General features: G+C 35.7%; 50 protein-coding genes and 1 other annotated feature. Of the genes, 7 read left to right on the forward strand and 43 right to left on the reverse strand.

Annotation, left to right across the window (positions count from 1 at the left end; translation table 11 throughout):
* The first annotated feature begins 553 nt into the window (after positions 1–553).
* Positions 554–1,936, forward strand: coding sequence for a GntP family permease (locus L987_RS00385; RefSeq protein ID WP_047502313.1), 1,383 nt, complete (start codon positions 554–556; stop codon positions 1,934–1,936).
* 343 nt (positions 1,937–2,279) lie between these two features.
* Here the strand turns inward: L987_RS00385 and L987_RS00390 are convergent, their stop codons facing one another.
* Positions 2,280–3,359 (reverse strand): aldo/keto reductase, encoded by a 1,080-nt coding sequence (locus L987_RS00390; RefSeq protein WP_011303820.1) that lies wholly within the window; start codon positions 3,357–3,359, stop codon positions 2,280–2,282.
* A gap of 204 nt (positions 3,360–3,563) precedes the next feature.
* Here L987_RS00390 and L987_RS00395 point away from each other — a divergent pair, with 204 nt between their 5' ends.
* Positions 3,564–3,869, forward strand: a complete 306-nt coding sequence (locus L987_RS00395) for a monooxygenase (RefSeq protein WP_011303821.1) — start codon at positions 3,564–3,566, stop codon at positions 3,867–3,869.
* 75 nt (positions 3,870–3,944) lie between these two features.
* Here L987_RS00395 and L987_RS00400 read toward each other — a convergent pair whose 3' ends face one another.
* Complete coding sequence (locus L987_RS00400) at positions 3,945–4,421, reverse strand: DUF1440 domain-containing protein (RefSeq protein WP_047502318.1); 477 nt, start codon at positions 4,419–4,421, stop codon at positions 3,945–3,947.
* Between the two features lie 111 nt (positions 4,422–4,532).
* Positions 4,533–5,375: a sialate O-acetylesterase gene (locus tag L987_RS00405; protein WP_047502320.1), complete on the reverse strand. Its 843-nt coding sequence runs from the start codon at positions 5,373–5,375 to the stop codon at positions 4,533–4,535.
* Positions 5,376–5,549: 174 nt separating this feature from the next.
* Between L987_RS00405 and L987_RS00410 the strand changes: the two genes are divergently transcribed.
* A complete protein-coding gene (locus L987_RS00410; RefSeq protein WP_047502423.1) occupies positions 5,550–6,401 on the forward strand; it encodes an NAD-dependent epimerase/dehydratase family protein in 852 nt (283 codons plus the stop codon).
* 104 nt (positions 6,402–6,505) lie between these two features.
* Here L987_RS00410 and L987_RS00415 read toward each other — a convergent pair whose 3' ends face one another.
* The 8 genes from L987_RS00415 to L987_RS00450 all read right to left on the reverse strand — a co-directional run bounded on the left by L987_RS00415 (position 6,506) and on the right by L987_RS00450 (position 12,435).
* Entirely contained in the window at positions 6,506–7,306 is an 801-nt protein-coding gene (locus tag L987_RS00415) for an ABC transporter permease (protein ID WP_047502324.1), read from the reverse strand.
* Between the two features lie 223 nt (positions 7,307–7,529).
* Entirely contained in the window at positions 7,530–8,483 is a 954-nt protein-coding gene (locus tag L987_RS00420; protein WP_047502327.1) for an ornithine cyclodeaminase family protein, read from the reverse strand.
* An 18-nt stretch (positions 8,484–8,501) separates the two neighbouring features.
* The gene (locus tag L987_RS00425; protein ID WP_156105194.1) at positions 8,502–8,885 is read right to left on the reverse strand and encodes a hypothetical protein; all 384 of its coding nucleotides are present in this window, start codon (positions 8,883–8,885) and stop codon (positions 8,502–8,504) included.
* Positions 8,886–9,021: 136 nt separating this feature from the next.
* Positions 9,022–9,798: a 3-hydroxybutyrate dehydrogenase gene (locus L987_RS00430; protein ID WP_047502332.1), complete on the reverse strand. Its 777-nt coding sequence runs from the start codon at positions 9,796–9,798 to the stop codon at positions 9,022–9,024.
* Positions 9,799–9,807: 9 nt separating this feature from the next.
* Entirely contained in the window at positions 9,808–10,455 is a 648-nt protein-coding gene (locus L987_RS00435) for a 3-oxoacid CoA-transferase subunit B (protein WP_047502336.1), read from the reverse strand.
* Positions 10,448–11,152 carry a CoA transferase subunit A gene (locus L987_RS00440; protein WP_047502339.1) on the reverse strand — a complete coding sequence of 235 codons (705 nt, stop codon included), beginning with the start codon at positions 11,150–11,152 and terminating at the stop codon, positions 10,448–10,450. Before L987_RS00440 ends, L987_RS00435 begins: the two co-directional genes overlap by 8 nt.
* A 179-nt stretch (positions 11,153–11,331) precedes the next feature.
* Positions 11,332–11,838, reverse strand: a complete 507-nt coding sequence (locus L987_RS00445; protein WP_041079812.1) for a GNAT family N-acetyltransferase — start codon at positions 11,836–11,838, stop codon at positions 11,332–11,334.
* A gap of 30 nt (positions 11,839–11,868) precedes the next feature.
* Complete coding sequence (locus L987_RS00450; protein ID WP_047502344.1) at positions 11,869–12,435, reverse strand: GNAT family N-acetyltransferase; 567 nt, start codon at positions 12,433–12,435, stop codon at positions 11,869–11,871.
* Positions 12,436–12,706: 271 nt separating this feature from the next.
* On the opposite strand from L987_RS00450, the gene L987_RS00455 reads away from it, so the two are divergent.
* A complete protein-coding gene (locus tag L987_RS00455; RefSeq protein ID WP_011303833.1) occupies positions 12,707–13,159 on the forward strand; it encodes a hypothetical protein in 453 nt (150 codons plus the stop codon).
* A 76-nt stretch (positions 13,160–13,235) separates the two neighbouring features.
* Here L987_RS00455 and L987_RS00460 read toward each other — a convergent pair whose 3' ends face one another.
* Together L987_RS00460 and L987_RS00465 are read right to left on the reverse strand one after the other, a co-directional pair.
* On the reverse strand, positions 13,236–13,724 hold the full coding sequence (locus L987_RS00460) for a kinase (RefSeq protein WP_047502347.1): 489 nt from the start codon (positions 13,722–13,724) through the stop codon (positions 13,236–13,238).
* 127 nt (positions 13,725–13,851) lie between these two features.
* Positions 13,852–15,042, reverse strand: coding sequence for a glycine C-acetyltransferase (locus L987_RS00465; RefSeq protein ID WP_047502350.1), 1,191 nt, complete (start codon positions 15,040–15,042; stop codon positions 13,852–13,854).
* A 192-nt stretch (positions 15,043–15,234) separates the two neighbouring features.
* Here L987_RS00465 and L987_RS00470 point away from each other — a divergent pair, with 192 nt between their 5' ends.
* On the forward strand, positions 15,235–16,416 hold the full coding sequence (locus L987_RS00470; protein WP_047502353.1) for a M20 family metallopeptidase: 1,182 nt from the start codon (positions 15,235–15,237) through the stop codon (positions 16,414–16,416).
* A 449-nt stretch (positions 16,417–16,865) separates the two neighbouring features.
* Here the strand turns inward: L987_RS00470 and tuf are convergent, their stop codons facing one another.
* The 28 genes from tuf to L987_RS00610 all read right to left on the reverse strand — a co-directional run bounded on the left by tuf (position 16,866) and on the right by L987_RS00610 (position 48,369).
* On the reverse strand, positions 16,866–18,053 hold the full coding sequence (gene tuf, locus L987_RS00475) for an elongation factor Tu (protein WP_002484153.1): 1,188 nt from the start codon (positions 18,051–18,053) through the stop codon (positions 16,866–16,868).
* 218 nt (positions 18,054–18,271) lie between these two features.
* A complete protein-coding gene (fusA, locus tag L987_RS00480; protein WP_011303836.1) occupies positions 18,272–20,362 on the reverse strand; it encodes an elongation factor G in 2,091 nt (696 codons plus the stop codon).
* A gap of 119 nt (positions 20,363–20,481) precedes the next feature.
* Positions 20,482–20,952: a 30S ribosomal protein S7 gene (rpsG, locus tag L987_RS00485; RefSeq protein ID WP_002484155.1), complete on the reverse strand. Its 471-nt coding sequence runs from the start codon at positions 20,950–20,952 to the stop codon at positions 20,482–20,484.
* Positions 20,953–21,022: 70 nt separating this feature from the next.
* Positions 21,023–21,436 (reverse strand): 30S ribosomal protein S12, encoded by a 414-nt coding sequence (rpsL, locus tag L987_RS00490; RefSeq protein WP_002484156.1) that lies wholly within the window; start codon positions 21,434–21,436, stop codon positions 21,023–21,025.
* A gap of 94 nt (positions 21,437–21,530) precedes the next feature.
* Entirely contained in the window at positions 21,531–21,785 is a 255-nt protein-coding gene (locus L987_RS00495) for a ribosomal L7Ae/L30e/S12e/Gadd45 family protein (RefSeq protein ID WP_047502357.1), read from the reverse strand.
* Positions 21,786–21,942: 157 nt separating this feature from the next.
* Positions 21,943–25,539, reverse strand: a complete 3,597-nt coding sequence (rpoC, locus tag L987_RS00500) for a DNA-directed RNA polymerase subunit beta' (protein ID WP_197050265.1) — start codon at positions 25,537–25,539, stop codon at positions 21,943–21,945.
* A 166-nt stretch (positions 25,540–25,705) separates the two neighbouring features.
* The gene (rpoB, locus tag L987_RS00505) at positions 25,706–29,257 is read right to left on the reverse strand and encodes a DNA-directed RNA polymerase subunit beta (protein WP_047502362.1); all 3,552 of its coding nucleotides are present in this window, start codon (positions 29,255–29,257) and stop codon (positions 25,706–25,708) included.
* Between the two features lie 198 nt (positions 29,258–29,455).
* Positions 29,456–30,064, reverse strand: a complete 609-nt coding sequence (locus L987_RS00510; protein ID WP_011303840.1) for a class I SAM-dependent methyltransferase — start codon at positions 30,062–30,064, stop codon at positions 29,456–29,458.
* Between the two features lie 225 nt (positions 30,065–30,289).
* Positions 30,290–30,658 (reverse strand): 50S ribosomal protein L7/L12, encoded by a 369-nt coding sequence (gene rplL / locus L987_RS00515; protein WP_002484162.1) that lies wholly within the window; start codon positions 30,656–30,658, stop codon positions 30,290–30,292.
* A 41-nt stretch (positions 30,659–30,699) separates the two neighbouring features.
* Positions 30,700–31,209, reverse strand: a complete 510-nt coding sequence (gene rplJ / locus L987_RS00520; protein ID WP_002484163.1) for a 50S ribosomal protein L10 — start codon at positions 31,207–31,209, stop codon at positions 30,700–30,702.
* A gap of 78 nt (positions 31,210–31,287) precedes the next feature.
* Positions 31,288–31,435, reverse strand: a sequence feature (ribosomal protein L10 leader region).
* Positions 31,436–31,517: 82 nt separating this feature from the next.
* Entirely contained in the window at positions 31,518–32,213 is a 696-nt protein-coding gene (gene rplA, locus L987_RS00525) for a 50S ribosomal protein L1 (protein WP_002484164.1), read from the reverse strand.
* Between the two features lie 231 nt (positions 32,214–32,444).
* Entirely contained in the window at positions 32,445–32,867 is a 423-nt protein-coding gene (gene rplK / locus L987_RS00530) for a 50S ribosomal protein L11 (RefSeq protein WP_002484165.1), read from the reverse strand.
* Positions 32,868–33,322: 455 nt separating this feature from the next.
* A complete protein-coding gene (nusG, locus tag L987_RS00535; protein ID WP_047502366.1) occupies positions 33,323–33,871 on the reverse strand; it encodes a transcription termination/antitermination protein NusG in 549 nt (182 codons plus the stop codon).
* Between the two features lie 14 nt (positions 33,872–33,885).
* On the reverse strand, positions 33,886–34,065 hold the full coding sequence (gene secE, locus L987_RS00540) for a preprotein translocase subunit SecE (protein ID WP_002484168.1): 180 nt from the start codon (positions 34,063–34,065) through the stop codon (positions 33,886–33,888).
* Between the two features lie 128 nt (positions 34,066–34,193).
* On the reverse strand, positions 34,194–34,337 hold the full coding sequence (rpmG, locus tag L987_RS00545) for a 50S ribosomal protein L33 (protein WP_011303843.1): 144 nt from the start codon (positions 34,335–34,337) through the stop codon (positions 34,194–34,196).
* 130 nt (positions 34,338–34,467) lie between these two features.
* Positions 34,468–35,043, reverse strand: coding sequence for an RNA polymerase sigma factor (locus L987_RS00550; RefSeq protein ID WP_047502384.1), 576 nt, complete (start codon positions 35,041–35,043; stop codon positions 34,468–34,470).
* A 74-nt stretch (positions 35,044–35,117) separates the two neighbouring features.
* Positions 35,118–35,639, reverse strand: a complete 522-nt coding sequence (locus L987_RS00555; protein ID WP_011303845.1) for an NYN domain-containing protein — start codon at positions 35,637–35,639, stop codon at positions 35,118–35,120.
* Positions 35,636–36,385 carry a 23S rRNA (guanosine(2251)-2'-O)-methyltransferase RlmB gene (gene rlmB / locus L987_RS00560; protein ID WP_002484171.1) on the reverse strand — a complete coding sequence of 250 codons (750 nt, stop codon included), beginning with the start codon at positions 36,383–36,385 and terminating at the stop codon, positions 35,636–35,638. The genes L987_RS00555 and rlmB overlap by 4 nt, the downstream gene beginning before the upstream one ends.
* A 7-nt stretch (positions 36,386–36,392) precedes the next feature.
* The gene (locus tag L987_RS00565) at positions 36,393–36,779 is read right to left on the reverse strand and encodes a Mini-ribonuclease 3 (protein ID WP_011303846.1); all 387 of its coding nucleotides are present in this window, start codon (positions 36,777–36,779) and stop codon (positions 36,393–36,395) included.
* Between the two features lies 1 nt (position 36,780).
* A complete protein-coding gene (cysS, locus tag L987_RS00570) occupies positions 36,781–38,181 on the reverse strand; it encodes a cysteine--tRNA ligase (protein WP_002484173.1) in 1,401 nt (466 codons plus the stop codon).
* Entirely contained in the window at positions 38,165–38,806 is a 642-nt protein-coding gene (cysE, locus tag L987_RS00575) for a serine O-acetyltransferase (protein ID WP_047502426.1), read from the reverse strand. The genes cysS and cysE overlap by 17 nt, the downstream gene beginning before the upstream one ends.
* A gap of 346 nt (positions 38,807–39,152) precedes the next feature.
* Entirely contained in the window at positions 39,153–40,607 is a 1,455-nt protein-coding gene (gene gltX, locus L987_RS00580; RefSeq protein ID WP_047502387.1) for a glutamate--tRNA ligase, read from the reverse strand.
* 416 nt (positions 40,608–41,023) lie between these two features.
* On the reverse strand, positions 41,024–42,082 hold the full coding sequence (locus L987_RS00585; protein ID WP_047502391.1) for a PIN/TRAM domain-containing protein: 1,059 nt from the start codon (positions 42,080–42,082) through the stop codon (positions 41,024–41,026).
* Positions 42,083–42,143: 61 nt separating this feature from the next.
* Positions 42,144–43,514 (reverse strand): DNA repair protein RadA, encoded by a 1,371-nt coding sequence (gene radA / locus L987_RS00590; protein WP_037539109.1) that lies wholly within the window; start codon positions 43,512–43,514, stop codon positions 42,144–42,146.
* A 348-nt stretch (positions 43,515–43,862) separates the two neighbouring features.
* A complete protein-coding gene (locus L987_RS00595) occupies positions 43,863–46,325 on the reverse strand; it encodes an ATP-dependent Clp protease ATP-binding subunit (RefSeq protein ID WP_011303851.1) in 2,463 nt (820 codons plus the stop codon).
* An 11-nt stretch (positions 46,326–46,336) separates the two neighbouring features.
* On the reverse strand, positions 46,337–47,347 hold the full coding sequence (locus L987_RS00600; protein ID WP_047502406.1) for a protein arginine kinase: 1,011 nt from the start codon (positions 47,345–47,347) through the stop codon (positions 46,337–46,339).
* The gene (locus L987_RS00605) at positions 47,340–47,891 is read right to left on the reverse strand and encodes a UvrB/UvrC motif-containing protein (RefSeq protein WP_011303853.1); all 552 of its coding nucleotides are present in this window, start codon (positions 47,889–47,891) and stop codon (positions 47,340–47,342) included. The genes L987_RS00600 and L987_RS00605 overlap by 8 nt, the downstream gene beginning before the upstream one ends.
* 16 nt (positions 47,892–47,907) lie before the next feature.
* On the reverse strand, positions 47,908–48,369 hold the full coding sequence (locus tag L987_RS00610) for a CtsR family transcriptional regulator (RefSeq protein ID WP_047502408.1): 462 nt from the start codon (positions 48,367–48,369) through the stop codon (positions 47,908–47,910).
* 156 nt (positions 48,370–48,525) lie between these two features.
* Between L987_RS00610 and L987_RS00615 the strand changes: the two genes are divergently transcribed.
* Positions 48,526–49,740, forward strand: a complete 1,215-nt coding sequence (locus L987_RS00615; protein ID WP_047502411.1) for a NupC/NupG family nucleoside CNT transporter — start codon at positions 48,526–48,528, stop codon at positions 49,738–49,740.
* A gap of 62 nt (positions 49,741–49,802) precedes the next feature.
* Here the strand turns inward: L987_RS00615 and pdxT are convergent, their stop codons facing one another.
* Together pdxT and pdxS are read right to left on the reverse strand one after the other, a co-directional pair.
* On the reverse strand, positions 49,803–50,378 hold the full coding sequence (gene pdxT, locus L987_RS00620) for a pyridoxal 5'-phosphate synthase glutaminase subunit PdxT (RefSeq protein WP_047502414.1): 576 nt from the start codon (positions 50,376–50,378) through the stop codon (positions 49,803–49,805).
* A 1-nt stretch (position 50,379) separates the two neighbouring features.
* The gene (pdxS, locus tag L987_RS00625) at positions 50,380–51,267 is read right to left on the reverse strand and encodes a pyridoxal 5'-phosphate synthase lyase subunit PdxS (protein ID WP_047502417.1); all 888 of its coding nucleotides are present in this window, start codon (positions 51,265–51,267) and stop codon (positions 50,380–50,382) included.
* Positions 51,268–51,367: 100 nt separating this feature from the next.
* Between pdxS and pdxR the strand changes: the two genes are divergently transcribed.
* On the forward strand, positions 51,368–52,747 hold the full coding sequence (gene pdxR, locus L987_RS00630; RefSeq protein ID WP_047502420.1) for a MocR-like pyridoxine biosynthesis transcription factor PdxR: 1,380 nt from the start codon (positions 51,368–51,370) through the stop codon (positions 52,745–52,747).
* Positions 52,748–53,051 lie beyond the last annotated feature (304 nt).

Consider the following 53,051-nt stretch of genomic DNA (forward strand, 5'->3'; position numbering starts at 1 on the left):
TGAAGATCCGACGACAAGTGTTGATACAACGACGGTTGCTGAAAGTAATTTTCCTACTTTACGCATAATAAATCACTCCTCATTTTTTGAATCCCTTTTGGCGAAACATGAGCAATACATAATGCATTCAAACACTAGTACATCAATTCATCCCTATTAGCAAGTTAACTTTCATATTACGAGAAAGAAACCCTAAGCAAAGTTACATTTACATATGATATAGACACATACAATGGATACGATTTCTATAAGAAAATAAATGAATTATTTCTAAATCACCCCTTAGTTTGTATTTCCCTATTGACAAAAGTGTAATAATTCACTTTAATCATACACCAAATATATATAATTGCAAGAATATATAAGATATTTAATCAACTCATCCACCTTTCCTATTATTATAATGAAAGCGGTTTATTGTCATTATGATTAATTTGTTTTAAAATGAATCTCATAGTCTGAATTAATTTTTTTAATAAATCATATTTATATATATTTTATCGATAAACACAAATCGTTCTATATCGATACTATACATAAGGGGGAGCTTCAAGTGACAACACAAGACTATCAACTATTGATTATTACAGTGATAAGTATTTTATTTCTCATCTTTTTAATCACTTCAAAATTAAAATTCCATCCACTACTTGCATTACTACTAACCGCAATCTTTGTCGGTTTCACTTCTGGATTAGACATTGATAAAATTGTTGAATCTATAGAAACTGGGGCTGGTTCAACACTCGGTGAAACGGGCGTAACCATCGCGCTAGGTGCCATGCTAGGTAAGATACTTTCTGATTCAGGTGCTAGCGACAAAATTGCATCTTCGATATTACAGAATGCGTCTTACAAAAAATTGCCATGGATGATGGCGTTAGCTGCGTTTATTATTGGGATTCCAATGTTTTTCGAAGTTGGATTGATTATGCTACTGCCACTGATTTTTACAATTGCTAAAAAATTAGAAGATGAACATAAAATGAAAGAATCTGCCTATGTAGCTATCGGTGTGCCTGTTATTGCTGCATTAGCAACGATGCATGGTATGGTGCCACCACATCCTGGCCCACTGATTTCAGTGAATCAGTTTGGTGCGAATATCGGGATAACTATGGTACTTGGTGTCATATGTGCGATTCCAACCATTATCATCGCTGGTCCACTTTACGGTAAATTTATCACACCGCGATTATCTGTGAAGCCAAATCAAGATTTGTTAAATCAATATACGAACGACAACAACGAAAACACCCAAGCACCATCAACATTCATAGCCTTTTCTACTATATTAGTTCCAGTGATTATGATGTTATTACATGCCATTGCTGGTATCTTTTTTGGAGAAAAAACATTACAATACAAGATTTTCGAATTCTTCGGAAGCCCAATCATCGCCATGTTTGTGGGTGTGCTTTATGCCATTATCGTTCTCGGCTATTTAAAACATCGCGACACACAAAAAATTCGAGATGCTTTAGGTAGCAGTTTGAAACCTATCGCCGGTATCATGCTAATCATTGCGGGTGGTGGCGCATTCGGTCAAGTCCTTGAAGATTCTGGCGTAGGTACGGCAATCGTTCACCTTGCCGACAATTTCTCATTATCTGCGTTATTAATGGGATGGGTAGTGGCTGCATTATTATCTATATCAACAGGTTCCGCAACCGTTGGCATTGTTGGCGCAACCAATTTACTTTACCCATTGATTCAAGCAAATCCAAGTATTAACAAAGAATTATTAACGATTGCTATTGGTTCTGGCTCTTTATTCTTTAACTATGTAAATCATGGCGGCTTCTGGTTAGTCAAAGAATCCTTTGGTATGTCCATGGGAGAAACATTTAAAACGATTACGATTGTACAATCCATTGTCGGTATTTGTGGTCTGATTATGGTACTACTCTTGAATGCTATTATTGGTTTGTTTTAACGCTAAAAGGAAATGGGACAGAAATCAAATTTTTTAATTGAGATTTCGAAGTCCCATCTATACAATCAAGGCAAGGATGACTAGGATTGAAAGTTTTCCTGAGCTGAAGCTCATGCATAAGTCTCACTAGCATTTTTATGCATAAGAACTACTCATTTTCATAAATAGAAAAAGCAGTAAGACTTTACATCTTCAGTTCAGTCATGTACTGCCTAAATGAAAAGGCGTCCGAGACATTTATTTTTGTCCCAGACGCTTAAGACTGTCGATAAAGTCTCAGACTTTGTTGACAGTTTTTTCATACTTTATCTTCAATCGCTTTAAAAATGACAAATACTTCAAATTATAGCAACGTGTCTTTTCTTTCCATCAAACGATTATATTCTTCTAAATAAGTCTTTTCAGAATCAGAAGCTTTGTCATAAGCGTTCATCGCGCGATGCCATAATGGATAAATCGGTTCTGGTGTAGTTAATTCCGTAATTGTCTTAATTTCATTGCTTGTCAGCTGTAAATTATAAGAAGCAATATTATCTTGCAACTGCGCTTTCGTTCTCGCAGCTAATACAAGCGAATCAACATTAGGTCGATCTCTTAACCATGCCAAAGTGACTTGAGCGACTGACACTTGATGTTGCGTTGCAATTTCTTGTAACGTATCTATCAAATCATAAAATAACGCTGTATCTTTGACGTATGGTTCTGCCCAACCGTCACCTTGTCTAGTACCCGGTTCACCAGCCTGTTGTCGGTTAATCTTTCCAGTTAAAAGCCCTTCACCTAACGGAGACCAAATACTGTTACCGACACCTAATTCCTTACCGGCTGGTAGTAACTCGTATTCCGCTTCTCTAGATTCAGGTGTGTAATATATTTGTTGCGCAATAGGTGGCGCCATATGATTTGCAACTGCCAAGGTGTGCGTCTTCGCTAAAGCCCATCCGCTATAATTAGATACACCCCAATAACGAATCTTACCTTTTTGAATTAAATCATTCATCACTTGAATCGTCTCTTCTACAGGTGTCTGACCATCCCATAAATGTGTATAATACAAATCAATGTAGTCCGTGTTCAAGCGCTGTAAGGATTCATCTATAGAATGCTCAATATTTACACGCCCTGCACCACCATCGTTAGGATTATCCGTTAATTGAAATCCAGTCTTACTACTAATCACCATCTGATGTCGTTTATCTCTAATCGCTTTGCCTAATGCAATCTCGGAATCGCCTTTAGAATACAAATTCGCAGTATCAAACTGATTGATACCTTGATCTAAAGCATAATCAATCATATGATTGGTCATGTCTTGAGACATACCGCCTGCATTTTCAAATCCATTTGTACCTGTAAATGGAATACTGCCTAGTGCATATTTAGATACTGATAATCCTGAATTACCTAATTGTGTATAATCCATTATTTTCCTCCTCACATTTGCTTACTACACTTTATGTTCCCTTTTATTCGTGAATTAAATCCAAAGCCACTATCTCACAATGCTTGTTATCCAATGAACATGGATAAGATTTATCCAACACTTTTCAATGTTTGTCGGTACCTTCCTTTTAAAATTGCGCGTATGATAGACCTATAAATATAACCATTGGAAGGATGTTGAAGTATGGTCACTATTTTACAAGTTGATTTTCCATTAGAAGGTCCTTTTGGAGAAGCCATGGCACAACAATTTGAAGATTTAGCAAAGTCAATTAATGATGAACCAGGATTTTTGTGGAAAATTTGGACAGAAAATGAATCTGAACAAGAAGCTGGTGGTATTTACGCTTTTGATACTTACGACAATGCACAACAATATTTAAACAGGCATCGTACTCGTTTAAACTCAATGGGTGTTTCAAAAGTTAATGCTAAATATTTTGACATTAACGAAGGCCTTACAACAATTACGAACGGACGCATCGATTGATTTCACAAATAATATCCCCCTTAAACATGCACGTAATCGTGTCTCATTAAGGGGGACGTTGTTTTATATTTTAAATTATTTTACTGATGTTCTCACCAAGTCAATTGTATACATCCATACCATATGACCTAGCAATTCGGAGAAATGTTCTTCGGGTGGCAGTTCGTCACGTTCTGGCGTAAGTTTAAGTTTCGGTAAGACAAATTCATGGAATAACACATGCACACCTATGCCAAACAAGCCACCTTTCCAAGCCGTAACAGATTCAGATTGCTCGCTTAATAACGCATACAGTGTCGCATTTGTTACAGAAAATCCATAATGGATACCCATCACCGCTAATGGCACTTCATTATCATTATATACATATGATGCATGCCGTATTTTATCTGGTACATTGAATACCTTCATCATTGTGACAGGCGGTGGTTCTTCATCTCGTTCAGGTGTACGTGGCGGTACCAAACCTTCCCAGCCCATTTTTACAGCACCAGCTAACAGTCCACCAATAACACCAGTGATTGCTACACGTTTGATTGAAATATTAGACATTTTCTTCACCTCACTAGATTATTATCCACTACTCTATTTACCCTAAACGGAAATAAGTTAGTGATTTTAATCTGTGAAGCCTTAGAATTAGATCATTTCCCAGGAAATGCATTATGACTGAAGTTTACCCATGCCCTCAATAAATGCTTCATATGTGATTTCATTCTTTGAAAACTTCGAAACAAGCATATACATCTGTTCATTTTTCGTATATTGCGTTTTATAGAGTATAGTCTCTGCCTCTTTTTCTTCCGGTAATGGCTGATTGATGTGTGTTTGTCTCGAGAAAGCGGCAAAATAACGCATGCCAAATAAACGTTGTGAGTTGGCATTGATATGAATAGCATCTGGATTAGCCGTAATATCTTGTGCTGTGACGTAATAAGAATTTGTTGTTAATTGCGTAACACGTTTGAGTGCCTCATTGATTTGTGCATATTCTACTGCACTTTGACCAAATGCTGCTTTGCCTAAAAAGTCAGGTAATAATCCGACAATAAATGGTACTTCAGGAATATTTAACTGTTCTCTAAAATAATTGATCAACGTTTTCAATTTCTTGTCATAGTCTTGGTAGCGTTGATTTAAGCTATCACTCTCACCTTGATGCCACAATATCCCAATGATTTCACTCGTTTCTTGAGCAAATGTCGCCTCTGCAAGTGCGTGTCGTGTCAGTATTTGATCCGGCGCCCAATCATCAATCGTTGTACCACCGTCAGCGCACGGAATTAAACCAATCGTTTCATTTGGGTGTTTATCTAAGTACAATTTTGCAAAAGAAGCAGCCGGACCAATCCCAGCGACTGAGCGATCACTATGAATCGGCTCCTCCATCATTTGCCACTTACCATTTCTTAACATCATCATCCGTTCATCAATGATGGGCGGTACTTCATCTATAAATCCACGTCCAGCCATATTTGATTGACCTACCAGTAGAATTGATTTCATATATAACTTCCTTATATCGATATTTATTTAATATAAGTATCATACTATATCCTTAAATTCGTTGAAAATATAATCACTCTATGAAAACTCCAATGAATGTTCACATTTATTACGTTTGATATATACCTAAAACGGAAAATAATTATAGAAAGCAAAAAATTGGAGGACTTTACTATCACAAAAGTATTCGTAACAGGTGCCACTGGATTAATTGGTACTAAATTAACACAAAGATTATTACAAGAAGGCTATGAGGTCGCTGGCTTTACAACTTCGCAACAAGGTAAAGCGAAACTTGTAGATGCAGGCGTCGAAGCTTACATTGGAGATATTTTAAAATATGATACTGTCGAAGCTGCAATTTCAGATTATAAACCAGACATTATCATGAATGAAATTACAGATTTAAAAAATGTAGACATGTCCGCAAATACAAGAGTAAGAATTGAAGGTACGAAAAACCTTGTTGAAGCAGCGTTAAAAAACAATGTAAAACAAATGCAATCCCAAAGTATTGCCTTTACTTATGAAGGTGGCGATACTCTAGCTACAGAGGAGACACCACTGGATACTCAATCAACTGGCGACCGTAAGATTACAGTGGATGGCGTAGAAGTTTTAGAAACTGAAACTGCACGTATCGAAAATAGTGTTGTGCTTCGTTATGGCTTACTTTATGGACCAGGCACATGGTATGGCAAAGATGGTATGATTTATAACTCATTTAAAGAAGATACTGTCACAATGACAGATGGCGTTCAATCATTTATCCATATCGATGATGCTGTTGAAGTAGCAATTCAGGCACTTAACTTTGAATCAGGTATCTATAATGTAGGGGATGATGAACCAGTTAAAGGTGACGTTTGGGCAGCATGGTACGCTGACTTATTAAATGTTAATCCACAACTCAATATCCAACCAGCTGAAGCTCATGAAAGAGGTGCTTCTAATGCTAAATTCCGAGATCATGGCAGTAAACTGATTTATCCTTCTTGGAAACAAGGCATGGAGCCAATTAAATAAAAATAAACTCAATTAAGTTTTAATGACGAAACACCCCTAAAGTTGAAAATCATATCAACTTTAGGGGTGTTTATTTAAAATTTTATAATCCATTTCATTATTAATTACATAAAATCAGCAAATCTATCTCTAAAATGCATATGTATGATTGAACCCAATATATAAAGCAAAATAACAAGCACAATATTATATATTGTTAACTGCCAATGGGTAATAAAATACCATTCATGATGTAAAATTGCTGCTCTATATCCTTCTGCTAGAAAATAAATGGGATTTAATTTCATAACGAACATCACTATGTCGTTATTAGGTAAATATAATATCGAAGAAACAAAGAAAACCATTCTCATTAAAGCTTGTAAAATTAAATGGATGTCTCGAACTAATATACTTAATGTGGATGCTACTAATGCAATAGCATTTGTTAAAATAAGTGCATAAACTAAGTATAGAAGTAATTGTAACGTATATATAGAGGGATGATATCCTCCAATAAAACAAATAATCATAACAATGATTAATAAAAATAGATGCCCATAAAATTTACTGAAAACGACATAACTTGGAATTATCGAAAGTGGAAAATTCATTTTAGCTACTTGATTAAACTTTGATATGATAGATTTACTACCTTCTAAGACACCTTCGTTTATAAAAAACCACATACTAATACCAACAATTAGCCAGTAAATAAATGGAACACCTTCCATCATCTTATTACTTCTAAGTGCCAAACCAAAGATAAACCAAAAAACTGCGATTTGCATAATCGGATTAATTAATTCCCATGCCGTGCCTAGATAATTGTTCTTATTAGAAATTCTTAACTGAAATTCAGCTAATCTTCTTATTAAGTATAAATTAGTCAATTGTTCTTTCATTACAAAATACGTTGATTTCATAAAAATCCAACCACTCTTTCAAGAGATATGCCAATAATATCTACAAAATAAATGCTATAAATAAAGATAGAAGCAACTTTTAATAGGTTACAACATTAAAGATTTAAAAACAATATATTGAAAGTACAAAAAAAGACAAGACACCTGTAAAATACAAATATCTTGTCATAGTTATTGGGCTTAATTGAATTTTTAAGACTGTCTCTCTCTAATATAGCTGTATTTATTGTTTTACTGCTTTTTGATAAAAGTAATTCGCCACAACGATATCTACAATTGCGACACCAACGGATTTGAAAATGGTTATTTCTTCATCAGACAACCGTCCTGCTAATTTCCCCGCAACGATATGCCCTAATTCACCATGTAATCCATCTTTAGCAAACACACCTTCATTAACTGGATTGATTAAATCACCTGTTTCAGCCATAGCCGCTTCATGAGCCTCCACTACGACTTTATCTGCCTCTGCAATAGCTTGAGATGGCAGTTCTTGCATATCAGGTTTAAAAGAACCAACTGCATTAACATGTACCCCTGGTGATAAATGTTTCTGAAATACTGGTGTTGTCGCATTCGTTGCAGTCACAATTATATCTGCATCAGTCATTGCTGATTCAACATCTTCATATACATATAACTCTAAATCACGATGTTGATGCTCGACATCTTTTGAAAATTTAAGTGCTTTGTCATAAGTACGATTATAAAATTGAATACGTTCAATATCTCTAACAGCAAGTACCGCTTCAATCAGTCCTTCTGCTTGATCACCCGTTCCAATTACGCATAGCGTCTTAGCTTGTTCACGTGCTAAATATTTTGTAGCAACACCCGAGATTGCGCCTGTACGTATTTTCGTTAAGTATGAACCTTCTAACACTGCTAATGTTTCACCAGTTTCATAATCTGAAAGTGTTACGGAACCAACAATGGTAGGCTTACCAATTTTTGAATTATTTGGAGCTACGGTGACCGTCTTAACACCAGCTACTTTCAGCGTATCAGAAAGTGCAGGCATGACCAGATACCGATTGGCTTCATTGAATGGTAAAGAATATCGCAATGGTGTGTCTGTTTCACCTTCAGAATATGCTTTAAGTGAGTCTGCCACCGCTTCTACGATTTCTTCCATATTTAATAATTGTGCTTGTTCTTGTGCATCTATATAACGCATAAGCCACCCCTATTCACTTTAATCGTCTTCATGATTTATAATTTCTGTTTTCTTTTCCAACTTAGATATCATTACTAAAAATAAAACAAAAATGATTACTATGACTAACAAATATTTCCACATGGTTTGACCATCCAAATATATAAAAACAAAAAATAGTGTTGCTAAAAATCCATAAAGTATCATATTTCTAACAAATAGTAGCCAGTAATCTACTTTAATACTAAACCACGTTTTTACATTTGGGTCTTCCGTTTTAATGCTGTACCTCGTGGTGATGACGCCTCTAATAATCGCATATATCAATACTAAAATCATAATCGCTGTCATTATTTTTGTATATAACGGGTCATCCAAAAAATCTGAAAGTATCGTTAGCCCTAAACTAGTTACGATAGGCAACCAATCTTCATTTTTGGCGTTAGTGTTTTTTATCAGCAATCACCTTCAATTTGTCTATATTCCGTTAATTTCAACGTAACATATTTTCATTGAAAATGAATTAAAAATAAAAATTTAATTGCACAATATATTTAAACTATTGAACCGTGTAACCACCATCTATCAAAATCGCTTGTCCCGTGACACTTTTCGCACTATCGCTACACAAGAATAAAGCATAGTCAGCAATATCTTTAATATCTAACAAGCGTTTTTGAGGAATTAAAGGATATAAAACGTCTTCAAGTACTTGTTCTACTGCCACACCACGTTCTTTAGCTAAATCATCCATTTGATTACGCACTAACGGTGTATCAATATAACCTGGACAGATAGCATTCACTGTAATACCTTCTGTAGCGGTCTCTAATGCGGTTACTTTTGTTAAACCAATAATCCCGTGTTTCGCGCTATTATAAGCCGCCTTACCGGCAAAGCCAATCACACCATTAATTGATGCCATATTTAAAATACGTCCTGATTGTTGTTGTTTCATAATAGGTAACGCATATTTTGTACCTATAAAACTACCCGTCAACATAATATCAATCATCTGTCTGAACTTTTCTGTTGGGAATGATTCGATACTTTCAACATGCTGTAGCCCTGCATTATTAAATAAAATATCTAAGCGTCCATATTGTTCAACTGTTTGATTGATCATAGCTTTGACAGCTTGTTCATCTGTGACATTCACTTTTATTGGCATACAGTCATATCCCTGGGATTTCAATGCATCTGTTTCTTGAATTAATTTATCTTCCTTCAAATCAGCAAGCACCACTTTGGCACCATTTTCTAAAAATACTTTTGCTATCGCTAGCCCAATGCCACTCGCTGCGCCTGTAATAATTGTTACTTTATCTTTTACCAATTACGCCACCTACTTTAAATGATTTTCAAAATGTGCATCCGTATGTGCTTCAACATCTTCTAAAGTTGTGTCAGGTTGTAATTCAACGAGTTTCATGACACCCGCTTCAAATTGGAAAACAGCTAAATCTGTAATCAACGTATTGACTACACCAGCACCTGTTAACGGTAATTCACATTGTGATTTTATTTTGGACTCACCATGTTTATTCATATGATCCATAATGACAACTACTTTTTGTGCTCCGACTACTAAATCCATCGCGCCGCCCATACCTTTAACAAGTTTGCCTGGAATCATATAATTCGCTAAGTCCCCTGTTTCTGAGACTTCCATGCCACCAAGTATGGCTAAATCGATATGACCGCCTCGAATCATCGCAAATGATTCTGCATTGTCAAAGTAAGACGCCCCTTTAGCAGCTGTTACAGTTTCTTTCCCTGCATTGATTAAGTCTGGATCCACTTCATTTTCAGTCGGATATGGTCCGATACCAAGTAAGCCATTTTCAGATTGAAAGTAAACATTTTCAACATGGTCATTCATTTCATTCGCAACCAATGTAGGCATACCAATACCTAGATTAATTACCATATCACTTTTAATTTCTTTAGCAGCACGTTGGATAATTTTTTGACGTTGTACTTTTTTATCCATGATTGGCCTCCTTCACTGTACGCTTTTCAATGCGCTTCTCAAAATGTTCACCGACATAGATGTAATCTACATACACACCTGACATATGAACGGCATCTGGATCAATTTCTCCTACCTCTACAAGTTCTTCTACTTCAACGACCGTTTTTTTAGCTGCCATCGCACATAATGGATTGAAGTTCCGTGCTGTTTTTTCAAACACTAAATTCCCGAATGTATCTGCTTTTTGTGCTTTGACAATACCAAAGTCACCTGTTAGTGTGCGTTCCATTAAATACGTTTCTCCATCAAATTCACGCGTTTCTTTACCTTCAGCAATCGGTGTACCGACACCTGTTTTTGTATAAAACGCCGGTATGCCCGCGCCTCCAGAACGTAACTTTTCAGCTAATGTGCCTTGCGGTGTCAATTCAACATCTAATTCACCATTAATCAGTTGTTGTTCAAATATTTTATTTTCTCCTACATAGGAACTAATCATTTTATCTATTTGCTTATATTCTAATAAACGGCCTAAGCCGAAGTCATCTACGCCGCAGTTGTTACTCACAACAGTTAAGCCTTTTGTACCTTTTGTACGAATTGCTTCGATACTATGCTCAGGAATACCACATAACCCAAAGCCCCCAGCAAGTACTGTCATTCCATCTTCCAATCCTTCAAAAGCTGTATGTATATCTTTTATTACTTTCGACATTAATAAACCTCATTTCTAACGTTTGTTTTTAATACCTAGTACTAATTATACTTGAAAATTATAATGAAGTCCTTTATTTATGTTTGCGGTTTCATAGTAGACTCATAATTTATAAATTTTGAAACATTTAAATAAAAAAAGAGGCGATAATCTTTAAAGATTATCAACCTCTCGTTTAATTACGCTATTTCAATTTGGAAACGGCGGACAACTGTGCCATCTTCCAGTGTCGATGATTCAATCTCTTCGCCACCGTTATGCTTAATGACTGCTACAGACGCTTCATTATCTTCCGTACATGTCACTAATGCTTCTTGAACACCGATTCTTGATAGGTAATCCAATGATTTTTTCAGGATTTTATTACCAAATCCTTTACCACGATGTTTCTTACGGATACCGTAGCCAACATGGCCGCCTATTTTTTTAAGCTGTTCATTTAAATTGTGACGAATGTTCGCCGCACCGATAATTTCATCATCCTCTATTAAGAATAATGTGGTATTATCCACTGATTCATCATGTGACTTATTATCAGCTAATTCATGTACTAACTCTTCAAAATTACTATATTTTGTAATATTTGTAATTGTAGGGACAATTTTTTCATCATGATCAATCCACTCTCTCATATAATCACAATACATTAATTCGTCACCCATTGTTAACTCTCTAAATTCAACCATGTTGACACTCCTTCCTTTCTCGACCTACGTTTATAAATGATTATCATGTGTGTTGATATAATACACATAATGATCTGTCCATTGTTCATTTTCAAAAATAAAACCTTTGCGCACACATTCGAATTGAAAGCCTAACTTTTCAATCAATTGGATAGATGGATTATTATCCAAATTAATATGCGCTTCAATTCTATGAAAATGTAATGTGTCTCGTGTTTGTTTTACTAATTCAGTCAAAGCTTCGTAAGCAAATCCTTGATGCCAATATTGATTATGAATAAAGTAGCCAATTTCTGCCCATTGGAATTGATCTCTACTTAAGTTCTTAATATTGAGCATACCTATATGTTGATGCGCTTTATCAAAAATACCAAATATATATAAATCATCCGCTTCAATCGCTTGTTGCTGTCTAGTCACCATTGCCGCGAACCAAGGTTCTGTAGCATCTGACATATCTACTTGACCTTTGTCATGCCTATATTGTGATGGCTTTCTATTTACAAACCCACTTAACCATGATTCGTAATCATTTTCTTCCAACGGTCTAATGATAAGACGTTGTGTAGTGAAATGCAACCCCAAATTTTTATGCATTTAAAATCCCCTTATCATGTTCACTCTGCACACTTTATCTATTATATAATGAATAGCTTTGTGTTTTATTGTTATCACAACATCACTGATGTATGCAATAACATGCTTATACCTATTTAATACCTTTTTATGATGCTTTAAAACTTTATTTAACGGGTATACGTATAAATGTAAGCGTTACCAATAAAATACGAGTATATTATACAATACCAACTATTAAATAAATCAAATATAAGCCAACAAAGATTTTGTATCTTAGGAGGTGTTTTTTATGAATAACAATAATACTTCAAAAATTTTCTTTATCTTTTTCGGAATCTTATCATGGTTATCCACCGTCATTCTATTTATTTTACCGACGCTATCACCTTATCAAGACTATATTAAAACACAAGGTGGTATGTCGACCGGTTGGGTTGTGGTGTTACTCGCATTTATTACACTATTTTATATCGCCATCTTGATTATGGATATTTATAGTCCCTTAACGACACAAGTCATACAATTTGTATTGTTAACTGTCGTAATCGTTTGTGCCATACCGTCAATTACTGCTTTTGTGCTTGCATCATTTGTCGTAGATATAAGTATTATTGAAATCTTTATACCTATTGTACTTATTATTTTAGCAAGTATGTTACACATCTTATGGTTTGCTATACCATTTATGCAAAATAAAGAAAATCGTGAAGCTGCGCAAAAGTCTAAAAATCCTTTCAAATAATAATAATAACTACTAGTCTGTGATTATGTATTGATACCGTATCACAGGCTAGTTTAATTATGTTCAAATTTTTATATTAAATGATATCTTCTAGAATCTTCCTTATTATTTCATTTTCAGACATTTCTTGGTATAGATACGTTTCTTGGTTTACCTTTAATATGTCATTTTCAACAAACCAACGCATCATTGCTTCTTCACCAAAATCTGTTTCATCTTTCAAATGGTGTCTTCTTACTGTTTCATGAAATGTTAGTTTGAAATAATAAGCGTATGCGTCTACGTTAATTTGATTCATTAAGCGCTCAATCATTGAACCGTATTTAGCACTATTTAAAATACCTTCTAAAATAACATAATCGCAATGTGCGATGCCATAATTCACAATGTCATCTATAAGTTGAATAGCTAAATTATTAGGTTGGTCAAGTACATTCAACATATTGCGACGTATGTCATCTTGCCCTACTAACATCACACCTGTGCCTAATGTATGTTGTAATTTCTGTGCGATCGTTGTCTTTCCACTGCCAGAGTTACCTCTAATGATGATTAACTTTGTCATATTTATCACACTCCATACAATAATGTGTTGCCATTATATAGTAAAAACGCTTGAAGACATACCATCTCCAAACGTTTTAAACTTAATCTTGTACTATATTCACGCTGCTATACATGAACGGTTATATTTATTTAATTGTACCTAGTTCTTTACCAACTTTTTCAAATGCTGCTAATGCTTGATCTAACATTTCTTTTGTATGTGCAGCTGTTGGCATATTACGCACTCGACCTGTACCTTTAGGAACAGTTGGGAATACGATGGATTTTACATATACGCCTTCTTCTTTCAAACGACGGCTAAAGGCTTGTGTTTCTTTTTCATCACCAATAATAACAGGTGTGATTGGAGATTCCGAATTACCTATATCAAAGCCTAATTTTTTCAAACCATCTTTAAGATAATTGCCATTTTCCCAAAGTTTATCATGTAATTCTGTAGAAGCCATTAGTTTTTTAACTGCTTCTGTGATGGCTTTCGTATCTCCAGGTGCTAAAGAAGTTGAGAATAAGAAAGGTCTTGATTGTGCTTTTAACCAGTCGATTAATGATTGCGTACCTGCTACATAACCGCCAACGACACCAATCGCTTTTGATAATGTACCAATTTGGAAATCAATCTTGTCTTGTAAACCAAAATGTTTAACCGTACCAGCACCTTTACCCATGACACCAGAACCATGTGCATCATCAACATATGTGATTAAGCCAAATTCTTCAGCAATTTCTACGATTTCTGGTAATTTAGCAACATCACCATCCATACTGAAAACACCATCAGTAATGTACATTACTTTATTGTATTGTCCTGATTCAACGGCTTCTTTTGCTTTAGCGCGTAAATCTTCCATATCTGAATGGTTTACACGAATAATCTTCGCTTTAGATAAACGACAACCATCAATAATAGATGCATGATTTAATTCATCAGAAAGAATTGCATCATTTTTATTCATAACTGCTGAAATGGCAGCCATATTACAGTTGAATCCAGATTGATATGCAATTGCTGCTTCAGTATCTTTAAATTCAGCAAGTGTTTTCTCTAATTCATCATGTACATCTAATGTCCCATTGATTGAACGCACAGCACCGGCACCTACACCATGTGTATCAATTGCATCTTTTGCTGCTTGTTTCAAATCTTCGTTTGTTGCTAGTCCTAAATAATTGTTTGAAGATAAGTTAACATAATTTTTCCCATTGATAGTAATTTCAGGTCCATTGGCGCCTTCAACTGTATCTATCTCATTATATAAACCATTATCTTTTAAATATTGAATATTTTCATCTAAAAAGCCATGTAGTGATTGAACCACTGCAAGTCCCCCTTTGAGTTATCTTAGTTTTCAAGTTAATCATAACCTATTTTTTAAATTGTGGAAAGTAGAATAATGATATATTAGAAAGCGTTTTCTAAAATTTAATAGCATTGTTAATTATTTGTACCTACAGTTGCTACACGTAAAATGATATAATGGATGAAAATGCTGAAGGAAGAAGGGTTGAAGTTGTTTGATTGGTTTCAACTAGCACAACAAAAAGAAAGTAGGATGGTGCAAGTACGTCGTTATCTACACCAATATCCTGAATTATCATTTGAAGAACATCACACACATGACTTTATCATGAATCAATTAAGTCAATTATCTTGCGAGATACGTACACCAGTTGGTAGAAATGGTATTGTTGCAACATTCAAAGGACAGGGTGATGGCCCTACAGTTGCCTTACGTGCCGACTTCGATGCATTACCAATAGATGAATTAACAGACGTATCATATAAATCTAAAAATCCAGGTGCCATGCATGCATGTGGCCATGACGGTCATACAGCAATCTTACTTGGTGTGGCAGAAATTATTGAGAATCATTTATCCTCACTAAATGGCGATGTTGTATTAATCTTTCAATATGGTGAAGAAATTATGCCAGGCGGCTCACAAGAAATGATTGATGATGGTTGTCTCAGCAACGTAGACAAAATTTATGGTAATCATTTATGGACAGGTTATCCAACAGGTATGATTTATTCACGTCCTGGTGCTATGATGGCATCTCCCGATGAATTTAATATCACCATTCAAGGTAAAGGCGGCCATGGTGCTAAACCCCATGAAACGATTGATCCAGTAGTAATTATGGCAGAATTCATTATGAGTGCTCAGAAGATTGTCTCACGAACAATTGATCCAGTTAAACAAGCTGTGATAAGCTTTGGTATGGTTCAAGCAGGTTCAGCCGACAATATTATTCCTGACTCTGCTTTCTGTAAAGGCACCGTTCGTACCTTTGATACAGAAGTCCAAAGTCATATTATCACTAAAATGGACAAATTATTGCAGGGGCTTGCTCTAGCAAATGACATTACTTATACATTAGATTATGTTAAAGGCTACCTACCTGTACACAATCATCCAAATAATTATGAAATTGTTAAACAAGCTGCAAATGAGATGAATTTACGTTTCTATGAATCTGAGTTAATGATGATTGGTGAAGATTTCTCACACTATTTAAAAGTTCGCCCTGGTGCATTCTTTTTAACTGGTTGTGGTAATCCAGAAAAAGAGACTACACACCCACATCATAGCCCGAACTTCAATATTGATGAAAAGGCAATGAAATATGCAGCATGCGAATTCCTAAAAATCCTTGAACTCGAAAACGTAATTGTTAAAGCCACTTCGTAACTTAGTTACGTTAGTGGCTTTTATGCATGAGCTTTAGCTCAAGTAAACCTTACTAGCCTTAGTCATTGCATGACTTAGGTGCTTTTATACATGAGCTTTAGCTCAAGTAAACCTTACTAGCCTTAGTCATTGCATGACTTTATAGTCTTACTTTCCAGCTGTGCTGAATTAGTAAGACTTATGCATTCGCATAAGCGAATGTATTCCTTTATATAAAAGCAAATCAAAACAGGCGATGTCACTTAATAATGACATCGCCTTTCCTTGTTTAACATTAGCTTTTATCTAATGCATTAAGCCCCTTAATTCAGAAACTGAATTGATTTGGTTTACATTAGCTAGCAGCTAATGCACTAAGAACCCCTAATTCACATAGTGAATAGGGGTTCTATGAAAAAAGAGACTCCCTAAAGAGTCTCTTAAAAATCTATCATAGATAGAAATTTATATTATTCGTTGATTACTGTAACAACGCCTGATCCAACAGTACGTCCACCTTCACGGATAGAGAAACGAGTACCGTCTTCAATAGCGATTGGAGAAATTAATTCAACATCCATTTCAACGTTATCGCCAGGCATAACCATTTCAGTACCTTCTGGTAAGTTAACAACACCAGTTACGTCAGTAGTACGGAAATAGAATTGTGGGCGGTAGTTAGTGAAGAATGGCGTATGACGACCACCTTCATCTTTAGATAAAACGTAAACATCCGCTTTGAATTTTGTATGTGGTGTGATAGTACCAGGAGCAGCTAAAACTTGACCACGTTGTACATCATCACGTGAAACACCACGTAATAATGCACCAATGTTGTCACCAGCTTCAGCGTAGTCTAATAATTTACGGAACATTTCTACACCAGTAACAGTTGTTTTGCTTGATTCTTCTTGCATACCGATGATTTCGATTTCTTCACCGACTTTGATTTGACCACGTTCAACACGGCCTGTAGCAACAGTACCACGACCAGTGATTGAGAATACGTCCTCAACTGGCATCATGAATGGTTTATCAGAATCACGTTCTGGTGTTGGAATGAAGTCATCAACAGCTTGCATTAAGTCTAAGATTTTTTGCTCATAGTCAGCGTCGCCTTCTAAAGCTTTTAATGCAGAACCAGAGATTACAGGTACATCGTCACCTGGGAAGTCATATTCGCTTAATAAGTCACGAACTTCCATTTCTACTAATTCTAATAATTCTTCATCGTCAACCATGTCAACTTTGTTTAAGAATACAACTAATGCTGGAACACCAACGTTACGTGATAAAAGAATGTGTTCACGAGTTTGTGGCATTGGGCCATCAGCAGCAGATACTACTAAGATAGCTCCGTCCATTTGTGCAGCACCAGTGATCATGTTTTTAACATAGTCAGCGTGACCTGGGCAGTCAACGTGAGCATAGTGACGTTTGTCAGTAGTATACTCGATGTGTGAAGTATTGATTGTAATACCACGTTCTTTTTCTTCTGGAGCGTTGTCAATCATGTCATATGATTGTGCTACAGAGTCACCATTTTTTGCTAATACAGTTGCGATAGCAGCTGTTAAAGTAGTTTTACCATGGTCAACGTGACCAATAGTCCCAATATTGGCATGTTCTTTTGAGCGGTCAAATTTTTCTTTAGCCATTATAAAATCTCTCCTATTCGTTAGAAAATAAATTTTTAAAATTATCTCTCATGACAGTTTCTCACCATCATGAGAAGATTGTTTTATTTTTTGGTATAAAGGACCATACAGTACCTTTATAATGCATTTTTCCCAAAAAATCAATTAATAAAACTACAAGCCACATAATTAAGCTTTACATGTATTGTACAGACAGTTGTCTCACAAAACAAGTTTAATTATTCAGCTTTATTACCACTGTTTTTCTTGATAATGTCTTCAGCAATTGATTTTGGAACTTCAGCATAGTGATCAAAGTACATAGTGTAAGTACCACGACCTTGAGTGTTTGAACGTAATGATGTTGCATAACCGAACATTTCTGAAAGTGGTACATAAGCATTTACAACTTGTGCATTACCACGAGGTTCCATACCATCAACACGTCCACGACGAGATGTTACGTCACCCATGATGTCACCCATGTACTCTTCAGGCATTTCGATTGTTACTTTCATCATTGGTTCTAAGATAACTGGATCACATTTTTTAGCAGCTTCTTTAAGTGCTAATGATGCAGCGACTTTGAAGGCCATTTCTGATGAATCGACATCATGGTATGAACCATCAAATAATCTAGCTTTAACATCAATTAAAGGATATCCAGCTAATACACCGTTTTCCATTGAATCTTTAAGACCTGCTTCAACTGATGGAATGTATTCACGTGGAACTACACCACCAACGATAGCGTTTTCGAATTCGAAACCGCCACCTGTTTCATTAGGTGAGAATTCAATTTTAACGTCACCATATTGACCACGACCACCTGATTGACGAGCGAATTTACCTTGAACTTCAGCTGATGATTTAAATGTTTCACGGTATGAAACCATTGGCGCACCAACGTTACATTCAACGTTAAATTCTTTCTTCATACGGTCTACTAAGATATCTAAGTGAAGCTCACCCATACCACCAATAATAACTTGTCCAGTTTCATCGTCTGTGTGTGCATGGAATGTAGGATCTTCTTCTTGTAACTTAACTAAAGCAGTAGTCATTTTGTCTTGGTCCGCTTTAGATTTTGGTTCAACTGATAAGTGAATAACAGGCTCTGGGAAATCCATAGATTCCAAGATGATGTCATTTTTCTCACCACATAAAGTATCACCAGTACCAGTATCTTTAAGACCTACCGCAGCAGCGATATCTCCTGAATATACTGTGTTTAACTCTTGACGAGAGTTAGCGTGCATTTGTAGTAAACGACCTACACGTTCACGTTTGTTCTTCGTAGAGTTTTTAACATATGAACCTGATGATAATGTACCTGAATAAACACGGAAGAATGTTAATTTACCAACATAAGGGTCAGTCATTACTTTGAACGCTAAAGCAGCGAACTCAGCATTGTCATCAGCTTTTGCGATAACTTCTTCATCTGGATTATCAGCACGGTGACCAATAATTGGTTTAACATCTAATGGTGAAGGTAAATAATCAATTACTGCATTAAGCATCAATTGAACACCCTTGTTTTTGAATGCTGTACCAACAAGAACTGGGTAGAATTCTACATCAGTAGTTGCTTTACGGATAGCAGCTTTCAATTCAGGGATTGAAATTTCTTCATCACCAAGATATTTTTCCATTAATTCGTCGTCAGTTTCAGCAACTGCTTCAACTAATGCCGCACGAGCTTCTTCAGCTCTTTCTTTATGATCTTCAGGAATTTCAATTTCTTCAATTTCAGTTCCTAAGTCATTTGTGTATTTGAAACATGTCATTTCAACTAAGTCGATGATTGCTTCAAATTCATCTTCAGCACCGATAGGTAACTGAATTGGTTGCGCATTAGCTTGTAAACGGTCATGAATTGTGCTTACTGAGTATTCAAAGTTAGCACCTAATTTGTCCATTTTGTTAACGAAAACAATACGAGGTACACCATAAGTTGTTGCCTGACGCCAAACTGTTTCAGTTTGAGGTTCAACACCAGATTGTGCATCTAATACTGTTACTGCGCCATCAAGTACACGTAATGAACGTTCAACTTCAACAGTGAAGTCTACGTGTCCAGGTGTATCGATGATGTTTACACGGTGGTTATCCCATTCTGCTGTCGTTGCAGCTGATGTGATAGTGATACCGCGGTCTTGCTCCTGTTCCATCCAGTCCATTTGTGAAGCACCTTCGTGTGTTTCACCAATTTTATGGATACGTCCAGTATAGTAAAGAATACGTTCAGTCGTAGTTGTTTTACCAGCATCGATGTGAGCCATGATACCGATATTACGAGTTCTATCTAAACTAAAATCTCTAGCCATGTATTTTTCTCCTTCCAGTATAACTGCGAATAAATACTTTAAATATGGCGATGCCCTAAACACGCACCGGTGATAGTAAACTATCTTTGTGGAACATGCTCAGGGAAAAAGCTACTATCCTACCAACGATAGTGAGCGAATGCTTTGTTAGCTTCAGCCATTTTATGTGTGTCTTCACGTTTCTTAACTGCTCCACCAGTGTTGTTAGCAGCATCTAAGATTTCGTTAGCTAAACGTTCTTCCATAGTTTTTTCACCACGAAGACGCGAATAGTTAACTAACCAACGAAGACCTAATGTAGTACGACGCTCTGGACGAACTTCTACTGGTACTTGATAGTTAGAACCACCTACACGGCGAGCTTTTACTTCTAATACTGGCATGATGTTATCGATAGCTTCTTCGAAAACTTCAACTGCTTCACGACCACTACGTTCTTTAACTAAGTCGAATGCAGAATAAAGAATTCTTTGTGCTGTTCCACGTTTACCATCTAACATAATTTTGTTGATCAATTTTGTAACTAATTTAGAGTTGTGAATTGGATCTGGTAATACGTCTCTTTTTGGTACTGATCCTTTACGAGGCATAATGTAAATCCTCCCTTCCTACTATAGTATAATTTTAAATTTTATAGCGAAAATTTACGCAATCTTAAACTTATTTTTTAGGTTTTTTAGTTCCGTATAATGAACGGCCTTGTCTACGTCCATCAACACCTGAAGTATCAAGCGCACCACGTACGATATGGTAACGTACACCAGGTAAGTCTTTTACACGTCCACCACGTACAAGCACAACACTGTGTTCTTGTAAGTTATGTCCGATACCAGGGATATACGCATTGATTTCAATGTTGTTAGACAAACGAACACGCGCATATTTACGTAACGCTGAGTTAGGTTTTTTAGGTGTCATAGTACCGACACGAGTACAAACCCCACGTTTTTGTGGTGAATTTAAATCAGTAAATTTTTTCTTTTTACTGTTAAAATTTCTGTTTAATGCTGGTGAATCAGATTTTTTTGATTTACTTTGTCTTGGTTTGCGTACCAATTGATTAATAGTTGGCATGATTAGTTCCTCCTTTCCTCATTTATAATCCCACACATCCAGGTGGTTCATTTTAAGGGTAAATAAAATTTAGTAAGAATCATTCTTACTAATCTCATTTTAATAATGCAACAATAGCTGCATTAACGTTTATACCTAGATATTTCCCTAAAGCTTGTTTGCTTTCGAAAAATGAAACAGGTATGTGTTTGTGATTGATTTGGCTCAACACGCGAGTCATAAGATGAACTTCTACGTCTTCAGCGATAATCAATGATGTAACTTGATCTTTATTCAAAGCTTTGAGCGTTTGTTTAAGACCAATAACAAAATGTTGTTTGTTAAAGCGTGCAACTTTTTCATTAGACATATAAATATCCTCCAAAGTTCTGCTTGCATCAACCTTAATAATAATAACATTTTCATTACTGCTGAGTCAACTTTAAATCCAATAATTTTGCAAAAATAATTAAAAAACAAAGTGATCGAAAATCGCATTCCGACCACCTTGTTCATTTAACTCAAAATTATATTTCAGTAGTTTGTACTTCTTCTACAATTTCAGTTTCAGGTGCAGCTTTATCGTATTCAACATCTCTATAACGTCTCATACCTGTACCAGCTGGAATTAATTTACCGATAATAACATTCTCTTTAAGACCGAGTAAGTTATCACGTTTACCTTTAATTGCAGCATCAGTAAGTACACGTGTTGTTTCTTGGAATGAAGCCGCTGATAAGAAGCTTTCAGTTTCAAGAGACGCTTTCGTAATACCTAGTAATACTGGTTTAGCTGTTGCAGGACGTTTACGTTCTTTAAATGCTTCACGGTTGGCATCAGTAAAGTTATGAATATCTACTAATGAACCTGGAAGTAACTTAGTATCTCCAGCTTCAATGATACGTACTTTACGTAACATTTGTCTTACCATAACCTCAACGTGTTTATCATCGATTTCAACACCTTGCATACGGTAAACTTTTTGAACTTCTTTTAGTAAATAACTTTCTGTTGCATTTAAACCTGATACAGATAAATAGTTCTTAGGCTCAATTGAACCTTCTGTTAGAACTTCACCACGTTCAACACTTTGTCCAACTTCTACTTTCAATCTTGAAGTACCAGAAGCTAGATAAGATTTCGTTTCATTAGCGCCTTTAATTACAATTTCTTGTTGGCGATCTTTCGCTAATTTGATGTCATCAACAACACCTTCGATTTCAGTAATCACGGCTTGACCTTTAGGATTACGTGCTTCGAAGATCTCTTGGATACGAGGAAGACCTTGTGTGATATCGCTACCTGCTACACCACCTGTATGGAATGTACGCATTGTAAGCTGTGTACCTGGTTCACCAATTGATTGGGCAGCAATTGTACCAACTGCTTCACCAACTTCAACTTTTTCACCAGTTGCAAGGTTTTTACCGTAACATTTTTCACATACACCATGACGTGTGTTACATGTAAATGCTGAACGGATATACATTTCCTCAATACCAGCATCAGTAATTTTCTTAGCGATTTCTGCAGTTACTAATTCGTCAGGATTAACAATTACTTCATTTGTTTCTGGATGACGAATTGTTTCTTTAGAATAACGACCTTCAATACGTTCGATGAATGGTTCAATCATTTCAGTACCTTCTTTGATATCTGAAACAAGTAAACCACGGTCAGTACCACAATCTTCCTCACGTACAATAACATCTTGAGCAACGTCAACAAGTCGACGAGTAAGATAACCAGAATCGGCTGTTTTAAGTGCTGTATCGGCAAGACCTTTACGCGCACCGTGAGTAGAGATGAAGTATTCTAACACTGTTAAACCTTCACGGAATGAAGACGTGATTGGTAATTCGATAATTTCACCAGAAGGCGCAGCCATAAGTCCACGCATACCTGCTAACTGTGTAAAGTTAGACGCGTTACCACGGGCACCAGAGTCACTCATCATAAAGATAGGATTTGTTTTTTCTAGTGAGCCCATCAATTCGTTTTGAATTTGATCTTTGGCATCTGTCCAAATTTCGATTACTGCGTTGTAACGTTCAAAATCAGTGATTAAACCACGATTAAATTGTTTCGTTACTTTTTCAACGAGTTTTTCATGTTCATCTAAGATATCTTGTTTGTCTGGTAGTACCACAATATCAGATACACCAACAGTGATACCTGCTTTAGATGAGAACTTGAATCCTAAGTCTTTCATTCTATCTAACATCATGGACGTATCAGTGATGCTGAAACGGTTGAACACTTCTGCAATAACATTTCCTAGGAAATTCTTATTGAAAGGTTTGATTAACGGTTGTTCATCAAAGTAAGCTTTCAAGCCTTCTTCACCAATTTCAGTTGGTGCAATGAAATATTTCTCAGGTGTTTTATTTTCCAAGTTCGTTTGTGTTGGTTCATTGATATATGCAAATGAATCAGGAATGATTTCATTAAATATTACTTTACCAACAGACGTTAGTAAGATTTTTTTGTTTTGTTCTTCAGTGAAAGTAGGATTATTGAATGATGCTGCGTGTACACCAATTCTTGTATGCAAGTGAACGTAGCCATTTGCATAAGCTTTTAGTACTTCGTTCGTATCATTATAAATCGTACCTGTATTCACTGCTTCTTTACGCTCTAATGTAAGGTAATAGTTACCTAATACCATATCTTGTGATGGTGTAACAACTGGTTTACCATCTTTAGGGTTCAAGATGTTTTGCGCTGCTAACATTAACATACGCGCTTCAGCTTGAGCTTCTTTAGATAATGGTACGTGAACAGCCATTTGGTCACCATCAAAGTCGGCATTATAAGCTGTTGTAGCAAGTGGATGTAGACGGATCGCACGACCTTCAACAAGTGTAGGTTCAAATGCTTGGATACCTAATCTGTGAAGTGTAGGTGCACGGTTTAAAAGAACTGGGTGTTCTTTAATAACATCTTCTAATACATCCCATACTTCATCATCCATGCGCTCAATTTTACTTTTCGCGTTTTTGATGTTTGTCGCAATTTCACGTTGAACTAATTCTTTCATAATGAAAGGTTTGAACAATTCAAGTGCCATTTCTTTAGGTAGTCCACATTGATACATTTTCAAGCTAGGTCCAACTGCAATAACTGAACGACCTGAATAGTCAACACGTTTACCTAATAAGTTTTGACGGAAACGACCTTGTTTACCTTTTAACATGTGTGAAAGTGATTTTAATGGACGGTTACCTGGACCAGTTACTGGACGGCCACGACGACCATTATCAATAAGTGCGTCAACAGCCTCTTGTAACATACGTTTTTCATTTTGTACGATGATGCCAGGAGCACCTAAGTCTAATAAACGTTTCAAACGGTTGTTACGGTTGATAACACGGCGGTATAAATCATTTAAATCACTTGTCGCAAAACGTCCACCATCTAATTGAACCATTGGTCTGATTTCTGGTGGGATAATTGGAAGTACGTCTAAGACCATCCATGCTGGGTTGTTACCAGAATGTCTGAATGATTCAACAACTTCTAAACGTTTAATTGCACGAGTAAGTCTTTGACCAGTAGCTGATTCTAACTCATCACGTAAGTGCTTGAGTTCAGCATCTAAATCAATTTCTTCAAGTAATTCTTTGATACCTTCAGCACCCATTTTAGCTGTGAATTTACCAGGGAATTTATCATAGTATTCTCTGAATTCAGCTTCAGATAATAATGTCTTTTTCTCTAATCCAGTTGGTCCTGGATTAACAACAACGTATGAAGCAAAGTAAATAACTTCTTCTAACGCTCTTGGTGACATGTCTAATAATAGACCCATACGGCTTGGAATACCTTTGAAATACCAAATGTGTGATACAGGTGCAGCTAATTCAATGTGCCCCATTCTTTCACGGCGCACTTTAGATTTAGTTACTTCTACGCCACATCTATCACAAACCATACCTTTGTAACGTACGCGTTTGTATTTACCACAACTACATTCCCAGTCTTTTGTAGGTCCAAATATTCTTTCACAGAATAGACCATCTTTTTCTGGTTTTAAAGTACGATAGTTTATTGTTTCTGGCTTTTTAACCTCACCAAAAGACCATGAACGGATTTTTTCAGGTGAAGCAAGTCCTATTTTCATATAATGGAAATTATTTACATCAATCAAGGAGCCTACCTCCTTCAATTTAGATTAGCTGTGCAAATTGATTGATTGCTCTATATCAATAATGAAATGCCCGCTTAGAGTGTGCACTAATTAAGCACACAGCTCTTCACGGCATATTCATTTATAAACTTAAATGCAATTAGTCTGTAACTTCTTTTTGTGATTGTGGAGCATCTTTTTGTTGAAGATCCACTTTACGTTCAACGACATCTTCTTCTTCATTATCTTGCATGTCAATTTCATTGTCATGCTCGTCCATGATTTTAACATCTAGTCCTAAACTTTGTAATTCTTTCATCAATACTCGGAATGATTCAGGAACACCTGGTTTAGTAATATTTTCACCTTTAACAATAGATTCATATGTTTTCACACGACCTACTGTATCATCGGATTTGTAAGTTAAAATTTCTTGAAGTGTATATGCAGCACCGTAAGCTTCAAGTGCCCATACCTCCATTTCACCGAAACGTTGCCCACCAAATTGTGCTTTACCACCAAGTGGTTGTTGCGTTACAAGTGAATATGGTCCAGTTGAACGTGCGTGTAGTTTGTCATCAACCATGTGTGCAAGTTTCAGCATGTACATAACGCCGACTGAAATTCTGTTATCGAATGGTTCACCCGTACGTCCATCGTATAATACTGTCTTACCATCACGAGCCATACCAGCTTCTTCAATTGTTGACCAAACGTCTTCATCACTTGCACCATCAAATACTGGTGATGCAACGTGAATACCTAAGTTTTTAGCAGCCATACCTAAGTGTAGCTCTAATACTTGTCCGATATTCATACGTGAAGGAACACCAAGTGGGTTCAACATGATATCGATTGGTGTGCCGTCTGGAAGATATGGCATATCTTCTTCAGGAACAAGTTTAGAAATAACACCTTTGTTACCATGACGACCACACATTTTATCTCCTACGTGAATTTTACGTTTTTGAACGATATAAACACGCACTAATTGGTTAACACCTGGAGATAATGTATCGTCTCCTTCTTCACGGTTAAAGACTTTAACATCTAGAACAATACCACCTGCACCATGAGGTACGCGTAATGATGTATCGCGAACTTCACGTGCTTTTTCACCAAAGATAGCGTGTAGTAAACGTTCTTCTGCAGTTAATTCTGTTACACCTTTAGGCGTTACTTTACCTACTAAAATGTCACCATCATTAACTTCAGCGCCGACGTATACAATACCACGGTCATCTAAGTTTTTAAGTGCACTGTCAGAAACGTTAGGAATATCGCGAGTGATTTCTTCAGGTCCTAGTTTCGTATCACGCGCTTCTGATTCATACTCTTCAATATGAATAGACGTATATACGTCATCTTTAACTAGGCGTTCACTCATAATAACAGCATCCTCATAGTTGTAACCGTCCCAAGTCATGAAACCAACAACTACGTTTCTACCTAATGCCATTTCACCAAGTTCCATTGAAGGACCATCGGCTAAAATTTCACCTTTAGTTACTACGTCACCAGAAGCAACGATAGGTCTTTGGTTATAACAAGTACCCGTATTTGAACGTTTGAATTTAGCTAATGGATAGCGATCTAATTCGCCTTCGTATTCTTGACCGTCTTCTTCGATAAGTTGACGAACAAGAATTTCATTAGATTCAACGTGCTCAACGCGACCTTTACGTTTTGCAACAATTGCTGCACCAGAGTCACGTGCTGCCACGTGCTCCATACCTGTACCTACAAATGGTGATTCTGGATTCATCAATGGCACTGCTTGACGTTGCATGTTCGCACCCATCAATGCACGGTTAGAGTCATCGTTTTCTAAGAAAGGAATACATGCTGTCGCTGCAGAAACAACTTGTTTAGGTGAGACATCCATATAATCCATTTTTTCTTTGGCCATAACTGTATTATTACCACGGAAACGACAAACAACTTCGTCTGCTGTGAAACGGCCATTCTCGTCTAATGTTGAGTTTGCTTGTGCTACAACATAGCTATCTTCTTCATCAGCTGTTAAATAGTCAATTTGATCCGTGATTGAATTCGTTTCAAGATCCACTTTACGGTAAGGTGTTTCAATAAAGCCGAATTCATTTACACGCGCATAACTAGATAACGAGTTAATAAGTCCGATGTTTGGACCCTCTGGCGTTTCAATTGGACACATACGGCCATAGTGAGAATAGTGAACGTCACGTACTTCCATTTGAGCACGTTCACGCGTTAAACCACCAGGTCCTAGAGCTGATAAACGACGTTTATGCGTTAACTCAGCTAACGGATTCGCTTGGTCCATGAATTGTGATAATTGTGAACTACCAAAGAATTCTTTGATAGATGCAATCACTGGACGAATATTGATTAATTGTTGTGGCGTTACAGAATCAGTGTCTTGGATAGACATTCTTTCACGTACAACACGTTCCATTCTTGATAAACCAATACGGAATTGGTTTTGTAACAATTCACCTACTGAACGTAGACGACGGTTACCAAGGTGGTCAATATCATCTGTGAAGCCAATACCACTTAATAAGTTAAAGAAGTAAGACATTGATGCAATAATATCTGCTGGTGTAATACATTTCACTTCTGAATCAGGGAATGCATTACCAATCACTGTCGTTGTACGTCCTTCTTCATCGTTAGGAACATAAACTTTAATAGATTGAATTTCAACAGGTTCATCAATCACTGTACCTTCTAACTCAAAGACTTCACTGTTAGCATTTGCTTCCAGTACATCCATGATTTCATCGAGATTACGACGATCAAGCACAGTACCTTCTTCAGCAACAATTTCACCTGTTTCAGTATTAACAATAGGTTCTGCTAATTTTTGATTAAACAAGCGGTGTTTTAAATGAAGTTTTTTGTTTGCTTTGTAACGACCTACGCTTGCTAAGTCATAACGTTTCGGATCGAAGAAACGAGAATATAAAAGACTCTTAGCATTTTCTACTGTAGGTGGTTCACCAGGGCGTAAACGCTCATAGATTTCTAATAGCGCTTGATCTGTTGTTTCTGTACCATCTTTTTCTAAAGTATTACGTAAATACTCATTGTCACCTAAAAGATCAACGATTTCTTGATCTGTAGAGAAACCTAAAGCACGTAATAATACTGTTAATGGTAATTTTCTAGTTCTATCAATACGTACGTAAACAACATCTTTTGCATCTGTTTCATATTCTAACCAAGCACCACGGTTTGGAATAATTGTAGCATCGAAGTTGGTACGACCATTTTTATCTAGTTTTTCATTGAAGTATACGGATGGTGAACGAACTAATTGTGAAACGATAACACGTTCAGCACCGTTAATTACGAATGTACCTGTATCTGTCATTAATGGGAAATCACCCATAAACACTTCTTGTTCTTTTACTTCGCCAGTTTCCTTGATAATCAAACGCACTTTAACACGTAGAGGTGCAGAATACGTTGTATCACGGTTTTTAGATTCTTCTAAATCATATTTCGGTTCTCCAAGTCTGTAATCTACAAACTCTAAAGATAGATTGCCTGTGAAATCTTCAATCGGAGAAATGTCTCTAAACATTTCTAATAAACCTTCTTCTAAGAACCAATCGTAAGACTTAGTTTGAATCTCAATTAAATTCGGTAATTCTAATACCTCTGAAATTCTCGCATAGTTTCTACGTTTACGATGTCTTCCATATTGGACAAATTGACCTGCCAAACAGATTCACCCCTCAAAAATTGCGTGTTTACTTTTACTAAATCACCCAATATAATTAGACAAAAAGAAAACGGTAGCATACTCATGACACCATTTTCTATTTCACCTTATATACATTGTTAATTTATACGTAAAAGTACACACTTATTGAACATAATTTTTTACATTCTATTACTATATCAGAATACAACTATTTAATCAACCTTTTACACTTCTTAAAATGTAGTAGCCTTTGCTCTTTTCTAATACTTCCACGTTATCGAATGTTTCTTGCATTTTTTTCTTTGCTGACGGCATACCTTGTTTTTTCTGAATTACTACATACAAGGCGCCACCTTGTTTCAATTTATTAAAAGCATCTTCTAAAATACTGTGAACGACTTGCTTTCCTGCTCTAATCGGCGGATTAGTCAGTACAAAATCATAAGTGTTATCTTCTACTTGTGATAAACCATTACTTTCAATAATCTCAGCATTGTCTATACGGTTTCTTTTTTTATTTTTTCTTGATAATGATAGTGCTCTTTGGTTAATATCAACCATTGTCACTTCGTGATGTGGGGAAACTTTTGCAATCATTAAACCGATAGGGCCATAGCCACAACCAACGTCTATAATTTTCTTCGTGGGACCAGGAGGATATGCTTTCAAAAATGTTGTCACTAATAAATCAGAGCCGAAGTCTATTTTCCCTTTAGAAAATACACCTGAATCTGTTATTAGTTCTAAATCATGGTTATCGTAGGAGTACGTAAAAAGCAACTCATCACTTTCTACTTCAGGATTTTCATCATAGTAATGATTCATGACTACACCTCTTTAATCTAATTCTTCTTAGATTAATACTATACCCGTTTGATTGGATATTGATCAAATAAGATAAAACCCCGTTATATGGATAACGGGGTTTTCACTTCTCAAAGATATCAGCCTATCTATAGCGCACTTAATCCCAACGTACCGAAGTAGTTGCTGCATTAAGCAACGCAGATAAGCCTCAATATATAATTATGAATTGTTAGCAAGCTAGAATTATTTTAATTCTACTGTAGCGCCAACTTCTTCTAATGCTTCTTTAAGTTTTTCAGCTTCTTCTTTAGGTAAAGCTTCTTTGATTACTTTAGGAGCTCCGTCAACTAATTCTTTAGCATCTTTTAATCCTAAGCCAGTAGCTTCTTTAACAGCTTTAACGACTTTAATTTTAGATGATCCAGCTGAAGTTAATTCAACATCGAAATCAGTTTTTTCAGCTTCAGCGTCTCCGCCTGCTGCTGCGCCTGCTGCTGCTACTGGAGCTGCTGCAGTTACACCAAATTCTTCTTCAATTGCTTTTACTAAGTCGTTTAATTCTAAAACTGACATTTCTTTAATTGCTTCAATGATTTGTTCTTGATTAGCCATTTTTAATATTCCTCCATTAATTTTAATTAGTTTATGCGCAATTATTCAGCGCTTTCTTCTTTTGATTCTTTGTCTTCTCCAACAGCTTTAACTGCATAAGCGAAGTTGCGTACTGGAGCTTGTAATACTGATAAAAGCATAGAAACAAGACCGTCGTGTGATGGTAATGTACCAACAGTGTTAACTTCTTCAGCAGAAATAACATTGCCTTCCATAACACCTGTTTTAATTTCTAATGCTTGATGTTCTTTTGCAAATCCTGCGATAACTTTTGCTGGAGCAACAACATCTTCTGTTGAAGTAGCAACTGCAGTAGGACCTACTAAGAATTCATCTAAACCGTCAATACCAGCTTGTTGAGCTGCACGACGAACCATAGTGTTTTTCAATACTTTGTATTCAACACCAGCTTCACGTAATTGTGAACGTAATTCAGTTACTTCAGCAACGCTTAGACCACGATAGTCAACGATAACTGTAGATACTGAGTTTTTAAGTTGTTCAGCAATAATATCAACTTCTTGTTTTTTTGCATCGATGATTGCAGACATTTAGACACCTCCATAGATTTTAGTTTGGTGCTTTTAATTTTGAAGTTCTGTGGATTGACGTTCGTCAGTTCCTCAGATTACCCAATAAAAAAAACACTTTCTACCCACGGCAAAAAGTGCTTGAAAGATCTAAAATCTTCACGTTCAAGTCAATTTTAGCCTCGGTAGGATCAAATTTTAAGTTATTACTAACTCCTACTGTCTTAGGTAAAATAATACATTAACCAATATAACTAAATTAATGTACAATGTCAATATTTTTTAAAGACTGAAAGTAAACCTTTCAGCCTTTTTCATTTATTTATAGATTATAGTTTGAAGCTTGAAGTATCAACTTTAACTCCAGGACCCATTGTTGTAGTTACAGCAACAGATTTGAAGTACGTACCTTTAGCTGAAGCAGGTTTTGCTTTAGTTAATACGTCTTGTAAAGTTTTGAAGTTTTCAACAAGTTTGTCAGTATCAAATGATGTTTTACCAATTGATGCATGAACAATACCTGATTTCTCAGCACGGTATTCTACTTTACCAGCTTTGATTTCTTCAACAGCTTTTTTAACGTCCATAGTTACTGTTCCAGTTTTAGGGTTAGGCATTAAACCTTTAGGTCCTAATACGCGACCAAGTTTACCAACTTCGCCCATCATGTCTGGTGTAGCTACTACTACGTCAAAGTCAAACCAACCTTGTTGGATTTTTTCTACATATTCGCCTTCGCCAACGAAATCAGCACCTGCTGCTTCAGCTTCTGCTGCTTTGTCTCCTTTTGCGAACACTAATACACGTTGTGATTTACCAGTACCGTTTGGAAGCACTACTGCTCCACGGATTTGTTGATCATTTTTACGAGTATCAATACCTAAACGGAATGCTACTTCAACTGATGCATCAAAGTTAGCGATGTTTGTTTCTTTAGCTAGTTCAACAGCTTCTTCAACATTATAATGTTTTAAGCGATCGATTTTGCTAGCTGCTTCTTGATATCTTTTGCTTTTTTTAGCCATTTCATGTTCCTCCTTTAGTGGTTTTAGCGGAATTTCCTCCCACATTTACTTGCTTTCACAAGTTAAGAGCAGATAACAGTGAGGTCAAAATTGTATTTTATCTTAGGAATTAACATTCCTTAATAAATGACATTTCTCCTCATATTACGACAATATTGAACGCTGTCATCATGTTTGTCATTTCTGTCATCTGCTTCTATCGTCAATCTATGTTTTCATTACTAATTTATATTATTGAACTGTGATACCCATACTACGAGCAGTACCTTCGATAATACGCATAGCTGCTTCTTCGTCTGCAGCATTTAAATCTTGCATTTTTTGGTTTGCAATTTCACGTACTTGATCTTTAGTTACTGTAGCAACTTTTGTTTTGTTAGGTTCGCCTGAACCTTTTTCAACGCCTGCTGCTTTTTTAAGTAGTACTGGCGCCGGTGGAGTTTTTGTAATAAATGTAAATGAACGGTCTTCATAAACACTGATTTCTACCGGAATAATTAAACCTGCGTCTTCTTGTGTACGTGCGTTGAATTCCTTACAGAATCCCATAATATTCACACCTGCTTGACCTAATGCTGGACCAACTGGTGGTGCTGGATTTGCTTTACCTGCAGGAATTTGTAATTTAACAACTTTTTCTACTTTTTTAGCCACGATGTGCACCTCCTTGATATCGTGATGTGGTCACAGGACTCAGTTTTGTCCTCCCACTCTTCTACATTTCGTGACGAAATGAACGCTCTATGAGCGCGACCACAGTATTATAACATTAACCCATTACATAAAGCAATGGTAATTTGTAAAATTTTGGGAACGGAATATAAATCTAATATCACTACAATAATGCCCGTATCCCACATGAGCAAGATGACTAGTGTTAATGAGCCCTAATTTTAAAGGCTTTTTAATCTAGCCAACAACTGCCTCCTTAACTATTAGCAAAGACCAAAAATGCTATAGCTTTTAGCTTCTGTTAATACGTGAGGCCAAACTCATCTTTTTCTTCTAATTTATTTCAGTAATCAGCTGTACTTAATGTATATAAAATCATACTTCTAACTTTTGCAAGTTGCGTATGACCTCTATCAGTATCAACGTCCTGATATGCCTTACAGTTTTTCAACTTGATCAAATTCTACTTCTACTGGTGTTTCTCTACCAAACATGTCTACAAGAACAGTAAGTTTGAATTTATCCACTTCAATTTCTTGAACTTCACCAACTTGATTTGCAAATGGGCCTGATTTAATTCTTACTTGTTCACCTAAGTCAATTTGAACATCGATTGTTTTTTCTTTCATGCCCATTTGTTTAAGGATGAAGCGTGCTTCTTCAGGAAGTAATGGATTTGGCTTTGATCCAGCACCAGCTGAACCAACAAATCCTGTTACACCAGGTGTATTTCTTACGATATACCATGATTCGTCAGTCATTACTAACTCGACTAGCACGTATCCTGGGAATGTTTTTTTAGTTAATGTTTTGGCTTTGCCATCTTTAACTTGTGTTTCTTCTTCTTCTGGTATAACAACTCTGAATATTTGTTCAGTCATATTCATAGATTCAACACGTTTTTCTAAATTCTTTTTCACTTTATTCTCATAACCAGAATAAGTATGCACAGCATACCAACGCTTTGCGCCAACTTCTTCAGACATGTCGTCACTCCTATCTATTTAATTAACTCTATAATTCTACCAATTCCTAAGTCTAAGGCATAGAAGAATACTAAGAAAAATACTACTGTAGCTACAACAATGACTGTGTATTTAAATAATTCTTCTTTCGTTGGCCAACTTGTCTTTTCCATTTCTGACTTTACGCCTTGGAAGAAATTCTCTTTTTTAGCCATTTATAAGACCTCCGTATATTTCGTTATTCCTTATTTGCTTATTCCATGCAACAAATCAAGCAAATACAATACTCTCAACTTAAATGGAAGGGCATATTCACTCAATTGTAAATTTAATATGTCGTTTGTTATTTCGATTCTTTATGCAACGTATGTGCATTACATCTCGGACAATATTTCTTCAATTCCAGTCTAGATGCAAGATTACTCTGTTTGGGAACGTTATAATTTCGATTACCACACACTTCACAATTCAATGGTACTTTTTTCATTCGTCTTCCCCTTACTCATTATAATACCAATCTACTATACATAATTTCTAAGTCAATTGTCAATCGGCAATAGCGTCTTTGTACGTGATATGCTATATATTCAGACCGTTACAATTAAATAAAACACGCACTATTTCTCATTTTCTAAATAGCGTCTTAATTTCATTTTACAACGATGTATCGCATTGTAAACCACTTTGATTTGTATATTTAGTGTTTCAGCAATTTCTTTCGGCTTAAAGTCATTTAGTAAACAGATTACGATACTTTTTTCTAAGACCGTCAGTTTCATTAATCCCTGTTGTAATTGACTTCCTATCTCTAAAGCTAATATATGTTTATCAAGTGGGTGTTCTGTTTTACTATTTTGATAATTGACTATAAATTCATTGACCAGCATTTCTTGTCGTTGGTTGCCATAGCATTTTTTACGGATATAATCATTTTTTACATTTTTAATCACACGATTTACATAATGCTCAATAGGTGTGTCATCAGTGAAATCAAATTTTTTAAATGCACAGTATAATCTTACGAGCACATCTTGACACAAATCTTCTTGGTCGTTTGGATGTATAGCAAAATGATATAAACGTCTACGAATCATTGGGCTTAAGACTTTAAAAATTTCAGGCACATCGATTGGTTTGGTTCTCTTTTCTCCATTAATTAAAGTGTTAGTTGGAATGCGGTTATTTCTTGTCATTACTGTTATCCTTTCCTTGAAGTAAAGAAAGATTACAGCAGTTGGACTGAAAAAATCAAACTCCGCTATAATAATTAATGATTGTCGCCGCGTCTTAATTTTTCAAATTCTTCAAGAATTTCATTTGAAAGTTCGATACGCGTTCTGGGTTTCTGTTCATTAAATCCATCTAGCTTTTTCGATACAGAAATTTCATTTTCTCTTAAATCTCTCCACATTTCTCTTGAAGACACACGATATGCACCTGCACCAAAAATAGCATGTTGCTCACTCATATCGCTCGTAACCACTGTAATATGTCTTGTATGTTTGTCATATAAGTCATATACATAACGTTCAATGTAGCTATCTGCAGTTTCTTTTTCTTTTGTAAAAATCGTTTTAACACCATGATACATATATTCTGTAGGCGCTCCGGATTGTTCATAAGCATCGAATACGCAGACAACTTCATCCGCAATGACTGCGTTATAGTTCGCTATAGCAATGAGCAATTGTTCACGTGCTTCTTCAAGGTTATCTTGTGCAATACGACTTAATTCCTGCGATTGTCCAATCATATTATATCCATCAATGATTAAATAACGATCTTTCATGCTTTATCTCCGATATAATTACGTTTGCGGAAAACTTCATACATCATTAAACTTGCTGCTACTGATGCATTTAGACTGTTAACATGACCTACCATTGGAATATTGATATAGAAATCGCATTTTTCTTTAACTAAACGGCTCATACCTTGACCTTCACTACCTATGACAATACCTAGTGGCATGCCAGCATCCATTTCTCTATAGTCCGTTGAATTTTCAGCTTCAGTACCAACAATCCAATAGCCGTTATCCTTTAGCGTTTCAATCGTGTTAGCCAAATTAGTCACCCTCATTACTGGTATATGCTGAATAGCGCCCGTCGATGCTTTGGCAACCGTTTGTGTTAAAGCAACTGAACGTCTCTTAGGAATTATGACACCATCAACACCTGAAGCATCTGCGGTTCTTAAGATTGATCCTAGGTTATGTGGGTCTTCTAAACCATCTAAAATTAATACTGTCGATAATTTATCTTGTGCTTTTTGTTGCGCAACAAATGCATCAAAGTCCGCATATTCATATGGAGCAATGTAAGCAGCAACACCCTGGTGAGGTGAATCTGACAATCCATCTATTTTAGATTTCGGTACAGATTGAACTATAATTTTATTACTATTCGCTAATTTTAAAATTTCGTTGATTTGGCCTTTTTTGATAGTATCTTGAATCAGAATTTTATTAATAGTATGTCCTGAGACAATAGCTTCTTTTACTGCATGTCGACCAACAATTACGATCTCTTCCATAGTATCACTACCTTTCGTCTACGATTTGTACAATTTGTTCTAATAGTGCCGCTAAACGTGCATCTTCTTTTTCTAAATATAAATAACCAATGATTGCCTCTAACCCAGAACTTTTTCTATATGTTTGAATATCTGTATTTTTTGCTTTGGTATAACTTTTAGCGTTTCTACCTCGACGCACGATATCTAATTCTTCTTCTGAAAACCATTCATTTTCCATTAATGACTCTAGCGTCAGCGCTTGACTCTTAGCTGAAACGTAGCGTTTAGCTTCTTGATGTAAACGATTAGGCTTTGCTTTTAATTTTAAAACGATATATGCTCTCACGTGTTGATCTAAGACAGCGTCACCCATGTAAGCAAGTGTCAACGGATTTAATAATTTATTATTCATATTAGCCACGTTTAAATCTCACACCTTGAGGCGTGTCTTCTAATATAATATTTTGTTCTTTTAGTTGATCACGTATTTCATCTGCTCGAGCGAAATCTTTATCTTTTCTTGCATTGTTTCTTTCTTCAATCAGCGCTTCGACTTCTTCATCTAGTAGTTCATCACTATCTTTGCCTTTCAAAGGCACTCCTAGTACATCACTAAAGATTTGATAAACTTCTTTAAAACGTCCAAGTACTTTCGTAGACGTTGTGTTTTCTAGCACGTATTTATTTGCTAATTTAGCCAAATCATACCAAGCAGTAATAGCATTCGCTGTATTAAAATCATCATTCATAACGGTTTCAAATTGCTCTAAAATTTTATCTATTTCAGCAATATAATCACTTTGCGCTTCAATATCTGTAGCAATTGCTTCACGTTCTTCAATCGCTTGATAGCTGTTACGTACACGTTCCAAACCGCTTTTAGCCGCTTCGACAAGTTCCATATTATAATTAATAGGACTTCTATAATGTACACTAATCATGAAAAAGCGTAATACATCTGGATCAATTTGTTTGATGATGTCGTGTACTAAAACAAAGTTGCCTAATGATTTACTCATTTTTTCATTATCTATATTGATGAAACCATTATGCATCCAATAGTTCGCAAACGGCGCGTGGTTATGTGCCTCTGATTGCGCAATTTCATTTTCATGGTGTGGGAACTGTAAATCTGTACCACCCGCATGAATATCAATTGTGGCACCCAATTCATGATAAGCCATTACTGAACATTCAATATGCCAGCCAGGTCTACCTTCACCAAATGGGCTTTCCCAACTGATTTCACCTGGTTTAGCTTGCTTCCATAACGTAAAATCTAATGCATCTTCCTTCTGTTCACCCTGTTCAATACGTGCGCCTACTTTTAAATCATTTAAAGATTGATGGCTTAATTTACCATAATCTTGGAATTTTCGTGTTCTAAAATAAACATCGCCGCCACTTTCATAGGCATAGCCTTCATCAACGAGGTCTTTTATAAAGTTAATGATGTCATCCATATGATTCATAACACGTGGATTAGACGTTGCTTTTTTTACATTTAACGCACCTACATCTTCGTAGAATGCATCAATGTAGCGATCAGCAATCGTTTCAACTGATTCGTCCAATTCTTTTGAGCGTTTAATTAATTTGTCATCTACATCTGTAAAATTTGAAACAAATACGACTTCATAGCCTTGATATTCAAAATATCTTCTTACTACATCGTAATTGATAGCTGGTCGTGCATTTCCGATATGAATATAATTATATACAGTTGGTCCACAAACATACATTTTAACTTTACCAGGTTCAATTGGTTCAAACGTCTCTTTTTGACGCGTTAATGTATTATATAATGTAATCATCTTGTATCTCTCCATTTCTTGTTTTCTCAAGTTGTTTTTCAAGTTCTTTTAATTGCTCGTAGATTGGGTCAGGTAAATTACGGTGATCAAATGTTTTGCCAATACGTCTGCCGTCTTGTTTTACAATGTGTCCTGGAATACCAACTACAGTTGAATAACTAGGTACACTATTAAGTACGACTGAGTTCGCACCGATATTCACATTTGAATTAATTGTAATATTACCAAGTACTTTTGCTCCCGCAGCAATAAGTACATTATCCCCTATATCTGGATGGCGTTTTCCTTTTTCTTTACCCGTACCGCCTAATGTAACGCCTTGATAAATCGTTACATTATCTCCAATTCGACAAGTTTCTCCAATCACTACGCCCATACCATGATCAATGAATAAACGTCTACCGATTTGGGCGCCTGGGTGAATTTCAATACCTGTAAAAAAGCGTGTAATTTGTGAAATTAATCTCGCTAAGACATATTTTTTCTTTTTATATAGTTCATGTGCAATCAAATGACTCCAGACCGCGTGCACGCCTGCATATGAAGTAACAACTTCTAAAGTTGTACGTGCTGCAGGATCTTGTTCAAACACCATATTTACATCGTCTTTTATTCTTTTCAACATCTTAAACAAGGTTGCTACCTCCTTATAAAAAAGCACCCCTAACTTTATTGTTAGAGGTGCTTTTGCACGGTTCCACTCTCATTTTATATAAGCAATTGCCTAAATCAAACTTTGTACTGATTGATATCAAGTCTATTCCTTATAATTCTCATTTAAGTTATTCACTTTATTTGCACAAAGGTGCATTCTGTAATTTAAGTGATGTGCTCACAGCTACCGCACACTCTCTTGACACCGTCCATCACATACTAATCCTTTGTTGATTTCAATGTTAATCATAGGTTGTTTATTGTAATTTTTCAAGTGTTATCTATTTAACACAACCTTTACAATATTCAACGCTTATTTATACATATTTTTTCAAACGTGATAATACTTTATCTTTACCTAATACTTCAATTGTATTTGGTAATTCTGGGCCATGCATTTGACCAGTAACAGCAACACGGATAGGCATAAATAATTGTTTACCTTTGATACCCGTTTCTTTTTGAACTTCTTTAATCGTTTTTTTAATTTCAGCAGCTTCAAATGGTTCAAGTGCTTCTAATTTACTATATAAATGGTTCATCAATTCTGGTACTTGCTCACCTGCAATAACTTCTTGCTCATCGTCACCTAATGTTTGTTCATCACGGAAGAATAATTCCGATAACGGTACAATTTCTCCAGCATAGCTCATTTCTTTTTGATAAAGTGAAACAAGTTTACGTCCCCAATCTAGGTCCGCTTCACTTGGATTTTCCGGTAACAATTCACCTTTAATTAAGTGAGGTAAAGCTAATTCAAATACTGTTTCAGTATCTTTTTGTTTCATATATTGATTATTAACCCATGCAAGTTTCTGTTTATCGAAAAATGCTGGCGATTTAGATAGGCGTTTTTCATCAAAGATTTTAATAAAGTCTTCTTTAGAATAAATTTCATCTTCGCCTTCTGGTGACCAACCTAACAATGTAATAAAGTTAAATAATGCTTCAGGTAAATATCCTAAATCACGATATTGCTCGATAAACTGTAGGATTTGACCGTCACGTTTACTTAATTTTTTACGTTCTTCGTTTACGATAAGTGACATATGTGCAAATCTTGGTGCTTCCCAACCAAATGTTTCATAAATCATTAATTGTTTTGGTGTGTTTGAAATATGGTCATCACCACGAATAACATCTGAAATTTCCATGTAATGGTCATCGATAGCTACCGCAAAGTTATACGTTGGGATACCATCTTTTTTAACAATGACCCAGTCACCCATGTTATTTGAATCAAATGAAATTTCACCTTTAACCATATCATCAAATGAATATGTCGTATCTTTAGGTACACGGAAACGAATTGAAGGTTTGCGACCTTCCGCTTCAAATTGTTGACGTTCTTCTTCAGTTAAATGTGCATGTTTACCACCATAACGCGGCATTTCACCACGTTCAATTTGCTGTTGACGCTCTTCTTCTAATTCGTCTTCAGTCATATAACATTTGTAAGCTTTGTCTTCATCCAATAATTGTTGAATCAGCGGATTATAAATTTCTGCACGTTCAGACTGACGATACGGTCCATAACCTTTATCTTTATCAACAGATTCATCCCATTCGATACCTAACCATTTTAAGTTATCAAATTGCGATGATTCTCCATCAACTAAATTACGCTTACTATCCGTATCTTCAATACGAATTACAAAATCACCATCATAATGTTTAGCAAATAAATAGTTAAATAATGCAGTTCTTGCATTACCGATATGCAAATATCCAGTTGGACTTGGTGCGTATCTCACTCTTACACGATCACTCATTATGTTCACTCCCGTTTTATCATATTAATTATTTTCAACATACGTTATTAATGTAAAATGCGTTTCACAAACGCAATAAATAAGCCGAACGCATATCTTTTATCTACTTATCATTTATAAAAAAATACCGCTCAACCATTAATAAGTTTATTATTTATCGCTTATTAATCATACCATAGCTTATTATTTTTTAAAGTATCTCTTACCAAAGTCTGCTCCAAGCATCACACAATAATTAATTATGTGACATTCCTTTTTAGAAATACAATTTCGCTATCTATTGTAGCACTTTAACCGCTAATATGATATTGCTGTGCTTAAATTAACCATGACTTTGTCTATATTTTTAAATATAAAAAAGGCTCCACACGAAACTGTAACAACATTTGCTACAGTTTCACATGAAACCCTACGTTTTAATTTAATTTTTTCGCAAAAATAATTCTACCCGATGAAGTTTGTAATAAGCTAATCACTTCTAAATCGATATGTTCGCCAATGTGTTTTTTAGCGTTATCCACAACAACCATCGTTCCATCGTCTAAATAACCAACTGCTTGCCCAGACTCTTTACCCATTTTTGTAAGTAATAGACTGAATCGGTCACCTTGATGTACAGAGGGCTTGATTGCTTCAGATAAATCATTCACATTAAGTGCTTGGATTCCTTGCACATGACATACTTTATTTAAATTAAAATCTGTCGTTATAATGTGCGCTCTATAATGTTGCGCTAATTTAATTAACTTTGCATCAATATCGCTATGCGTTTTCGTCGGATGAATAATTCTAGTCGGATGATTTGTATCATATAAAGAGTTTAATATATCTAAACCACGTTGACCTTTCTCACGTTTCACACTATCATTGGCGTCCGCAACGACTTGAAGTTCGTTGATTACACCTTGAGGAATTAATATTTCACCATCAATAAATCCACATTCAATAATGTCTAAAATTCGGCCATCTATAATTGCACTTGTATCTATAATCTTTGGCACTGCGTTTCGTGCATTGATAGACATAGAACGCGCCATATTTTCTGGTAAAAATAGCAACATTTCGTCACGTTTTCGCAAACCAAATTGGAAGCCGAAATAACCTAAAATAATTGTAATAATGATTGGTACAAAATGATTGATGATGTTGTTGCCGATAATTTGGAATATAAAAGATATCATAACTGAAATCAGTAAGCCTATCATTAGTCCAATTGTAGCAAATAAAATTTCTACTGCGCTTTGACGCATAATTGTACGTTCTAATTCTTTTAAAGCAAGTGTTGCTTTTTTAATAAACCAACCAAATATTAAAAAGAAAATTATAATACCTAGTAGTCCATTAAAATACGTATTAGTTAATAATGATATATTACCTAGCCCTATATCATCAAAGATTTCTGGCAAAAGGTATACACCTATACTTGCACCTAAAATGATATAGCACAAGATAACAATAAGTCTTATCATGTTCACAAGTTAACGCTCCTTTCTTCCGACAATTATTCAACCTTATATTATTAAAGCATAATTATTTTTAATGTTTTGTTAATGCGTATTTTAAAGCTTCATGAACACTTTTAACCCCAATTACTTTTATACCTTCAGGAAATTGCCATCCCCCAATATTGGACTCAGGGATAATCACACGTTTGAACCCTAATTTTTCAGCTTCTTGGACACGTTGTTCTATTCGAGAAACACGTCTGACTTCTCCAGTAAGACCTACCTCACCGATGAAACAGTCCAAGCCGTCCACCGTTAAATCTTTAAAGCTTGAAGCCGTCGCAATAATGATACCTAAATCTACTGCTGGCTCAGTAAGTCTCACACCACCCGCAACTTTGATATAAGCATCTTGCTGCTGAAGGAGATAATTTTCTTTCTTTTCTAATACGGCCATGAGCAAACTCAATCGATTATGATCTATGCCCGTTGCCATACGTCTCGGATTATTAAAAGTTGTCGGTGTCACTAATGCTTGTACTTCAATCAATAAAGGTCTCGTACCTTCCATGGTAGAAACAATCGTGGAACCTGGTACATTGGCTGAACGTTCTTCAAGAAACATTTCCGAAGGGTTTTTAACGCCTTTCAAACCTGTTTGCTTCATCTCAAAGATACCCATTTCATTTGTAGAACCAAAACGGTTTTTCACAGCTCTTAAAATACGATATGCGTGGTGTTCATCACCTTCGAAGTAAAGCACTGTGTCCACCATATGTTCAAGTAAACGCGGCCCAGCGATTTGACCTTCTTTTGTTACATGTCCGACAATAAACGTCGCAATATTCATCTGTTTAGCTATATTCATTAAGCTCTGCGTACTTTCTCTAACTTGTGACACCGAGCCTGGTGCCGAGCTGATTTCAGGGTGGAATATTGTTTGTATAGAATCCACAACAAGTAAATCTGGTTTAATTTGTTTAACCGTTTCATGGATTACTTCTAAATCTGTTTCGGCAAATACATTTAATTCACTAGAATCTTCATCTAATCTTTCCGCTCTTAATTTCGTTTGACTCAATGATTCTTCACCAGTGATATATAATACGTTTTTAGATTGGGATAATGATGCACAAATTTGTAATAGTAATGTCGATTTCCCAATACCAGGATCACCACCAATTAAGACAAGTGAACCATTAACAATACCTCCACCTAGTACGCGGTTAAATTCGTTTGAATTTGTTTTAACCCTAGGTGTTGTTTCATGTTTAATTTCATTTAATTTTTGTACTTTAGATACATTGTCTCGACTGCGTACGCCATGTTTTGGACTGGCTGCCTTTTGTTCGACAATTTCTTCCATTTGATTCCAACCACCACAGTTTGGGCATTTCCCCATCCATTTCGGTGACTGATAACCACATGCCATACATTCAAAAATCACTTTCTTTTTAGCCAAAACAGCACCTCCACCTTTCATTGAACAAATCTATTTTAAACCTCTGACTATTTAAAAACAAATTTTATTCTCAGCAATAATAATTCTCTCAATTAATATATATATTTCTTAAATTAAAATTATGTATCATTTCAACGTTTCTCATATTGATATAAGCTATTTTTATAAAATACCACGTCTAACGTTTAAGTACCAATCATATTATAGCTTGAATTTACAAATAATAGTATGAATGCATCATGTTATAAGTTAGTTTCCAATGATAATTTGATAATTTAACCCTTTATACAGAAAAAGAACCTAGGACATGCGATGATGTCCTAGGTCCTAACATTAACTTTATTGATATTATGATTCAGATGTTTCTTTATCTTTAGCTGAATCTTGTCTTTCCGTAATATCATATTTGAATTCTTTACCATCGTGATCAATTTTAACTTCTTTACCTTCAATTTGGTTACCGTCTAAAATCAATTCACTCAAGTTATCTTCAACTGTTTTTTGAATAGCGCGAATAAGTGGTCTTGCGCCATACTCTGGATCGTAACCTTCTTCGGCAATTTTCTCTTTAGCCGCTTCTGTAACCGATATATTAATATCTTGTTCAGAAAGTCGATTAGTAAGTTTGTTAACCATCATTGTCACAATTTGTTTCAACTCATCTTTAGAAAGTTTGTGGAATACAATGATATCATCAACACGGTTTAAGAACTCTGGACGGAAAGCATTTTTCAATTCTTTCATCATTGTCTTGCGAATTGATTCATAATCTTGACCTTCTGTAGCGCCACCAAAACCAGCAAAACGTTGATCTTGTAATTCTTGCGCGCCAACATTTGATGTCATAATAATTACCGTATTACGGAAGTCAACACGACGACCTTTGGTATCTGTTAGATGACCATCGTCTAACACTTGTAGCAAGATGTTAAATACATCTGGATGTGCTTTTTCGATTTCATCAAATAAAATAACAGAATAAGGTTTACGTCTTACTTTTTCAGTTAATTGTCCACCATCGTCATGTCCTACATAGCCTGGAGGAGCACCAACTAAACGGCTGACAGCATGTTTTTCCATGAACTCACTCATGTCAACGCGGATCATAGCATCGTCTTCACCGAACATAGACTCCGCTAACGCACGCGCTAGCTCAGTCTTACCTACACCCGTAGGTCCTAAGAAAATAAAGCTACCGATTGGACGTTTAGGATCTTTCAATCCAGCTCTTGCACGTCTCACTGCTTTACTAATGGATGTCACTGCGTCTTTTTGTCCAATCACTCTATTGTGTAGTGTATCTTCTAAGTTAAGCAGACGATCTGATTCTGTTTCATTAATCTTAGTCAATGGAATACCTGTCCAACCAGCGATGACTTCACCGATATCTTCTTCAGATAATGATGTGTTATCACCGTTTTGAGTATTCTTCCAATTCGTATTAGCTTCTTCATATTGTTTTTCTAATTTAGTTTGTTTATCACGAAGATTTGCCGCATTTTCGAATTCTTGAGCATGTACTGCAGCATCTTTTTCATTTTTGACTTGTTCAATTTGTTGTTCAATTTCTTTTAAGTTTGGTGGTGTTGTATGACTTTTCAGTCTTACTTTTGAACTAGCTTCATCAATTAAATCAATCGCTTTATCTGGTAAGAAACGGTCTGAAACATAGCGATGACTCAATTTAGCAGCTGATACCAATGCTTCATCAGAAATATTGATACGGTGATGTGCTTCATAGCGATCACGTAAACCTTTTAAGATTTCAATAGTGTCTTCTACTGTAGGTTCATCTACTTGAACAGGTTGGAAACGACGTTCAAGTGCTGCATCTTTTTCAATATTTTTACGATATTCATCCAATGTTGTCGCACCGATACATTGTAGCTCGCCACGTGCTAAGGCTGGTTTAAGAATATTTGAAGCATCAATCGCACCTTCTGCGCCACCAGCACCAACTAGTGTGTGTAATTCATCAATGAATAATATCACATTACCTGCTTGGTGTATTTCTTCCATAACTTTTTTCAAACGTTCTTCAAATTCACCACGATATTTCGTTCCAGCCACTACTGTTCCCATATCTAATGACATTACACGTTTTCCTTTTAATGTTTCAGGTACTTCATTATTAACAATTGCTTGTGCTAAACCTTCCGCAATTGCTGTTTTACCAACACCCGGTTCACCAATTAATACAGGGTTGTTCTTAGTACGACGACTTAACACTTCAATGACTCTTGTTATTTCTTTATCTCTGCCAATCACTGGATCTAACGTACCGTCTTTAGCGATAACAGTTAAGTCACGTGCAAGACTATCCAATGTTGGTGTGTTATTTGATTTGTTTGCTTGTGCATTTTTGTTGCTCATTTCAGGGCTACCTAACGCTTTAACAACTTGTGCACGTGCTTTTGTTATATTTAAATCTAAGTTTGCAAATACGCGTGCTGCGACACCTTCATTTTCTCTGATTAGACCAAGCAAAATATGCTCTGTTCCAACAAAGTTATGATGTAATTTTCTTGCTTCATCCATTGATAATTCTATAACTTTTTTCGCACGAGGTGTGTAGTGCAATGCACCCATTTGTTCTTGACCATGGCCAATTAATTTTTCTACTTCTTCAACAACTTTTTCTTCAGTAATCTCAAAAGTTTCTAAAACTTTGGCAGCAATACCTTCAGGTTCTTTCATTAAACCTAAAAGTAGATGTTCTGTTCCTATATTTGAATGGTTTAAACGAATTGCTTCTTCTTGAGCATGTGCTAATACACGTTGTGCTCTTTCTGTAAGTCTTCCAAATAGCATAGCGCAACCTCCTAATTTACATGTTCTCTTAATATATCTGCTCTTTTTTCATTAACAGTTCTATCATCTTCATCATCTAATAAAAATGGTGATTGTATCGCAACCATCAGTTCATTAAACTTGAAGTCTTCTAATTCAATGTATTCTAAATCAATACCCAGTTTGACCTCACTTAATCTTAGTGAAGCTTCCTCCATAGATATCAGTCTACTATATTTTAATATACCTAACGAACGATACACTCTATCTAATGTTTCAGTATAGTTATGTCGGTTTAAGCGTTCACGAATCTGCATTTCTTCATTAATAATTTGTTGAACGACTTCTGATAAACTTTCAATGATGTCTTCTTCAGTTTTTCCTAATGTAAGTTGATTTGAAATTTGATAGATATGACCATAAACTTGCGAACCTTCTCCATAAATGCCCCTAATTGTAAAACCGAAACGATTGATTGTTTGTGCAATTCGATTCATTCGTTTCATAATCGTTAGGCCTGGTAAATGCAACATAACACTTGCTCGCATGCCTGTACCAATGTTTGTTGGACAAGTTGTTAAATAGCCTAAAGTTTCATCAAAACTTACATCTAATTCACTGTCTAGTTTATCGTCAATCTCTGAAGCTTTTTCGTATAATGAAGATAAAGATAAATCATTTCCCATCGCTTGAATACGCAAATGGTCTTCTTCATTTACCATAATGCTTAACGATTCATCCTCGTTCAGTAGCACTGCCGATGCAGGTTGTCTGATTAATTCTGGACTAATAAGATGTTTCGCGACAAGTTTATATTTACTTTGCTGATCCATTGCGTCTAATCGTTGGACAGCTAAATCGGGAAGCGCATCTTGTACTTCATTAATAATTCTAAAACCATCTTGTTCAGACGGAAACATGAGTGGGTGCACATGGTTTTCAAGATTTCGTGCTAAACGAATCCTTGATGACATAACGATGGGACTTTCTTCTCTATCTCTCATCCATTCACTCATATATGCACTAATATCATTTTTACTCATCATGTTTCACCTCGCTGTCCTCTTTTAATGCCTTGATTTCATCACGAACAACGGCAGCTTCTTCAAAATTTTGCTCTTCTATCAATTGATTTAGATAAGAAGATTTTTCCTCAATTTGTTTTTTTAAAGCCAATTTTCTATGTGAAGATCTCGGTGTTTTTCCAATGTGCTCAATTTGACCACCTTGTACGCGTCGTACAATATCGACTATGTCATCTTTAAATGTCGCATAGCAGTCTGCACAACCAAATTTACCAACATGTGCAATATCTTTTAATGTCATATGGCAAGTTGGACAGCGTTTCTCTTCTTTAAAAGCAATTTCATCAAAATCGATACCATGTTTAGCAGCTAGATGTTGCAAGATTTGTTTGACTACAAACGCACCTTCGATATCATCTTGGGCTTGGATTTGTTGATTTTGTGTCCAAGGATTACCTCCTTGTGCACACGTGGAACATACCCATTTTTCATTTATACCATCTTGCCCTTTCACTGCCAATTTCACTTCTGCTTCATTCAAATGACAATTTTCGCATAGCACGACGTAACACCTCGCTTTAATAATAATTTATAACATGTAACAATCTTTTAATTATATTTGCTCGAATAATATCTCTAGATAGTATATCCATCTTCAATGTTTCTCTATCTATTACAGCGTATATCATTTTTGCTTCTCGCTCATTAATATATGATTTATCTAACAAACCATCCACAATGTAATATGCCTGTTGCTGTGAAATAGATGGCCCTACTAATTGAAGTAAGTGATTAATGTAACCTGTTTCGTCTCTATTTTCAATTTTAGTGATTCGAATGTAACCACCGCCACCTCTTTTACTTTCAATTTCATAGCCATGTTCATTTGTGAAACGTGTTTTGATTACATAATTAAGCTGAGAAGGCACACAGTCAAAGCGCTGCGCAATATTGGTTCGTCGAATTTCAACAACGTCTTCATTAGTGTCTTCAAATAATTTTTTAATGTATTGTTCTATGATGTCGGACATGTTGTGCATGATTATCACCTCTTTTGACCTTCTTTGACTATATTATATGACCAACTTTGACCTTTTTCAACCAATATGTTTTAAAATTTTTAAATTAAACATGTAAGTGCTATCAATTTTATTGTATTATAGAAGTTAAGAAAATTTAAAAGGGATGAATAACTTATGCATATAATTATCGGTTTAATTGGGATAGTAGTGTTTCTTGCATTAGCGTTTCTATTTAGCTCAGATAGAAAAAACATCCGATGGCAATATATCGGACTATTGTTAGTCATACAACTTGTATTCGCATTTATTTTACTTAAAACGAAATTCGGTATCACAGTCATTGGCGCCATATCAGATGGCTTTAACTATTTATTAGCAAAAGCAGCAGAAGGTGTAAACTTTGTCTTTGGTGGTTTTGAATTTGTAGATCCAAAGAACCCTCCATTCTTCTTTAATGTATTATTACCAATCGTATTTATTTCTGCATTAATTGGTATTTTACAATATACGAAAATCCTACCATGGATTATTAATGTACTTGGTTTAGCCATTTCTAAAATAAATGGTATGGGTCGTTTAGAATCTTACAATGCTGTTGCGGCAGCCATTTTAGGACAATCTGAAGTGTTTATTTCATTAAAGAAAGAATTAGCTCATATACCTAAACAACGCCTTTATACTTTGACGGCTTCAGCGATGTCTACAGTATCAGCTTCCATTATTGGTGCCTATTTCACCTTAATCGAGCCACGTTACGTTGTTACGGCAGTCGTATTGAACTTATTTGGCGGTTTCATTATCGCTTCTATCATTAATCCTTATAAAGTAGATGCCAAAGAGGATAAACTAATCGTTCAAGAAAGTGAAGCAGGGAAGCAATCTTTCTTCGAAATGTTAGGCGAGTATATTTTAGACGGTTTTAAAGTAGCAGTTATTGTAGGAGCAATGTTAATTGGTTACATAGCAATTATCGCGTTACTTAACGGTCTTGTCAGTGCAATATTCACTGGTATTTCTGGAGGTAGCATTACTTGGGACTTCCAAACACTTATCGGTTTCGTATTTGCACCATTTGCCTTCTTAGTTGGTGTTCCTTGGAACGATGCTGTACAAGCTGGTTCTATTATGGCGACAAAATTATTATCTAACGAGTTCGTTGCCATGCAAAGCTTAAGCCAAGTGAAAGATATGAGTGAACATGCGAAAGGTGTTATTTCAGTCTTCGTCGTTTCATTTGCGAACTTCAGTTCAATCGGTATCATCTCAGGCGCTATCAAATCATTGAACAATGAAAAAGGTGACATGGTTGCACGTTTCGGATTAAAACTATTATTCGGTGCAACTTTAGTTTCATTTATTTCAGCAGCTATTGCAGGATTCTTTATCTAATTTAAACATAAAAGCAGTCATGTATATTTAAAATACATGACTGCTTTTTACTATATTTATTTTTAAACTTTTTCAGTAAGTGTCGGTTTGACAATTGCTTCAATAAAATACTGTGTCACTCTATAATCATCTGTCAATTCAGGATGGAATGATACACCTAAATAACGTCCTTCTTGAACGGCAACAATTTTATCACCAACTGTACTAAGTACATCAACATCACCATGTGTCGCTTCAATATGAGGTGCTCTGATAAATACGCCTTCGATATCTTCCGCAATGCCTTTTACATCTAATTCACTTTCAAAACTATCTACTTGTCGTCCAAATGAATTTCTTTGAACTGTGATACCGAGTTTATCTAAGTAGCCATCTTCCCCAGAAATCTGTTTAGCCATTACAATAAGACCTGCACATGTGCCAAACATTGGTAATGTTGATTGCTGTAAGGCTTCTTTGAAACCATATAAATTCATTAATCTACGCAATGTTGTGGATTCTCCACCAGGTAAGATCAGACCATCAATCTCTTCTAATTGTTCAATTCGCTTAATTGCAACGCCTTCGTGACCGCTTAATTCTATGTGATGTATATGCTCTCTGACTGCACCTTGAAGTGCTAATACACCAATTTTCATATTACCAACCACGCTCTTGCATACGTTCTTCTAAAGACAGGTCATTGATATCTAAACCTTTCATCGCTATACCTAGCTCTTTTGCTAAACGACCAATTAATTCATAATCTTGATAATATGTTGTTGCTTGAACAATGGCTTTTGCAAATTTTTCTGGATCTTCAGATTTAAAAATACCTGATCCTACAAACACACCATCTGCGCCTAATTCCATCATTAAAGCGGCATCTTGAGGTGTCGCAACACCACCTGCTGCAAAATTAACTACTGGTAATTTACCATTTTCTTTAATATTTTTTAATACTTCATATGGCGCACCAATATTTTTAGCTTCTGTCATAATCTCATCGTCATTCATAACAGTTAAACGACTTACTTCAGAATTAACTTGTCTCATATGTCTTACTGCTTCCACAATATTACCAGTACCAGGTTCACCTTTCGTACGTAACATCGCTGCACCCTCACCAATACGACGAGCTGCTTCACCTAAATTACGACATCCACAGACAAATGGTACTGTAAATGTATCTTTTCTTAAATGATATTCTTCATCAGCAGGTGTTAATACTTCAGACTCATCGATATAATCTACACCCATAGACTCAAGTACACGTGCCTCCGTAATATGACCGATACGTCCTTTCGCCATGACTGGTATTGAAACAGCATTCATTACTTCCTCTACAATTTTTGGATTAGCCATACGCGCTACGCCACCTGCTGCTCTAATGTCAGATGGTACACGTTCTAACGCCATGACAGCAACCGCTCCTGCTTCTTCCGCAATTTTAGCTTGCTCTGCATTTACAACGTCCATAATGACGCCGCCTTTTTGCATTTCTGCCATGCCTCTTTTAACTCTCTCTGATCCAGTAACTTTAGACATATCTGTATTACCCCTTTACTTAGTTGATTAAATTCATTTTAAGAGATAAACTGGTATTTAAAAAGGTACAATTCCAAAATAATTTAAGGGGTCAGATTTTATGGAAAAACGACATCTATATATAGAATTATATGAAAACTTGAAGCAACAAATTATAGAAGGACAATATCAATCTGGTGATAAATTTCCTTCTAAACGTGCCCTTGGCCAACATTTATCCGTAAGTAATACAACAATCGAGCACGCGTATCAATTTTTATTAGATGAAGGCTATATATATTCCAAACCACGTTCTGGTTATTTCGTTTCAGATATTGAAGCATTACCTATCATTAAAAGAAATCATAGTCAGTTAAATGGACCATCTTTAGACATGACTTCTAACAATCGTCATAATGACCAATCATATCAATATGCTTTTAATCTATCTGAAATTGATGCCGAATACTTTCCCATGCAGCAATTTAGAAAGTATGCACGTGATGTCTTTGAAGATGATCAACTCGGTTTACTACAACACACAAATCCCAAAGGAGAGTGGTCATTGCGTCAAGAAATCGCTCATTACCTTTTTAACAGTCGTGGTGTTACTTGTCATCCAGAGCAAATTATCATTGGTTCCTCAACAGAACAACTTATTAATTTGCTCACAGATATGTTAAGTAAAGAACAGTTTATTATTGAAAACCCAAGTTACCCACCAATCAAACAAGTACTCGATAAGAAGCACATCCCTTATCTTCAGACACCTGTTAATAAAACAGGGATTGACTTAAACTATTTTAGCCAAACCAATAATAATATTGCCTATGTCACACCGTCTCACCAGTTCCCTACAGGCTACGTAATGAATTTAAAAAAAAGAACCCAACTTATAAATTGGGCACATCAAAATGAATATAGATATATTATTGAAGATGACTACGATTCCGAATTTCGTTACTTCGGAAAACCAATACCTGCGTTACAGAGTTTAGATACCAAAGACAAAGTGATCTATATAAGTACATTTTCTAAATCCCTTTTCCCAAGTTGTAGAATAGCTTATTTAGTTTTACCAAAAAAATTGTTAGCACAATATGAACATTTAAAAAACAAAGAAGGTAACACCGTACCTGCACATTTACAAAAAATAGTAGCTAATTTTATGGAATCAGGTAGTTTCGAAAGGCATCTTAACAAAATGAGAAAAGTATATAGCAGAAAACTAAAATTCATTCTAGAAAAACTAAAACCGTATGAAGATCAATTACAAATAGATGGTGCACTTGCTGGCATGCACTTCACTTTAACTGTAAAAAACGGCTATTCAATGGATCAGTGCCTTAAAAACGCTGCAAACAACCAATTGAAAATTCTACCTTTTTATCACTATGATAAAAACCAAACATCTGTGAAATTTATTTTAGGTTTTGGAGGGATACCCTTTTCAAAATTAAATGATCATACCAACGCATTAATAAATAGTCTATGTCTATAATATGATTATTAATTTTTTATTGCTCAAATTTCCCTAACATTTTTTTCACCATTTCGATAAAGTGTTACTTTTCAATTTATTGAAATTAGTAACACTTATGCAAGTGCTTTAGCACTTGTTTATTCGAAATTAACTTGTAGCTCGCTTCGTCTTTTGCTCAGTTCGTCAGCTTCAAACGCTTTCTCATAATAGCTTATTTTAGGTTTTTCAGTTCTTCGAACTGGAAGTTAAGCTTTTTTAACATAAAAAAAGAGACCCGCTTGGGTCTCTGATTGCCTGGCAACGTCCTACTCTTGCGGAACGT

Source organism: Staphylococcus sp. ZWU0021, assembly GCF_000798895.1.
GTDB classification, from domain to species: Bacteria; Bacillota; Bacilli; order Staphylococcales; family Staphylococcaceae; genus Staphylococcus; species Staphylococcus saprophyticus.

What these genes read in the sequence shown, in the direction of transcription:
- L987_RS00550 (WP_047502384.1), bottom strand. Translation starts at nt 35,043, where the DNA reads ATGACAAGAAATAACCGCATTCCAACTAACACTTTAATTAATGGAGAA.
- gltX (WP_047502387.1), bottom strand. Translation starts at nt 40,607, where the DNA reads ATGAGTGATCGTGTAAGAGTGAGATACGCACCAAGTCCAACTGGATAT.
- L987_RS00565 (WP_011303846.1), bottom strand. Translation starts at nt 36,779, where the DNA reads ATGAATAATAAATTATTAAATCCGTTGACACTTGCTTACATGGGTGAC.
- L987_RS00610 (WP_047502408.1), bottom strand. Translation starts at nt 48,369, where the DNA reads ATGCACAACATGTCCGACATCATAGAACAATACATTAAAAAATTATTT.
- pdxS (WP_047502417.1), bottom strand. Translation starts at nt 51,267, where the DNA reads ATGTCTAAAGTTACTGGATCAGAGAGAGTTAAAAGAGGCATGGCAGAA.
- L987_RS00415 (WP_047502324.1), bottom strand. Translation starts at nt 7,306, where the DNA reads ATGAAATCAACGTATTTTGTAATGAAAGAACAATTGACTAATTTATAC.
- L987_RS00395 (WP_011303821.1), top strand. Translation starts at nt 3,564, where the DNA reads ATGGTCACTATTTTACAAGTTGATTTTCCATTAGAAGGTCCTTTTGGA.
- L987_RS00405 (WP_047502320.1), bottom strand. Translation starts at nt 5,375, where the DNA reads ATGAAATCAATTCTACTGGTAGGTCAATCAAATATGGCTGGACGTGGA.
- L987_RS00495 (WP_047502357.1), bottom strand. Translation starts at nt 21,785, where the DNA reads ATGTCTAATGAAAAAGTTGCACGCTTTAACAAACAACATTTTGTTATT.
- rpmG (WP_011303843.1), bottom strand. Translation starts at nt 34,337, where the DNA reads ATGAAAAAAGTACCATTGAATTGTGAAGTGTGTGGTAATCGAAATTAT.
- rplJ (WP_002484163.1), bottom strand. Translation starts at nt 31,209, where the DNA reads ATGTCTGCAATCATCGATGCAAAAAAACAAGAAGTTGATATTATTGCT.
- nusG (WP_047502366.1), bottom strand. Translation starts at nt 33,871, where the DNA reads ATGTCTGAAGAAGTTGGCGCAAAGCGTTGGTATGCTGTGCATACTTAT.
- L987_RS00510 (WP_011303840.1), bottom strand. Translation starts at nt 30,064, where the DNA reads ATGAATCATTACTATGATGAAAATCCTGAAGTAGAAAGTGATGAGTTG.
- rpoC (WP_197050265.1), bottom strand. Translation starts at nt 25,539, where the DNA reads ATGAAAATAGGACTTGCTTCACCTGAAAAAATCCGTTCATGGTCTTTT.
- cysS (WP_002484173.1), bottom strand. Translation starts at nt 38,181, where the DNA reads ATGATTACATTATATAATACATTAACGCGTCAAAAAGAGACGTTTGAA.
- L987_RS00600 (WP_047502406.1), bottom strand. Translation starts at nt 47,347, where the DNA reads ATGAGTAAAAATGATATTAGTGCATATATGAGTGAATGGATGAGAGAT.
- fusA (WP_011303836.1), bottom strand. Translation starts at nt 20,362, where the DNA reads ATGGCTAGAGATTTTAGTTTAGATAGAACTCGTAATATCGGTATCATG.
- rpsG (WP_002484155.1), bottom strand. Translation starts at nt 20,952, where the DNA reads ATGCCTCGTAAAGGATCAGTACCAAAAAGAGACGTATTACCAGATCCA.
- L987_RS00445 (WP_041079812.1), bottom strand. Translation starts at nt 11,838, where the DNA reads ATGGTTGAATTTAGAGAGTTAACAATGGGTGACGAATTAATGTATTGT.
- L987_RS00390 (WP_011303820.1), bottom strand. Translation starts at nt 3,359, where the DNA reads ATGGATTATACACAATTAGGTAATTCAGGATTATCAGTATCTAAATAT.
- L987_RS00450 (WP_047502344.1), bottom strand. Translation starts at nt 12,435, where the DNA reads ATGCATAAAAATTTGGGGTTGCATTTCACTACACAACGTCTTATCATT.
- L987_RS00615 (WP_047502411.1), top strand. Translation starts at nt 48,526, where the DNA reads ATGCATATAATTATCGGTTTAATTGGGATAGTAGTGTTTCTTGCATTA.
- rpsL (WP_002484156.1), bottom strand. Translation starts at nt 21,436, where the DNA reads ATGCCAACTATTAATCAATTGGTACGCAAACCAAGACAAAGTAAATCA.
- rplL (WP_002484162.1), bottom strand. Translation starts at nt 30,658, where the DNA reads ATGGCTAATCAAGAACAAATCATTGAAGCAATTAAAGAAATGTCAGTT.
- L987_RS00595 (WP_011303851.1), bottom strand. Translation starts at nt 46,325, where the DNA reads ATGCTATTTGGAAGACTTACAGAAAGAGCACAACGTGTATTAGCACAT.
- L987_RS00435 (WP_047502336.1), bottom strand. Translation starts at nt 10,455, where the DNA reads ATGGATAAAAAAGTACAACGTCAAAAAATTATCCAACGTGCTGCTAAA.
- L987_RS00460 (WP_047502347.1), bottom strand. Translation starts at nt 13,724, where the DNA reads ATGACAAAGTTAATCATCATTAGAGGTAACTCTGGCAGTGGAAAGACA.
- pdxT (WP_047502414.1), bottom strand. Translation starts at nt 50,378, where the DNA reads ATGAAAATTGGTGTATTAGCACTTCAAGGTGCAGTCAGAGAGCATATA.
- L987_RS00420 (WP_047502327.1), bottom strand. Translation starts at nt 8,483, where the DNA reads ATGCGTTATATAGATGCACAAGAACAAGCACAATTATTAAATATGGAA.
- L987_RS00440 (WP_047502339.1), bottom strand. Translation starts at nt 11,152, where the DNA reads ATGTCGAAAGTAATAAAAGATATACATACAGCTTTTGAAGGATTGGAA.
- L987_RS00555 (WP_011303845.1), bottom strand. Translation starts at nt 35,639, where the DNA reads ATGAAAGATCGTTATTTAATCATTGATGGATATAATATGATTGGACAA.
- tuf (WP_002484153.1), bottom strand. Translation starts at nt 18,053, where the DNA reads ATGGCTAAAGAAAAATTTGACCGCTCAAAAGAACATGCCAATATTGGG.
- pdxR (WP_047502420.1), top strand. Translation starts at nt 51,368, where the DNA reads ATGGAAAAACGACATCTATATATAGAATTATATGAAAACTTGAAGCAA.
- L987_RS00400 (WP_047502318.1), bottom strand. Translation starts at nt 4,421, where the DNA reads ATGTCTAATATTTCAATCAAACGTGTAGCAATCACTGGTGTTATTGGT.
- secE (WP_002484168.1), bottom strand. Translation starts at nt 34,065, where the DNA reads ATGGCTAAAAAAGAGAATTTCTTCCAAGGCGTAAAGTCAGAAATGGAA.
- rplA (WP_002484164.1), bottom strand. Translation starts at nt 32,213, where the DNA reads ATGGCTAAAAAAAGCAAAAGATATCAAGAAGCAGCTAGCAAAATCGAT.
- rlmB (WP_002484171.1), bottom strand. Translation starts at nt 36,385, where the DNA reads ATGGAAGAGATCGTAATTGTTGGTCGACATGCAGTAAAAGAAGCTATT.
- L987_RS00455 (WP_011303833.1), top strand. Translation starts at nt 12,707, where the DNA reads ATGAATAACAATAATACTTCAAAAATTTTCTTTATCTTTTTCGGAATC.
- cysE (WP_047502426.1), bottom strand. Translation starts at nt 38,806, where the DNA reads ATGTTGAAAAGAATAAAAGACGATGTAAATATGGTGTTTGAACAAGAT.